At 73.1% G+C, this 45,950-nt stretch carries 36 protein-coding genes, 1 pseudogene and 1 riboswitch; of the genes and pseudogenes, 24 read left to right on the forward strand and 13 right to left on the reverse strand.

Annotated features, from left to right (window positions below):
• Positions 1–273: 273 nt before the first annotated feature.
• Complete coding sequence (rpe, locus tag AB0C36_RS24800) at positions 274–963, reverse strand: ribulose-phosphate 3-epimerase (RefSeq protein ID WP_358357566.1); 690 nt, start codon at positions 961–963, stop codon at positions 274–276.
• 227 nt (positions 964–1,190) lie between these two features.
• Positions 1,191–1,334: riboswitch (FMN riboswitch) on the forward strand.
• A gap of 196 nt (positions 1,335–1,530) precedes the next feature.
• Here rpe and ribD point away from each other — a divergent pair.
• The 9 genes from ribD to AB0C36_RS24845 all read left to right on the forward strand — a co-directional run bounded on the left by ribD (position 1,531) and on the right by AB0C36_RS24845 (position 12,039).
• Positions 1,531–2,760, forward strand: a complete 1,230-nt coding sequence (gene ribD, locus AB0C36_RS24805; RefSeq protein WP_358357647.1) for a bifunctional diaminohydroxyphosphoribosylaminopyrimidine deaminase/5-amino-6-(5-phosphoribosylamino)uracil reductase RibD — start codon at positions 1,531–1,533, stop codon at positions 2,758–2,760.
• A gap of 1 nt (position 2,761) precedes the next feature.
• Positions 2,762–3,466, forward strand: a complete 705-nt coding sequence (locus tag AB0C36_RS24810) for a riboflavin synthase (protein ID WP_358357569.1) — start codon at positions 2,762–2,764, stop codon at positions 3,464–3,466.
• Positions 3,463–4,182, forward strand: coding sequence for a nicotinamide mononucleotide transporter family protein (locus AB0C36_RS24815; protein ID WP_358357572.1), 720 nt, complete (start codon positions 3,463–3,465; stop codon positions 4,180–4,182). Before AB0C36_RS24810 ends, AB0C36_RS24815 begins: the two co-directional genes overlap by 4 nt.
• A gap of 5 nt (positions 4,183–4,187) precedes the next feature.
• On the forward strand, positions 4,188–5,483 hold the full coding sequence (locus AB0C36_RS24820; protein WP_358357649.1) for a bifunctional 3,4-dihydroxy-2-butanone-4-phosphate synthase/GTP cyclohydrolase II: 1,296 nt from the start codon (positions 4,188–4,190) through the stop codon (positions 5,481–5,483).
• Between the two features lie 398 nt (positions 5,484–5,881).
• Positions 5,882–6,367 carry a 6,7-dimethyl-8-ribityllumazine synthase gene (ribH, locus tag AB0C36_RS24825; protein ID WP_358357575.1) on the forward strand — a complete coding sequence of 162 codons (486 nt, stop codon included), beginning with the start codon at positions 5,882–5,884 and terminating at the stop codon, positions 6,365–6,367.
• Positions 6,368–6,456: 89 nt separating this feature from the next.
• Positions 6,457–6,720 carry a phosphoribosyl-ATP diphosphatase gene (locus AB0C36_RS24830; protein ID WP_358357578.1) on the forward strand — a complete coding sequence of 88 codons (264 nt, stop codon included), beginning with the start codon at positions 6,457–6,459 and terminating at the stop codon, positions 6,718–6,720.
• A gap of 148 nt (positions 6,721–6,868) precedes the next feature.
• The gene (gene hisG / locus AB0C36_RS24835) at positions 6,869–7,717 is read left to right on the forward strand and encodes an ATP phosphoribosyltransferase (protein ID WP_358357580.1); all 849 of its coding nucleotides are present in this window, start codon (positions 6,869–6,871) and stop codon (positions 7,715–7,717) included.
• A gap of 184 nt (positions 7,718–7,901) precedes the next feature.
• The gene (locus tag AB0C36_RS24840; RefSeq protein WP_358357582.1) at positions 7,902–8,441 is read left to right on the forward strand and encodes a PH domain-containing protein; all 540 of its coding nucleotides are present in this window, start codon (positions 7,902–7,904) and stop codon (positions 8,439–8,441) included.
• Positions 8,442–8,562: 121 nt separating this feature from the next.
• The gene (locus AB0C36_RS24845) at positions 8,563–12,039 is read left to right on the forward strand and encodes a WD40 domain-containing protein (protein ID WP_358357584.1); all 3,477 of its coding nucleotides are present in this window, start codon (positions 8,563–8,565) and stop codon (positions 12,037–12,039) included.
• A gap of 49 nt (positions 12,040–12,088) precedes the next feature.
• Here the strand turns inward: AB0C36_RS24845 and AB0C36_RS24850 are convergent, their stop codons facing one another.
• The 3 genes from AB0C36_RS24850 to AB0C36_RS24860 form a co-directional block, all read right to left on the reverse strand.
• Positions 12,089–12,925 carry an alpha/beta fold hydrolase gene (locus tag AB0C36_RS24850; RefSeq protein ID WP_358357586.1) on the reverse strand — a complete coding sequence of 279 codons (837 nt, stop codon included), beginning with the start codon at positions 12,923–12,925 and terminating at the stop codon, positions 12,089–12,091.
• Positions 12,926–12,999: 74 nt separating this feature from the next.
• Positions 13,000–14,217 (reverse strand): winged helix DNA-binding domain-containing protein, encoded by a 1,218-nt coding sequence (locus tag AB0C36_RS24855; protein ID WP_358357589.1) that lies wholly within the window; start codon positions 14,215–14,217, stop codon positions 13,000–13,002.
• 117 nt (positions 14,218–14,334) lie between these two features.
• Positions 14,335–16,383 carry an AAA family ATPase gene (locus AB0C36_RS24860; RefSeq protein WP_358357591.1) on the reverse strand — a complete coding sequence of 683 codons (2,049 nt, stop codon included), beginning with the start codon at positions 16,381–16,383 and terminating at the stop codon, positions 14,335–14,337.
• A gap of 675 nt (positions 16,384–17,058) precedes the next feature.
• Here AB0C36_RS24860 and AB0C36_RS24865 point away from each other — a divergent pair.
• The 7 genes from AB0C36_RS24865 (at position 17,059) to AB0C36_RS24895 (ending at position 26,403) form a co-directional block, all read left to right on the forward strand.
• Positions 17,059–18,519: a PucR family transcriptional regulator gene (locus AB0C36_RS24865; protein ID WP_358357594.1), complete on the forward strand. Its 1,461-nt coding sequence runs from the start codon at positions 17,059–17,061 to the stop codon at positions 18,517–18,519.
• A 172-nt stretch (positions 18,520–18,691) separates the two neighbouring features.
• Complete coding sequence (locus AB0C36_RS24870; RefSeq protein WP_358357597.1) at positions 18,692–19,825, forward strand: CaiB/BaiF CoA transferase family protein; 1,134 nt, start codon at positions 18,692–18,694, stop codon at positions 19,823–19,825.
• Positions 19,826–20,041: 216 nt separating this feature from the next.
• The gene (locus AB0C36_RS24875; protein WP_358357599.1) at positions 20,042–20,602 is read left to right on the forward strand and encodes a TetR/AcrR family transcriptional regulator; all 561 of its coding nucleotides are present in this window, start codon (positions 20,042–20,044) and stop codon (positions 20,600–20,602) included.
• A 325-nt stretch (positions 20,603–20,927) separates the two neighbouring features.
• Complete coding sequence (locus AB0C36_RS24880) at positions 20,928–22,427, forward strand: MFS transporter (RefSeq protein WP_358357603.1); 1,500 nt, start codon at positions 20,928–20,930, stop codon at positions 22,425–22,427.
• 181 nt (positions 22,428–22,608) lie between these two features.
• Entirely contained in the window at positions 22,609–23,673 is a 1,065-nt protein-coding gene (locus tag AB0C36_RS24885; protein WP_358357606.1) for a DUF3050 domain-containing protein, read from the forward strand.
• Between the two features lie 243 nt (positions 23,674–23,916).
• Positions 23,917–25,038, forward strand: coding sequence for a M24 family metallopeptidase (locus tag AB0C36_RS24890; RefSeq protein ID WP_358357608.1), 1,122 nt, complete (start codon positions 23,917–23,919; stop codon positions 25,036–25,038).
• A 207-nt stretch (positions 25,039–25,245) separates the two neighbouring features.
• Complete coding sequence (locus AB0C36_RS24895) at positions 25,246–26,403, forward strand: acyl-CoA dehydrogenase family protein (RefSeq protein ID WP_358357611.1); 1,158 nt, start codon at positions 25,246–25,248, stop codon at positions 26,401–26,403.
• Here the strand turns inward: AB0C36_RS24895 and AB0C36_RS24900 are convergent.
• The 5 genes from AB0C36_RS24900 to AB0C36_RS24920 form a co-directional block, all read right to left on the reverse strand.
• On the reverse strand, positions 26,379–28,847 hold the full coding sequence (locus AB0C36_RS24900) for an MMPL family transporter (protein ID WP_358357613.1): 2,469 nt from the start codon (positions 28,845–28,847) through the stop codon (positions 26,379–26,381). The genes AB0C36_RS24895 and AB0C36_RS24900 overlap by 25 nt on opposite strands.
• A 212-nt stretch (positions 28,848–29,059) precedes the next feature.
• On the reverse strand, positions 29,060–29,716 hold the full coding sequence (locus AB0C36_RS24905) for a response regulator (RefSeq protein ID WP_435839109.1): 657 nt from the start codon (positions 29,714–29,716) through the stop codon (positions 29,060–29,062).
• Positions 29,717–29,847: 131 nt separating this feature from the next.
• Complete coding sequence (locus tag AB0C36_RS24910) at positions 29,848–31,299, reverse strand: sensor histidine kinase (RefSeq protein ID WP_358357616.1); 1,452 nt, start codon at positions 31,297–31,299, stop codon at positions 29,848–29,850.
• Between the two features lie 170 nt (positions 31,300–31,469).
• Complete coding sequence (locus tag AB0C36_RS24915; protein ID WP_358357618.1) at positions 31,470–31,979, reverse strand: hypothetical protein; 510 nt, start codon at positions 31,977–31,979, stop codon at positions 31,470–31,472.
• Positions 31,980–32,207: 228 nt separating this feature from the next.
• Positions 32,208–33,155 (reverse strand): hypothetical protein, encoded by a 948-nt coding sequence (locus AB0C36_RS24920; RefSeq protein WP_358357620.1) that lies wholly within the window; start codon positions 33,153–33,155, stop codon positions 32,208–32,210.
• Positions 33,156–33,251: 96 nt separating this feature from the next.
• Here AB0C36_RS24920 and AB0C36_RS24925 point away from each other — a divergent pair, with 96 nt between their 5' ends.
• Positions 33,252–33,692 carry an Lrp/AsnC family transcriptional regulator gene (locus tag AB0C36_RS24925; RefSeq protein WP_358357622.1) on the forward strand — a complete coding sequence of 147 codons (441 nt, stop codon included), beginning with the start codon at positions 33,252–33,254 and terminating at the stop codon, positions 33,690–33,692.
• A 430-nt stretch (positions 33,693–34,122) separates the two neighbouring features.
• Here the strand turns inward: AB0C36_RS24925 and AB0C36_RS24930 are convergent, their stop codons facing one another.
• Positions 34,123–34,704, reverse strand: a complete 582-nt coding sequence (locus AB0C36_RS24930; RefSeq protein ID WP_358357625.1) for a CGNR zinc finger domain-containing protein — start codon at positions 34,702–34,704, stop codon at positions 34,123–34,125.
• Between the two features lie 111 nt (positions 34,705–34,815).
• Here AB0C36_RS24930 and AB0C36_RS24935 point away from each other — a divergent pair, with 111 nt between their 5' ends.
• Positions 34,816–35,163 carry a VOC family protein gene (locus tag AB0C36_RS24935; protein ID WP_358357627.1) on the forward strand — a complete coding sequence of 116 codons (348 nt, stop codon included), beginning with the start codon at positions 34,816–34,818 and terminating at the stop codon, positions 35,161–35,163.
• A 46-nt stretch (positions 35,164–35,209) separates the two neighbouring features.
• Complete coding sequence (locus AB0C36_RS24940; protein WP_358357629.1) at positions 35,210–35,806, forward strand: methylated-DNA--[protein]-cysteine S-methyltransferase; 597 nt, start codon at positions 35,210–35,212, stop codon at positions 35,804–35,806.
• Between the two features lie 24 nt (positions 35,807–35,830).
• On the opposite strand, the gene AB0C36_RS24945 is transcribed toward AB0C36_RS24940, so the two are convergent.
• Positions 35,831–36,724 (reverse strand): ABC transporter permease, encoded by an 894-nt coding sequence (locus tag AB0C36_RS24945; protein WP_358357632.1) that lies wholly within the window; start codon positions 36,722–36,724, stop codon positions 35,831–35,833.
• Positions 36,721–37,742: pseudogene (locus AB0C36_RS24950) on the reverse strand (ATP-binding cassette domain-containing protein). Before AB0C36_RS24950 ends, AB0C36_RS24945 begins: the two are co-directional and overlap by 4 nt.
• Before the next feature lie 141 nt (positions 37,743–37,883).
• Here AB0C36_RS24950 and AB0C36_RS24955 point away from each other — a divergent pair.
• From AB0C36_RS24955 to AB0C36_RS24965, 3 genes are all read left to right on the forward strand, one after another.
• Positions 37,884–38,639, forward strand: coding sequence for a TetR/AcrR family transcriptional regulator (locus tag AB0C36_RS24955; RefSeq protein ID WP_358357635.1), 756 nt, complete (start codon positions 37,884–37,886; stop codon positions 38,637–38,639).
• 206 nt (positions 38,640–38,845) lie between these two features.
• The gene (locus AB0C36_RS24960) at positions 38,846–41,860 is read left to right on the forward strand and encodes an SCO1167/SCO6262 family helicase (protein ID WP_358357637.1); all 3,015 of its coding nucleotides are present in this window, start codon (positions 38,846–38,848) and stop codon (positions 41,858–41,860) included.
• Positions 41,857–43,146, forward strand: coding sequence for an SWIM zinc finger family protein (locus AB0C36_RS24965; protein ID WP_358357639.1), 1,290 nt, complete (start codon positions 41,857–41,859; stop codon positions 43,144–43,146). The genes AB0C36_RS24960 and AB0C36_RS24965 overlap by 4 nt, the downstream gene beginning before the upstream one ends.
• Positions 43,147–43,275: 129 nt before the next feature.
• Here the strand turns inward: AB0C36_RS24965 and AB0C36_RS24970 are convergent, their stop codons facing one another.
• A complete protein-coding gene (locus AB0C36_RS24970) occupies positions 43,276–44,544 on the reverse strand; it encodes an MFS transporter (RefSeq protein ID WP_358357641.1) in 1,269 nt (422 codons plus the stop codon).
• Positions 44,545–44,706: 162 nt separating this feature from the next.
• Between AB0C36_RS24970 and AB0C36_RS24975 the strand changes: the two genes are divergently transcribed.
• The gene (locus tag AB0C36_RS24975; protein ID WP_358357643.1) at positions 44,707–45,090 is read left to right on the forward strand and encodes a MerR family transcriptional regulator; all 384 of its coding nucleotides are present in this window, start codon (positions 44,707–44,709) and stop codon (positions 45,088–45,090) included.
• An 89-nt stretch (positions 45,091–45,179) separates the two neighbouring features.
• Entirely contained in the window at positions 45,180–45,839 is a 660-nt protein-coding gene (locus AB0C36_RS24980) for an MOSC domain-containing protein (protein ID WP_358357645.1), read from the forward strand.
• Positions 45,840–45,950 lie beyond the last annotated feature (111 nt).

The raw sequence follows: 45,950 nt of genomic DNA on the forward strand, positions 1-45,950 counted from the left end.
CTTGTGGCCGCCGTACTCGTCTACGTCGCGCTCGGCGAGACGTGGCGCCGCGGACGCGAAGTGCGCGAAGGCGCCGAGTGGGTCGCGGGCACCGACGAGGCGAAGGAGCGTACCGCCGCCCGCCTTTGACGCCTTCGGCGCGTGGCCGCGGCAAACACCGAGCACCGAACGCCGAGCACGAACGCCGAGTACCGCCGCGGAGACCCGCTCAGATGGAGCGGCCGCAGGGGTGCCCGGCGTTCGGTGTTCCGCGTGCGACGTTCGGCGCTTGGTTCAGTGGGCGCAGGCCCAGGGGGCCGCCGACAGGGACTGGGCGGCGAGCGCGCGGAGCTTGTCCACCGCCGCGCCCGGGTCGCGGCCGTCGTACACCGCGGAGCCCGCCACGAAGACGTCGGCGCCGGCCTCGGCGCAGCGCTCGATCGTCTCGGCCGAGACGCCGCCGTCGACCTGGAGCCACATGTCCAGGCCGTGCTTGCCGATCAGCTCACGGGTGCGGCGGATCTTCGGCAGCATGATGTCGAGGAACTTCTGGCCGCCGAAGCCCGGTTCGACGGTCATGACGAGGATCATGTCCAGCTCGGGCAGCAGGTCCTCGTACGGCTCGATCGGCGTGGCCGGCTTGAGCGCCATCGACGCGCGGGCACCGGCCGCGCGGATGCTGCGGGCCAGCCGCACCGGCGCCGCGGCCGCCTCGACGTGGAAGGTGACGCTGCCCGCGCCCGCCTCGGCGTACGCCGGGGCCCAGCGGTCCGGGTCGGCGATCATCAGGTGGGCGTCGACCGGGGTGTCGGACGCCTTCAGGATCGACTCGACCACGGGCAACCCGAGGGTCAGGTTGGGCACGAAGTGGTTGTCCATGACGTCGACATGCAGCCAGTCGGCGTTCGCGACCTTCGCGGTCTCGTCCGCGAGGCGCGCGAAGTCGGCGCTGAGGATGCTCGGGTTGATTTGCGGCTTGGCCATGAGGACAGACTGCCATCCCGAGGGCCCGCATCGGGAATCAGGGGCGGCTTGCCCGGATCCGCCCGGCGAAGCGCCTCAATCTCGTCGACACCCGGCCCCACCAGCTAACTGACGGTTCGTCAGGTAGCCGCGTGCTCGCGCTCTGTGCGCGTGATGGAACACACAGAAGCGGCAAGGTCAAGGACGTGGCGCGTCGTGGCACACTTCCAGGTGTACGAATGTCACGTACGCGCGCTCCGGGGTCGGTGAAAATCCGAACCGGCGGTAAAAGTCCGCGAACCGGTTGACGCCCTCCGACCCGGAGGCGCCGGCCGGCCGAACCGGTGGAATTCCGGTGCCGACGGTGAAAGTCCGGATGGGAGGCAGCGCGCGGCGGGTGGCTTGTTCGGCGTGCCGGCATACCCTGCCATGCGCCCGAGCCGCTCCGTCCTGCCTTCCTGCGGCATGCCCGCAAACCCCCACCCCGGTCCACGCGTCCGCGACGACGTCCATGTCATGTCGCATCGATGCGGAGGAGACCGGGTGTCCGGCGAGGTGGCCCCCCAGGGGTTCGAGGCGGAAACGCACATGCGGCGCGCGATCGCGCTCGCCGCGCGCGGCCTCGGCACCACAAGCCCCAATCCCGTCGTCGGCTGCGTCGTCCTCGACGCACACGGCGAGGTCGCGGGCGAGGGCTTCCACGAGGTCGCCGGCGGCCCGCACGCCGAGGTCGGCGCGCTGCGCGAGGCGGGGGATCGGGCGCGCGGCGGAACCGCCTTCGTCACCCTCGAACCCTGCGCCCACACCGGCCGCACCGGGCCCTGCGCCCAGGCGCTGATCGACGCCGGGATCGCCCGCGTCGTGTACGCCGTCTCCGACCCGAACCCGCAGGCCGCCGGCGGCGCCGAAGTGCTGCGCGCGGCCGGCGTCGACGTCACCGGAGGCTTCCTCGCGGCCGAAGCCGCGCGCGGCAACGAGGCCTGGCTGACCGCCACTCGCCTCGGCCGCCCCTTCACCACCTGGAAGTACGCCGCCACCCTCGACGGCCGCATCGCCGCCGCGGACGGCACCAGCCGCTGGATCAGCTCCGCCGCCTCGCGCGCCGACGTGCACGCCCTGCGCGCCTCGGCCGACGCGGTCGTGGTCGGCTCCGGCACCCTGCTCGCCGACGACCCGCACCTCGCGGTCCGCGGCGACGCCGCCCGCCCCCGTGACCGCCAGCCGCTGCGCGTCGTCGTCGACACCTCCGCGCGCATCCCCGCCGACGCCCGCGTACTCGACGACGCCGCCCCGACACTGCTCGCGGTCGCCGACGACCTGCCCGCCGAGACCGCCGCCGAGCTGGCCGAACGGGTCGCCGGACGGGCCGAGATCGTCGCGCTGCCGCGTACCGCCGGGGGCCTCGACCTGCACGCGCTCGGCAAGGAGCTGTACGTGCGCGGCGTGCGCTCGGTGCTCCTGGAGGGCGGCCCGACGCTGGCCGGCGCGTACGCCGCCGCCGGTCTGGTCGACAAGGTCGTCGGCTACCTCGCGCCCGTCCTGCTCGGCGCCGGACCCGCCGCCCTCGGGCCGGCCGGAATCAGCACCATCACCGAAGCGTTGCGCCTGACCGTCGAGGAGGTGGCGGACGACCGGTTCGGCGGCGATCTGCGGATCACCGCGCGCGCCGCGTCCCACGACCGCCTCGCCGACGGCCAGGGCACGGGCGACACCCACGGTACGAACGGCACCACCGGTGGCGCGCACCGTCCCGCGCGGCCGGACCAGTCCCGAACCGCGCCGCCCCAGGCGGCGGACCACCCTGTGAAGGAGTCCTGACGTGTTCACCGGAATTGTGGAGGAGCTCGGCGAGATCGTCTCGGTCGAGCATCTCGGTGACTCGGCCCGATTGACCGTGCGCGGCCCCGTCGTCACGGCGGGCGCCCGGCACGGCGACTCCATCGCGGTCAACGGCGTCTGCCTGACGGTGGTCGACGAGAAGATCGACCCGGCCGAGGCCAGCTTCACCGCCGACGTCATGGCCGAGACGCTGCTGCGCTCCAGCCTCGGCGCGCTCGAACCGGGCTCGCGCGTCAACCTCGAACGCCCGATGGCGCTCGGCGGCCGGCTCGGCGGGCACCTGGTGCAGGGCCACGTCGACGGCATGGGCGCGATCGTGTCGCGCACCCCGGGCGAGCACTGGGAGGTCGTCAGGATCTCGCTGCCCGGCGACCTCGCCCGCTACGTCGTCGACAAGGGCTCCATCACGGTCGACGGCATCAGCCTCACGGTCGTCGAGGCCGGGCCGGACTGGTTCACGGTGAGCCTGATCCCCACGACGCTCGCGCTCACCACGCTCGGCGTGAAGCAGGCCGGGGACCCGGTCAACCTGGAGGTCGACGTGATCGCAAAGTACGTCGAGCGGCTCCAGACGTACGGCGACAACGGCCGGGACAACGGCCGTGGCAACGGTTCCGGCAACGGAATCGGCAACGGGCACGGCAGCGGCGCCGCGGAACGCGAAGGTGCGGGCGACCGGTCATGACCACCTGGGACGCCGCGACGGAGTGGCTGCGCGAGCCCGCGTTCACCGTGTTCGACCAGAGCGTCGTACGCGGTGACCTGCTGGGCAACGTCTTCGCGCTGGCCACCGTCGGGCTCGCGATGCGCCGCACGATCTGGGCCTGGCCCGTGCAGATCGCCGGTTCGCTGCTGCTCATGGCGGTGTACTGGTCCTACCACCTCGGCGGCAGCTTCTCGCGGCAGATCCTCATCATCGCGATGGCGTCGTACGGCTGGGCGCGCTGGAACCGCGGCAAGCGCGAGACCGGCGGCATCGCCGTGCGCTTCGCCACCAACCGGGAACGGGCGGGCCTGCTGGCCGCGATGGTGCTCGGCACCGCGGCGTTCGCGCTCATGCTCGCCGAGTGGGGCGTGGTGTGGGACCACCGCTGGTGGATGATCGCCGCCGACGCGTACATCTTCGTCGGCACCGCGGTCGCCACCGTCGCGCAGGCGCGCGGCCTGGTGGAGTTCTGGGCGGTGTGGATCGCCGTCGACCTGGTCGGCGTCCCGCTGACCTTCTACAACGGCCTGGTGTTCTCCGGGCTTGTGTACGGGATCTTCCTGGTCATGGTCCTGGCCGGACTGCGCGACTGGTGGCAGCGCTCCACCGCCGCGAAGCGGGCCGCGGGACCGGCGTACGGAGGGCAGGAATCAACCGCCGCGGGGGCGCGGCAACTGGAAGGGGCACGGGCGTGAGCACGATCAACCAAGAGGACGCGGCGGGCCCGGCTCAGGACCCGGGGGCGGATCTGACCCTGGACTCCATCGAGGACGCCATCAAGGCGTTCGCGGACGGCCAGGCCATCGTGGTCGTCGACGACGAGGACCGGGAGAACGAGGGCGACCTGATCTTCGCCGCCTCGCTCGCGACGCCCGAGCTGATGGGCTTCATGATCCGCTACAGCTCCGGCGTGGTGTGCGTGCCGATGACCGGCGCGGACCTCGACCGGCTCAAGCTGCCGCCCATGACGCAGGTCAACGAGGACAAGAAGGGCACCGCGTACACCGTCTCGGTGGACGCCAAGGACGGCATACACACAGGGATCTCGGCCGCCGACCGCACCCGCACGGTGCAGCTCCTCGCGGACGCCGGGACCACCGCCGACCAGCTCAGCCGCCCCGGCCACATCTTCCCGCTGCGGGCCGTCGAAGGCGGCGTGCTGGTACGTCCCGGCCACACGGAGGCGACCGTCGACCTCGCGCGCCTGGCCGGGCTGCCGCCCGCCGGGGCGATCTGCGAGGTCGTCAACGACGACGGCTCGATGATGCGGCTGCCGCAGCTCGTGCCGTTCGCGCGCGAGCACGGCCTGAAGATCATCTCGATCGCGGACCTCATCGCGTACCGCCGCCGCACCGAGCAGACCGTCGAGCGCGCCGCCGAGACCCGGCTGCCCACCGCTTTCGGCGACTTCCGCGCAATCGGCTTCCGCAGCACCCTCGACGGCGTCGAGCACATTGCGCTCGTCGCGGGCGAGGTCGGGGCGGGCGAGGACGTCCTCGTCCGGGTGCACTCCGAGTGCCTCACCGGCGACGTGTTCGGCTCGCTGCGCTGCGACTGCGGCCCGCAGTTGGCCGCGGCGCTGCAGACGGTCGCCGATGAGGGCCGGGGCGTCGTGCTCTACATGCGCGGTCACGAGGGGCGCGGCATCGGCCTGCTGCACAAGCTCCAGGCGTACCAACTGCAGGACGACGGCCACGACACCGTGGACGCCAATCTCGAACTCGGTCTGCCCGCCGACGCCCGCGACTACGGAACCGGCGCGCAGATCCTGTCCGACCTGGGCGTGCGCTCTATGCGGCTGCTCACCAACAACCCGGCCAAGCGCGCGGGTTTGGAGGGGTACGGCCTGGAGATCATCGAGCGCGTCCCGCTGCCCGTGCACGCCACCGCGGACAACTTGCGCTACCTGCTGACCAAGCGCGACCGCATGGGGCACGACCTGCCGTGGCTCGAGCCGTTGGAGCCCGCCGACGTCACACCGCACGGCGTGAGCTGACCTGAGCCGAACGGTCTTGAGTCGACCTTGCGCCGAACGGTCCTGCGCCTCACGGCGTGTGTCGGACGGTCTTGCGCCGAACGGCGTGAGTTGGACGGCACGAGTTGACCGGCATCGGTTCGTACTGCAATGAGTTGAAGGGCATGGGCTGAGGCGGGCGGCGTGGGTGGCGGGCGGTCCGCGAACGCCCTCCGCTTCAGCCGCGTCCGGCCCGCGCCGGCCCGGCGTCGGCTCCCGGATCGACCACGGGGCCAGCCGCGATTCACCCAGCTCGACCCAGTGCATACCCGCCAATTCCCGTCAATCCTCGTCCATCTCAATTCATCTCAATTCATCTAAATCAATCTCCTTCCATCCCCATCCATCCATCCCCACGAGAACCGGGACATCAAGCGATCATGAGTGGTAGTGGAGCCCCCGAGATCACCGTCGACGGCAGCCGGGGCCTTCGGGTCGGCATCGTCGCCGCGCAATGGCACGCCGCGGTCATGGACGGCCTGCTCGCCGGTGCGCTCGCCGCGCTCGACGAACTGGGCACCGCCGAACCCACCGTGGTCCGCGTCCCCGGCGCGTTCGAACTCCCGGTCGTGGCCAAGGCGCTCGCCGACTCCGGCCACGACGCCGTGGTGGCGCTGGGCGTCGTGATCCGCGGCGGCACCCCGCACTTCGAGTACGTCTGCGCCGCCGCCACCGACGGGCTGACCCGGGTGGCGCTCGACACCGGCGTACCGGTCGGCTTCGGGCTGCTGACATGCGACAACGAGCAGCAGGCCCTGGACCGGGCGGGCGTCGAGGGGTCGAAGGAGGACAAGGGCCGGGAGGCCGCCACCGCGGCCGTCGCGACCGCCGTCGCGTTGCGTAAAGTTGCCACGCCGGGGCGCTGAGCGGCGCCGACCGGCCGCGTCACCCGTGCGTACACCCGCACCGACCCCACCGACCCCCACCGACCCACAGTGAGAAGCCGAACCACTCGATGAAGACGTTTGAGCAGCTCTTCGCGGAGCTCCAGGAGAAGGCCGCCTCCGGGCAGACCGGATCGCGTACCGCCGAACTCGTCCAGCAGGGCGTGCACAGCATCGGCAAGAAGGTGGTCGAGGAGGCCGCCGAGGTGTGGATGGCCGCCGAGCACGAGGGCGCCGACCGCTGCGCCGAGGAGATCTCGCAGCTTCTCTACCACCTGCAGGTGATGATGGTCGCTCGTGGCATCACGCTCGAGGACGTATACGCTCACCTGTGACATCTGAGCGACGCCCGCGTCGCCCGACGCCGCGCGCGACTCCCGCGCGCGGCGGGGTCAACCAAGTCGTCAGAGTCCCCGGCACCGGTCGGCGCCTTGCCCGCGCGCACCGGGGCCGGGGATTCGCCCATGGAAGTAGGTTCCCGTCATGCTGCGCATCGCCGTCCCGAACAAGGGTTCGCTCTCGGAGCCTGCGTCGGCGATGCTCCATGAGGCCGGATACCGCCAGCGCAGCAACAGCAAGGAACTGGTGCTGGTCGACCCGGACAACAACGTCGAGTTCTTCTTCCTCCGCCCGCGCGACATCGCGGTGTACGTCGGCTCCGGCCGCCTCGACGCCGGCATCACCGGCCGCGACCTGCTCCTCGACTCCGGTGCGGAGGCCGAGGAGGTACTCGAACTCGGGCTCGGCGCGGCGACGTTCCGCTGGGCGGCACCGGTCGGGGCGTACAGCACGGCGAAGGACCTCCAGGGCGCGCGCATCGCGTCGTCGTACGTCGGCCTCGTCGAACGCCACCTCGCCGAGCAGGGCATCGAGGCCGAGGCCGTGGTCAAGCTCGACGGCGCCGTGGAGACCGCGATCCAACTCGGCGTCGCCGACGTGATCGCCGACGTCGTGGAGACCGGCACCACGCTGCGCCAGGCCGGCCTGGAGATCTTCGGGGACCCGATCCTGGAGTCCGAGGCGGTGCTGATCCGCCGCACGGGCGCCGAGGCGTCGGCGGCCGTGGACCAGCTCGTACGCCGCCTCCAGGGCGTCCTGGTGGCACGGCGCTACGTGATGATGGACTACGACATCCGCGTCGAGCGCGTCGAGCAGGCCGTGGCCCTCACCCCGGGCCTGGAGTCGCCCACCGTCTCCCCCCTGCACAACGAGGGCTGGGTCGCGGTGCGCGCCATGGTCCCGCGCCGCGACGCCCAGCGGATCATGGACGACCTGTGGGAGATCGGCGCCCGCGCCATCCTCGTCACCGGCATCCATGCCTGCCGGCTCTGACTTCCGGCCACCGACCGACCGATCGTCCCGGCCCCGCCCGTCTCCCGGGCGGGGCCGGACCGCTTTCCGGCGCCGTCCGTCCGCCGCCCCCGACGCCGCGCGCGACGCCCTCGGCCGCGGCATCCCGCCGGTGGAGACCTCCGAGCGAAGACGTAGGCTCGTCGAGGCCGCGAATCCCCGGCCCATGGACGACCATCGCGAGGGTGACCCGCACACCATGGAGCAGACCGCTGTGACCGGCAACAACCCCGCCCCCGGCGCCCACACCCCCGGCGCCCCCGGCCTGCCGCGCACCTGGTACCCGTCCCGCAGCCGCCTGATCACCCGCGTCGTCGGCCTGGTGATCCTCGTCGGCCTCACCATCCTCGCCGTGGCCCTCCCCGAGGACGGCGGCTGGAACCTCGGCTCCCGCGCCGGCGTCGTCCTCACCGGCGTCTTCGGCCTCTGCTTCATGCTCGCGCTGGGCCGCCCGAAGGTCGTCGCGACCGACGAGGGCGTCACCGTCGTCAACATCCTGCGCGTCCACCACCTGAGCTGGCCGCAGATCGTCCGCGTCCAACTCCGGCAGGGCGACCCCTGGGTCTTCCTGGACCTCTCCGACGGCGAAACCCTCGCCGCGATGGGCATCCAAACCTCCAACGGCCGCGACCGCGCCATCAAAGCCGCCACAGAACTCCGCGACCTCGTAGACCGCTTCGGCGGCGTAGAACCCGGCCGCAACTGACCCACCCCCCCACCCGAGCGACCCTCGTCCGAGTGAATTCCACTGGGCTCCCTCGCTACGCTGACCACCAGTCAGCCGCGGCAACACCGCCGTTCGGAGCTGTGGGGGAACGGGGGCGCTCATGCGCAGGCGTGTCAGTCCGGCGGGGGCGGCCGGAGCTTCGACGGTGCTGGGTTTCAGTGCCGGGGTCCTGGCGAATCTCGCGACATCCCAGTGGACCTGGGGCATCGGTGTAGCCCTGGTCGTGCTGGTTCTCGCGTGGGCGGGATTCGAGGCATGGAAGGCATCCGACCCCGTCCCTCCCGCCAACGGGCCGACCGGTGCCCTCGCCGCGGCAGAACACGCGCCCTGGATGGCGCCGCCGCTCGACGCGGTGGTGGAACGCCCTGAAATCGGACAACGCTTGCTGGACGCGTTGCTCACCGCCGGCGGAAGTGGCACCGGACCCGTGACTGCGTTGCGGGGTGCCGGCGGATTCGGCAAGACAACACTGGCGGCATGGGCGGCACATCGGCCCGAGGTTCGCGAACGGTTCCCGGGCGGTCTGCTCTGGATCACCCTCGGCCAAGGCCTCGCAGGCGCCGAACTCGCGGAACGCGTCAACGAGTTGAGTGCGACGCTGAGCGGGACCAGGCCCACCCTGGTCGATCCGGATGCCGCCGGCGCCGAACTCGGCCGCCTCCTGGACATGCGGGGAGCCGCCGTCCTGATCGTCGTCGACGATGTCTGGGACGCGGCGCAGCTCCGCCCGTTCCGGTACGGCGGGCGACTGTGCAGCCGACTCATCACCACCCGGGTGGCAGGACTCCTCCCCGACAGCGCAGAGCACCTGGTCGTCGACGCCATGAACTCCGAAGAGGCGCGGCACATGCTGTCCGAGCATGTGCCCGGTCTGTCCCGCGAGGCGGCGGACCGGATGACCGAGGCGGTTGGATGTTGGCCGGTGCTGCTGCACCTACTGTCCGGGTCGTTGCGCCAGCGGGTCGGCCGGGGACAGGACGCGGATGCCGCGGCGCGCGACGCCGGGCGCAGGCTCCGGACGCAGGGCCCCGCCGTGTTCGATGCGGCTCGTCCCACCGATCGCAGCCAGGCGGTGGCCGCGACGGTCACGGCCAGCCTCGACCTGCTGACGCCACCGCAGCGCGAGCGATACGCCGACCTGGCAGTCTTCCCCGAAGACGCGGAAATCCCCGTGGAGATGCTCGATCTGCTCTGGCCGGCGGAGCGTGCGGATCGCTTGTGCGAAGAGTTCGCCGATCTCGGGTTGGTCGCGGATTACCGACTGGATGCACCCGGTCCCCGGCTGATCCTTCACGACGTGCTGCGCACCTACCTGCTCACTCAAATGTCCGGTTCGGAACAACAGGCCCTGCACGCCAGAATCGTCGACGCCGCGCGCGGCCTTGTGGGCGTTGCGACTGCGCCGTCCGGTGAGTCCGTGCCCGCCTGGTGGGACCTTCCTACGCACAACGACTACCTGTGGCGCCATCTCGCCCATCACCTGGCGGAGGCGGGACGCAACGGGGAACTTGCCGCACTGGCGACGGATTTGCGCTGGGTCGAGGCCAGGACGCGGCGATCCGGATCCGCGGCGGGCGCCTTGGCCGACGCGGAGCGAGTCGACACCCCTGCTGGGCGTTCACTAGCGCGTGTGTTGGAACAGGCAGCCGCGATTCTCGGTCCCATCGAGCCGACCGAGGCTTTGGCAGCCACGTTGCTGGGGCAGGTCACCGGGGTTGCCGATCTCGCGGACTCGGTCGACCGGTACCGCGACACCCTGTCCACGCCGCGGCTGCAGCCGGCCGTGCCGTTCCCCGACCGCCCGGATCCGTCCCGGAGGTTCAGGGCAGGCCACAGCGGCGCCGTGATGAGCTGTCGTTTCGCCCCGGACGGCAAGGAGGTCGCCACGGTCGGCAAGGACGGCAGCGTACGTTTCTGGGATCCCGATACTCAGGTCGAGCGGCTCGTTCTCACCGGTCATGTCGGTGTCATCTGGGATTGCGTGTACTCGCCGGACGGAACGCTGCTGGTGACGGCGAGTGCCGACGGCACAGCACGTACCTGGAGCGTCGCCGACGGCAGCGTTCAACGCGTGTTCGCGGGGCACGACGGTGAAGTTCGAAGTTGCGCCGTGTCGGCTGACGGCAAACTGCTCGCAACGACGGGCAGCGACAGCACGGTTCGGCTCTGGAGCGTGGAGGACGGCCGTGAAATCCATGTCCTCCGGGGACACTCCGAGACTGTTTGGGCGTGCGCTTTCTCGCCGGACGGAACCGCTCTGGCCACCGGCGGAGACGACGGTGTGCTGCGGGTCTGGGATACGCAGTCGGGCGGAGAGCTCGGTTCCTCGGACCGTCAGGACCATCGCATCCGGTCCTGTGCGTTCCTGCCCGACGGTCGACAGGTAGCAGGGGTCGTCCTTGAAGGGTCCACGCTCATCTGGGACATCTCCGTCGACACGCCGACTTCCCGGCTTCTGAGCACGGAATCGGACGGACGCTGGCTCTGGAACTGCGCGGTCTCCCCGGACGGCACCCTGCTCGCAACCGGTGACAGTGAGGGTGCCCTGACGATCCGTTCGCTGACGGCAGACGACCCGCCCGTCACGATCAATGGGCACATCGGATGGATCCGACGCTGTGATTTCTCGCCCGACGGACGCCATGTGGCCACGTCGGGCATCGACGGATCCTGCCGTATCTGGGCGGTGGCGCCGGGCGGTGCGCAGACCGGGGAATTGGCGGGCCAAGTACCTGCCCTCACCTGCGCGTTCTCGTCCGACGGCACACACTTGGCCATGGCCGAGGGCGACCGGACGGTCCGCGTGCGGCACCTGTCGGACGGCTCGACGGACACGATCTCGGCGTCGTCCGGGGAGCGCTTCCTGCAGTGTGCGATTTCGCACGACGGCGCACTGGTCGCCACCTCCAGCGCCGAGGGGACGATTCGTGTGTGGAGTGTCGACGACGGCACGGAGCGGGCGGCATTCGTCGGCCACGTGGGAGCCACACGCGGATGCACTTTCTCTCCCGACGGGACCCTGCTCGCGTCCGCCGGCAGCGACGAGACCGTGCGGCTGTGGGACCTCGGAGCGTCCCAGAACCATGCCGTCTTGTCCGCTCACAGCGGCCGAGTCGGTGACTGTGCCTTTTCGCCCGACGGCGAACTGCTCGCCACCACAGGAGCTGACGGCACCGTGCGACTGTGGAACGTCCGCAACCGCTCCCCGCGCGCGGTGCTACTGGGGCACGCGGACGCGACCAATCACTGCCAGTTCTCCCCGGACGGCACGATGGTCGTTTCATCCAGCGACGACGGAACAGCACGGGTGTGGCGCGTGGCCGATGCTGCGGAGCAGGTCGTGTTGAGAGGACCCTCCGGTTGGCTGGAGGGATGCACCTTCTCGCCGGACAGCACCATGGTGGCCGCCGCCGGGTGGACAGACGGATGCGTGCTGATCTGGGACGTGGCAACCGGGGCCTGTCGCTGTGCCATCCGATTGGCCGGCGATCTGTACTACATCCGTTGGCACCCCTCGGGTTCGTGGCTGGCGGCCGCCGGAGGCGGGGGCCTCTACGAGATCGCCGTTGTCGACTGAAGAGACGGCGGTCGGTCGTTGCCGGTACCCCTGGTGTTCTGGGGCGGGGTCAGGTTGGGGGAGTGGGGGTCAGGAAGTTGAGGATGGCGGCGGTGGTTTCGGTGGGGAATTGGGCGTGGGGGTAGTGGCCTGCGGCTTCGATCATGTGGAGGCGGCCGCGGGTGGGGGGCATGGCGGCGACGATGGCTTCGCCCTCGGCTCGCGGGTCGGGCCAGTCGGGGTCGAGGGTGCCTTCGATGATGAGGGCCGGGCAGGTGACGGCGCCTAGTTGGGCGCCTGCGTCGGTGGGGGCGGCCATGCCCATCTTGGCGACGACGGCCATGCGGCCGGGGCGGCTCAGGTCGGCGTCGAGAGCGGCGATGTGTTCGGCGTGGCCGGCGGGCTTGGCGCCCGGGTAGGCGTGGTCGAGGTAGCGCTTCCACAGCTTGGTGCTGCGCAGGAGGCCGGTGCCCAGGAGGAGGAGCATGCCCTTGCGGTAGCGGGAGTTGGTGCGGAGCGCCTTCGCGTCGAGCTTCTGGGCGCGGGTGAAGGGGCCGATCTCGACGATGCGGCTGACGAGCGTGGGCTCCAGCGCGGCGGCGATCGTCGCGGAGCCGCCGGCGAAGGAGTGGCCGACGACGACGGCCGGGCCGCCCAGGTGGCGGACCAGGGCGAGGAGGTCGGCGGCCGTGTCGGTGCGGGTGTACGACGGCCAGCCGGTGTTCGAGTCGCCGTGGCCGCGCAGGTCGACCGAGACGGCGCGGTAGCCGGAGTCGGCGAGCAGCGCGGCCATCTCGCGGAACACGCGCCGGTGGTCGCCCATGCCGTGGGCCAGGACGACCAGGGGGCCGTCGCCGACGGCGTCGTAGCCAAGGCGGCCGTCTGGGGTGTCCAGGAACTCGGTCATCGCGATCCTCGGGGTCTGCGGGCGGAGGCGGCCCCGAGACTACGGGGCGGCGGGCGCACGCAGGCTGCGACGCGCTAAGGGGCCACGAGTTCGCGCTCCAGGGGGGTGCGGAAGCGGGGGGTCACGCGTACGTCTCCGATCCACGCGGCCGTACGCTCCGCCTCGGCGGCGACCGCCGACTCCGCCTCGCGCCCGGCGTCCTCGAGGAGCCGCCACACCACCGAGCCGTCCGCGCGCTGCGCCCACCCGCCGATGACGCGCCCCTGCCACCACACCGTCGGGCCGACGTTGCCGGAGCGGTCGAACAGCGACGTGCGGAAGGACGGTTCGAGGTACCAGTCGCGCTGTTGCCAGCCCATGGGAGTGGGGTCGAGCGCGGGGAGCAGCGCGGCGCGCGGGGGCGTGGGCGCGGCCGCGGACTCGGCGGACAAGGGAGAGACGTCGTCGGGGAGGACATAGCCGGTGTCGCCGCCGTCCAGGGAAACCGCCGCGGCGCCTATGGTTTTCAGCGCGGACCGGACGTTGCCGAGCGTCCAGCCCGTCCACCACTTGATGTCGGCCTCGGTGCCCGGACCGAATGCGGCGAGCCACGCGCGTACGAGGTCGGCCCGGGCCTCGGGGACCGGCAGGTCCGGCTGCGGGGCGGCGGCCGCCCAGCGGTACTGGCTCGATGTCCACGTCCCGCGCGGGCGACCCCGGACGATCGATCCTTCCATCGACAACTTGCGCAGCACCCGCATGCTCGCGGTCTGCTCGGTCTCCCACTTGGTGCCGACCCCGTAGACGACGGCGGCGCGCAGGCGTGGTTCGAGCTCGGCCAGTTCGGCCCCGGTGGCGTCGGTCAGCGAGGCCAGGTGGGCGACGACGGAGGCCTCCACCTCGTCGAGCCAAGCGGCCGCCACGGTCGCGCCCGGTTCCGTGCCGAAGCCCAGCTTGAGCATCTCGGTGCGTTCCTTCGCGGCGATCGCGGCCGTCGTGGAGGAGTGCACGATCGGGACCAGCGCGGCCGGGAGCACGAAGACGGTACGGCGCATCCCGAACATCCGGACGAGGGAGCGCTCGTCGTACAGCGCCTTCTCGATGTCGGACGCCGCCGCCGTGGAACGCGCGGCCACCGACAGGAACACCGTGGCGGGATCGGTCGAATGCAGCGCGACCAGCGCTTCCGCGACAGCGGTCGGGTCTACCGCGCGCGGCGGGTCGGCGAGCAGGTGGCGCCGGGCGAGCCGGGCGCGGCGCTCGGCGGTGTCGATGTGCCGCACGGGGGCGGGCGCGGCGGGGACGGAGGCCATGACGGCAGCTTCGCATGCCGCGCTGACAGGCGGCGGGCAGAGCACCGCGCTCGGGCCTGAGTGCTCAGGAGCGGTCGGCGGTCCCAGGGCAGTCGGCGGTCCAGCAGCGGTCGGCGGTCACGAGCGGCCGCCCGCGGTCTCGCCGTACGCCTGGAGCAGGTCGGGCAGCCGCAGCGTGGTCAGCTCCTCGCGGTCCGGCTCCCCGGGGAGCACGACGAGGCGCAGATCGCGGTACGCGCACGCCTTCTCGTACAGCGTGCGCACGAACCGCGCGTTGCCCAACTCGTCGATCCAGCCTTCCTCGCACACATGCGCCGTGATGCTGCGCAGTTCGGCCACGCAGTCCTCGTCCCACACGTCGCCGCACGAGGCCGCGAGGTGGTCGGCGATGCGCGCGAGGTCGGCCGCGCCGTAGCTGGGGAACTCGACGCGGGCCGTGAACCGCGAGGTGAGACCCGGGTTCGAGGTGAGCAGGCGGTCCATGCCCTCCGGGTAGCCGGCCAGCACGATGACCAGCCGGTCGCGGTCGTCCTCGGCGCGCTTGAGCAGCACCTGCACGGCCTCGTCGCCGTACGCGTCGCCCTTCGCGTAGCCGTTGCCGGCCAGCGCGTACGCCTCGTCGATGAACAGCACGCCGCCGAGCGCCGAATCGACCAGCTCGCCGGTCTTCACGGCGGTCTGCCCGAGGTACTCGCCGACCAGGTCGGCCCGCTGCGCCTCGACGAGGCGGTCGGTCTCCAGGAGGCCGAGCGCGTGGAAGACCCGGCCGAGCAGCCGCGCGACCGTCGTCTTGCCGGTGCCCGACGGCCCGGAGAAGACGAAGTGCCGCTTCGGGGCGACCGAGGGGAGGCCGCGCGCCTCGCGCAGCCGAGCCATCCGCATCTGTGCCGACAGCGCCCGGACCTGCTGCTTCACCGGTTCGAGGCCGACCATGCGCTCCAGTTCGTCGAGGGCCGCCGACAGGTCCTCGGCCGCGGCGGCCGCGGACGACGCCGAACGGCCTTGCCGACCGGGACCGTCCGGTCCACCCGGTCCGCCGAGGCCGCCGCGCCCGTCTGCCTGGACGATCGCGACCTCCTCGGTGTCGGCGCCGTCTGCCCTGTCCACCCCTTCCGCACCCTCGATGCCACTCGCACCGTCCGTGCTGCCGACGCCGTCACGCGGAACATGAAGGTGGCCGGTGCCCGGCGGGCCGCTGCCCGCCTGCCCGTCGCCACCCGCACCGCCATTGCCGCCCGGGCCGCTGCCGCCGCTGCCGTTGCCGATCGGTGCGGGGGAGTGCGGCACCGCCGGGGTCCCGCCGCTCGGTGTGGCGTCCGCGACGGCGGCGTCGACGAGCGCGGGCCCGTTGAGGCGCGCGGTGGCGTCGAAGAGGTACTGCGTGGGGGCGGCGTCGGCGCTTTCCGCGGCCAGTTCGGTCAGGCGTACAGCGGTGTCCATGAACGCGGGGTCGGCATGGTGCACGGCACGGTAGAGGGGGAGCGCGGCGGGGGCGCGGCCGGTTTCCTCATACGCCCTCGCGAGCCAGTAGCGCAATTCCTTGCGCTGCGGGTGCTCCGAACGGCAGCGTGCCAGGGCGGTGGCCAGGACGTGTTCGGCCTTGTCGTACAGCCCGAGCCGCACGCGGGCCATGCCGCCGAACAACCCGGCCTCGACACCGAGCAGCGGATCGTCCTCCAACCCGGTGGTACGACGCAGCAGTTGCTGCCAGTCCTTGCCGAGGTACGCGCGGCAGGCCAGCAGAAAGCGCGTCGCCGGGTCGGTGTCCGGCGGCGGGCAGTGCGACAGCGCCTTGTCGAGTTCGGGCAGGTGTCGGCCGTCCAACCAGTGCGACGCGTGTGCCAGCGACAGGTCGCGTGGCGTCTCCAGCACCAGTTGCACCCACCACCCGAGCCAGTACCAGGAGTTGAGGGGACGGCCGAACTTGGCGCGCTGCTGCCCGAAGCGGTCCCGGTGCGTGTGCATCGCGACGACCGCTCCGGCGACGTCGACCTTGAGCGCGTGCAGCCCGAGCCACGCGTCGGCCATGCCCGGGTCCAGCTCGACGGCCGTGCGGAACTCCAGCTCGGCATGGCCGTATTCGCCCGAGACGTACGCGTCCATGCCGCGCAGCCAGGCCTGTTCCGCCGTGCTGCCGCAGCGCGGCGCCCGTTCGGTGTGCGCCATGTCGGCTCCCCTCCCGACCCCGACCGTGCCGAGCGCCCGGGCGGCGCCCGGGGCCGGTACGGATCGCCCCTGACCCGGACGTGTGACGTCCGCGTCGTCCCTGGTTCTCCCCGTGCTCGTTGCTCCCCTTGGGGTCTTGCCCCGCACCGCGTGCGAACAGTCCCCCAACTGCGGTGTCTCCGCCGACCCGTGCCCGCTCGCGGGACCTTCCGAGCGGTCGGCCGGTCGGCGTGCCATCGATGTCCGGTGTTGCGGTGGTTCGATGGTATTGGCAGCGCACGGCGGGACGTGTGGCGCGACCGGGCGGCGGCCCTGACGGTCACCCAAGGTGCCCGGATCGCCACGCAACCGCTATCGCATGGTACCCACGAGGATGCCCGGGGACCTGCCTGTCGCGGGGGCACGGGTCGCAGGTTGACCGCCATCGGGTGAGCGTGCGCGCCGGGCGTACCCCGGTGGCGCGCTGCCTGCGCGCCCCCGGGAGAGCTGACGCGGGCGTGTTCGCGCCGATACGGTCGGTACATGGGCATCGGTGGCGACCCGGGATCCGCCGGGGCCGGGGGACAGCCCCCGGCCCGTTCCGGTGACGGCGAGAGTGCGGGCGCACCCGTACCGGCGCCGGGCACCGCGGGCCGGGAAAGCGCAAGCACGGGCAGACACATTCGGACCGGCGGCATGGCGGCCGGGAAGGCGGTCGGCAAGGCGGGCAACGCGACGGGCCTCGCGGCCGGTTCGGGAGCGGCGGTGGGGAAGGCGGGCACGGTGGCCAAGGTGGCCAAATCGGGAACGGTCGGGGCCTCGGGCGTGGTCAGCTCCACCCAGGCCGCGGGCACCGGCACGCGCGAGACGGTGCGGCCGCTCCCGGTGAAGCGCCGGGTACGCGGCGGCACGGTGGCGGCGAGCGAGGGACGTACCGAACCGGCGGTGACCGTACCGGCACCTGACGAGTACTCAGAATGCCTGCCCGGTACGGACGATCAGGCCGGTCCCCCGGCGGACACCGACCGGGCCGCGGTGTCGGATGCGGCAGCCGGACTGCCGACGCACACCGAAATCGAAGTCGGTGCGGGGACGGGCCCCGAGCGGGCCGCCGCCGCCCGCTCACCCGCCTCGTCCGACCGCAGCGCGCTCGACGATCACGACCGCGCCGCAGGCCGGATCGCGGACCAGCGCGGTTCGGGCGACGGACGATCCGCCACCCAGGCGGCCGGCGCGGAGCTCGGCCTCGCCCGCGTCTGGCTGCCCGCCGTCACCCAGGCCCTCGCGCTGGCGACGCGGCTTGCGGAGGCTGTCGCGGAGGCGGGCGACTCGGCCGGCGAACTCAAGTACCGGGCCGACCTGTTGCGCGACCTGCTCACCGGGCGGCTCGACGACCCGGACCGGCTGCCGCCGCACGGGCTCGCGACGCTGCTGAACCGCCACGTGACCGTCCTGGTCGCCGAGCCCGATCCTCTACCCGACGACAACGCCGCGACCCTGCGGCGGCACCAGGACGCCCTCGCGGCGGCGTGGACCGCGGCCGTACGGGCCGCCGACCCCGACGCCGTCGTGTCCGGGTATCCCGGGGAGATCGTCGCGCTGATCTCCGTGCCGCAGGGCTCCGCAGCCCGCGACGGGACGGTGGCGATCGGCCGCGAGGCCGCCGCGCGGGTGCGGGCCGCGTGCGCGCGGATCCGGCGTACGTTCACCACCGGCATCAGCCGCCCGGTGCGGGGCATCGAGGCACTGCCCGCCGCGTACGAGCAGGCCCGTCGCGCGGTGGCGGCCGGACGCCGCCTGCAAGGCCCGGGTGCGGTCACCGACTTCGACCGCCTCGGGGTGTTCCGCCTGCTCTCGCTGCTGCCCGCCGACGGTGAACTGGAGCGGTTCGCCGCCGAGGTCCTCGGCGCGCTCGCCGAGCCGCAGGACGCCGAGACGGCCGAACTGCGCCGGACCCTCCAGGTGTTGCTGGAGACCAACCTGAACGTCGCCGAGACCTCGCGCAGGCTGTACGTGCACTACAACACGCTGCGCTACCGCATCGGGAAGCTGGAACGCCTGGTCGGCCCGTTCACCCAGGACTCGCGCCTGCGCCTGGACCTGCTGATTGCCCTGGAGATCGTGCACCTGACGGACACCGCCCCGCCGCCGTCCTGACCGGCCGGTCCGTACCGGCCGTTCCGTACCCACCGGGGCGGCCGTACGCGCCACGAACGCACACCCGGTCGGCGGGTGGGCCCGACGCGGGCCGTGTGCTTGACTGTGTCAGGCATGATCGCGTCGGGTCGAGGCCGCTCCGGGCCGACCCAGTTCGGGAGGGGACACCGCAATGGCTGCGCTGTCGGGGATCAAGGTCGTCGAACTCGCGGGCATCGGCCCGGGGCCCTTCACGGGCATGATGCTCGCGGACGCCGGCGCGGAGATCATCCGCGTCGACCGGATCGGCACCGGAGCCATGCCGCACCTCGTGGTCGGACGTGGGCGCCTCGGCGGAATCGAGGTGGACCTCAAGCACCCCGAGGGCACCGAGACCGTGCTGCGCCTGATCGAGTCCGCCGACGTCCTGATCGAGGGCTTCCGCCCCGGCGTGACCGAGCGCCTCGGCCTGGGCCCCGACGTGTGCCTGGCCCGCAACCCCCGGCTCGTGTACGCCCGGATGACCGGCTGGGGCCAGGACGGCCCCCTCGCGCCGCGCGCCGGACACGACATCAACTACATCTCCATCTCGGGTGTCCTGCACTCGTTCGCGCGGGCGGGCGAGCGCCCCGTGCCGCCGCTCAACCTGGTCGGCGACTACGGCGGCGGCGCGATGTTCTGCGCGTTCGGCATCCTGGCCGGCGTCATCGAGGCGCAGCGGTCCGGGAAGGGCCAGGTCGTGGACGCCGCGATGACCGACGGCTCCGCGGTCCTGTCGGCGTTCATCCACGGCATGCGCGGGATCGGCGGCTGGGCCGACGAGCCGGGCACCAACCTGCTCGACACGGGCGCGCCCTTCTACGACGTGTACGTCACCGCCGACGACAAGTTCCTCGCGGTCGGCTGCATCGAACCGCAGTTCTACGCCCAGTTCCTGGCGGGGCTCGGCCTTGACGGCGAAGACCTCCCCGGGCAGATGGACCGTCCCGGCTGGCCCGCCCTCAAGGCCCGGTTCACCGAGGTGCTGGGCAGCCGCACGCGCGACGAGTGGACGGCCGTCTTCCAGGACACCGACGCGTGCGTCACGCCGGTGCTGAACTGGGACGAGGCGGCGGCGCACCCGCACAACAAGGCGCGCGGGACCTACGCCGCGACGGACGGCGGCGTGCAGCCCGAGGCCGCACCGCGCTTCTCGCGCACGCCCTCGAAGGCGGAGGGCGCCCCGGGCACCCTCACCCCGGGCCTGCTCGCCGGATGGGGGCTGGACCCGGCGCACGTCGCCAAGTTGCGCGAGGCCGGCGTCCTGAGCGGAATCGCCGACGACTGACCGTTTTTCCCGGTCGAGGCTGCCGCGCGCTTCGCAGGCGGCGGCGTTTCGTACGCCTGTACATGAACTGCGCCACACGTGCCGTACGCGCGGCCGGAGACTTCCCAGTCCCGGCCGCGCCGCACTTCCGGGACGGCGCCGGGCGTGCCCTCTCCCACAGCCCAGCACCGGAAAATGTCTCGCCAGGTGTACCGTCCGGACGGTACAGTTCCACCCATGAAGCGGGACCTCCTCCTCGACGCCGCCGAGCAACTGCTCGCCGAGCAAGGCACCACGGCGCTGACACTCGCGGCCGTCGCCACGCGCGCGGGCGTCAGCAAGGGCGGGCTGCTTTACCACTTCCCGACGAAGGACGCACTGGTCAAGGCACTCGTCCAGCGGTTGATCGACGAGTTCGACGCCGCGGTGGACGAGCGGGCCGACGGCTCCCCGGGCGGCTACACCCGGGCGTACGTCGACGCGACGTTCGACATCGTGACCGACCGGGACCCGCACCGGGCCCGGCGCCGCTGGGCGGTCGTCGCGGCCGCGGCCACCGCGTCCGCGCTCGCCGACCCACTGCGCGAGGCCACCCGGCGCTGGCACCGCCGCGACGACGACACCGATGTGGTGACCGCGCGCATCGTGCGCCTCGCCGTGGACGGGTTGTGGGAAGCGACGGACTACGCCCCCTTGCTGTTCGACGCCGAGGAGTGCGAGCAGTTGCGCCGCCGCCTTGTGCGGCTGCTCGAAGACCCCGGCGACACGTCCGAGGTGGCCGGCACCGCAGCCACCTGAGGCGGTGCCTGCCCGGCAGCGGCCGTTCGGCGCGATGCCGGCCCCGGCTCTGCGCTCGGACGGTCAGGACGTCAGGACGTCAGGACGACCGTTCGCCGCCGCGAACCCGCCCGCCGGCCGAATCGGTCCGCCTGATCCGCGTTCCGACGCTGCTGCTGCTGCCATCGCCACCGCCGCCACCCCTGCCGCGCTGCCCGCGCATGGTGGTTCCGACCGCTTCGCGCACCTGCCCGTACGGTCGGCGCCTCGCGCGCACCGCGTACTCCTGTTCTCCTGTTCTCCGCGCGTCCCACGTGCCCGCGACATCCCCGGAAGGGGCCTCCCCATGGCAGCCGACCCGGCGTCCGACGCCGCTCTGCCCACGGACATATCCGGAATCAACCAGGGAATCGACCAGGACGTCGACCAAGGGACGCACCCCAAGGCCGACCGAGGAGGCGACCCGCCGACGGCGCCGGGGACCGGACCCGGCGCCGGGCCCGAGCACCCCGACGACCCCGAAGGCGCCCGCGCGGTGCGCCGCGCCCGCCTCGGCATCGCCGGGACCTTCGCCCTGGCCGGCGGCCTGTGCGCCGTCTGGACCGTGCGGGTGCCCGCGCTGAAGGACAAGCTCGCCGTCTCGGACGGCCAACTCGGCCTGATCGTTCTGGCGTTCGGTATCGGCGGCGTCCTGACGATGGGGCTGATGGGCCGCCTGGTCGCGCGGTACGGCAGCCGCCGTCTGCTGCGCACCGCCGTCCCGCTGTGCACGCTTGCGGTCGCGGCCATCGGCCTGTCCCCGAACCTCCCGACGGTCATCGCCGCGGGGTTCGCCTTCGGCGTCGTGTTCGGCGTCACCGACGTCGCCATGAACACCCAGGCGTCACTGCTCGAACAGCGGTACGGCAGGTCCCTCATGGCCGGCATGCACGCGGGCTGGAGCCTGGGCGCGGTCACCGGCGGACTGCTCGGCGCCCTCGCCGCAAAGGCCGATCTCGGCTTCACCGCGTCTGTGGTGACCGCGGCCGCCGTGGGTGTGCCGGTGTCGCTGTGGCTGCGCGTCACGTACCTGCCCGATGCGCCGCCCGCCCGCGGACCGGCGGAGGAACACGCGCCCGGCGGGCCCACGGGCAGTTCACCCGACATGTCACCAGGCACATCCTCCGGCGCCTCGTGCGACAAGCGCACCGGCCGGGTGCGCGTGACACTGCCGTTGGTCGTCTACATCGCGGGCGCGATCGCATTCTGCGGCTACATGATCGAAGGTGCCGTCGCCGATTGGAGCGGCCTCTACTTGCGTGACACCATCGGGTCCGCCGAGGCGGTCGCGGCTCTTGCGTACCCGCTGTTCGAGGCGGCGACGGCGCTCGGCCGGCTCACCGGCGACCGCATCACGAACCGCTTCGGCGCCAGGGCCGTGCTGACCGCGTCGGGTCTCGCGGCCGGCATCGGTCTCGGTCTGGCGGTGGCGGCGCGCGGGACGGCGGCGGGACTTGCGGGTTTCTTCCTGGTCGGACTCGGCGCCTGCCTGATCGTGCCGCTCGCCTTCTCGGTCGGCGGCGCGCTCGGCGGCAGCGAACCGGCGACGGCGGGTGCGGCCATCGCCCGCATCGGCGCGATGGCGTACACCGGCCTGCTGCTCGGCCCTGTGGTGATCGGCTTCATCGCGGACGCGTCGACGCTGCGCATCGGACTCAGCACGACACTTGTGCTGGCCGTGGCGGTCGCCCTCGGCGCGCGGCTGCTACCGGGCAAGCGCCACCTCGACGCACACCCGCACCCGGCGGAGCCTGCGCATTCGGTCGGTCCCGCCCACCCGGCGGACGCGGGGAAATTGCCGGGATGATCCCAGAACTGCGTTCGTAATCGGCGGCTTTCGCCGATTACGAACGCCCCCGGTGACGACTCGCCTACCGTGTGGAGCCGCCGTGGGCCGGGACTACTCCGGGCCTTCCTGTCCCGGCCCACGGTCCGGCACCGAATTTCCCCCGATGCCGGCCGTGCCGCCGACCCAGCAAGGGACCGTCGTGGACGTCATACCGAGCACCGACACGTCAGGCATACCCGCCCAACCGACCGCGGCCGTCGCACCGGACGGCGAGTTCCCGGACGCCGAGTTCCCTGACGCCGGGCACCCGTACGCCGGGCGTCCGGACGCCGCCGACCCGACCAACGGCTTCCCGCGCCCTCCCGCCGACAGCACGCCCGCACCGTCCCGTGCGATGCGCCTGCTCGGCGAGACCGCGCCGGCCCGCCGCCGGGTGCTCGCGCACCCGATGTACCGGATGCTCGCCGACCCCGACGACGTCCGCGTCTTCATGGAGCACCACGTCTTCGCCGTATGGGACTTCATGTCCCTGCTCACTGTGCTGCAGCGGCACCTCACCTGCGTGACCGTGCCGTGGACACCGCGCGGCCACCCCGAGCTGCGGCGCCTGGTCAACGAGATCGTGCTGACCGAGGAGAGCGACCTGACCGGGGTCGGCCCGCGCAGTCACTTCGAGCTCTACATCGAGGCGATGGGCGCGGCCGGCGCCGACACCGCGCCCGTGCTCTGCTTCCTCGACCTTCTCGGCGACGGGCTGCCGGTGACCGAGGCCGTGCAGTTGTGCGGAGCCCCTCCGGACGCCGCGGCGTTCGTACGCCAGACGTGGCGCATCGTCGAGCACGCGCCCGTGCACTGCATCGCGGCCGCGTTCGCGCTCGGCCGCGAGGAGCTTGTGCCCCGGATGTTCGAACACGTCCTCGCGGCACCCGAGCCGACACCCGGACGGGACTGCGGGACAGCGCCCGATCCGGCGTCCGACCCGGCGCCCGGTCCTGGCCACGGGGCCGAACGAGCGGACTTCACCCTCTTCGCCGAGTACCTGCGCCGGCACATCGAGGTGGACGGCGACGAGCACGGCCCCATGGCACTGCGCCTATTGGAGGAGCTGTGCGGACTCCAGCCCCGCCGTTGGCGCGAGTGCGCGGGGACGGTGAGCGTCGCGCTCCGCTCGCGCGCGGCGCTGTGGGACGCCGTCGCCGAGGCGATCCGGGAACGCCGGGAGGCGGCCGCACACGGCCGGCACGCGGGCCTGATGCCGGCCTGATCCAGGCACGACACCCGGCCTGATCCAGGCGCGCCACACGGCTTGACCCAGGCGCGACACGGGCTTGGCACCCGGCCTGGCCCCGGTGTGACATCCGGGCGACTCCCGGGCCGCGGCGGTCCGCCGCCGCCTTCGTGCCGTGCTCGCGGCGTACGCGATGCCCCTCGTCGTCGGACGGACTCGCGTACGCCGCGCGGCCGTCACCCAAGGCGTGCGGGCCCGCCTCGGGCTAACTTGGGCGTTGTGAGCCACAACACCGATCTGTATCCCACCGACCGCCTCGCCGCCGCCGCGAAAGCCGCCGCCGAGGCCGGACTCGACGCGCTCCTCATCTCCCCGGGCGCCGACCTGCGGTATCTCACCGGCTACGAGGCGCTGCCGCTGGAGCGGCTGACCTGCCTCGTCGTCCCCGCCGCGGCCGACCCGTTCCTCGTCGTGCCGGGGCTGGAGAAGCCCGCCGCGGAGGCCTCTCCGGCCGCGCGCCTCGGCATCGACATCGCCGGGTGGGCCGAGACCGAGGACCCGTACGCCCTCATCGCCGGCCGCCTCCCCGGCGGTCTCGCCAAGGTCGGCGTCGACAACCACATGTGGGCCGAGAAGCTGCTCAACTTCCGCCGTGCGATGCCCGGTACGGAGCAGTCCCTCGCCGGTGACGTGCTGCGCGAGATGCGCATGCGCAAGACCCCGGCCGAGGTCGGGGCGCTGCGCGAGGCCGGGGCCGCGATCGACCGCGTGCACGCCCAGGTGGGCGAGTGGCTGCGCGCCGGGCGTACCGAGCGCGAGGTCGGCCGCGACATCGCGGATGCGATCATCGCCGAGGGCCATGTACGCGTCGACTTCGTGATCGTCGCCTCGGGCCCGAACGGCGCGAGCCCGCACCACGAGGTCTCGGACCGCGTTATCCAGCCGGGCGACCCCGTCGTGGTCGACATCGGCGGCACCACCGAGGACGGCTACTGCTCCGACGAGACGCGCACCTACAGCGTGGGGGAGCCGCCCGCGGACTTCACCGCGTACTACGAGGTGCTGCAACGGGCCCAGCAGGCCCAGCGCGAGGCGGTGCGTCCGGGCATCACGGCCGAGCAACTGGACGCCGTGGGCCGCGACATCATCGCGGACGCGGGCTACGGCGAGTACTTCGTGCACCGGACGGGCCACGGGATCGGCCTGGAGACGCACGAGGAGCCGTACATCGTCGCCGGGTCGCCGCTGGTCCTCGAACCGGGCATGGCCTTCTCCATCGAGCCGGGCATCTACCTGCCCGGCCGCCACGGAGCGCGCATCGAGGACATCGTCGTCTGCGGCGAGACCGCCGGCGAACCGGTCAACCACCGTCCGCACGACCTGGCCGTCGTGGGCGCCTGACGACCGGACGGCTCGACCGCGAGCGGCCGGCGACGCGGCCGTCTCGATCGCGCGGCCCGGGTTCCGGAGGCGGGGCCCGGGCCGCACTGCCGCAGGACAGTCGCCCTGCGTACGATCGGAGCACGCCGAGCGGCGATCCCGCCCGGCCCACCTGTCTCATCTGTCACCGCCGGACTCCCATAAGGGGCCCCACGGAAGGACGCACCGATGGCCGTCGTGCGCAGCATGCCCACCGAGGAAGCCGAAGCCCTCCTCGACCTGACCCGCGACCTGGTCGCCAAGCAGGTGGCCCCGCGCGCCGCCGCCGACGAGGACGCGGCCCGCTTCCCCCGCGACATCTTCCGCACCCTCGGCGCCGCCGGGCTCCTTTCGCTGCCCTACCCCGAGGAGTACGAGGGCGGCGGCCAGCCGTACGAGGTGTACCTCCAGGTCCTCGAGGAACTCGCCGCCGGATGGCTCGCGGTCGGGCTCGGAGTCAGCGTGCACACACTGTCCTGCTATCCGCTGGCCGCCTTCGGCAGCGACGAGCAGCGCGCGGCCCGGCTGCCCGAGATGCTCTCCGGCGAACTGCTCGGCGCGTACTGCCTGTCCGAACCGCAGTCCGGATCCGACGCGGCCGCGCTGGCGACGCGCGCGGTGGCGGACGCGGACGGCGCGGCGTACACGGTCACCGGGACCAAGGCGTGGACCACGCACGGCGGCGTCGCCGACTTCTACACCGTCATGGTCCGCACCGGCGAGCCCGGACCGCGCGGCATCAGCACGGTGTTCGTGCCGGCCGACGCGGAAGGGCTGGGCTTCGCGGCCCCCGAGCGCAAGATGGGCATGCGGTCGTCGCCGACCGCCCAGGTGCACCTGGACGGGGTACGCGTCCCCGCGGCCGACCGCATCGGGATCGAGGGCAGCGGCTTCAAGATCGCCCTGGCCGCGCTGGACTCCGGACGGCTCGGCATCGCGGCCTGCGCGATCGGCGTCGCGCAGGCCGCGCTCGACGCCGCGACCGACTATGCCCGGGAACGCCGCCAGTTCGGCGGCCCGATCGCCGACCTCCAAGGTGTGCAGTTCATGCTCGCCGACATGGCGACCGCCGTGGAGGCCGGGCGGGCCCTCTACCTCGCGGCCGCCCGACTGCGGGACGCGGGAAGGCCGTTCGGCAAGGAGGCCGCGATGGCCAAGCTGTTCTGCACCGACGCGGCGATGCGCGTGACCACCGATGCGGTCCAGGTCTTCGGAGGCTACGGCTACACCACGGACTTCCCCGTCGAGCGCTACATGCGCGAGGCGAAGGTGCTGCAGATCGTCGAGGGCACCAACCAGATCCAGCGCATGGTGATCGCCCGTCAACTGCTGCGCGGCGGAGCCTGATCGCTGTCGTCGCCGTGCCCGCCGACCAGGGCGGGTACGGCGACGGCCGTGGTCCCACGCTGCGCCGCTCCGGTTCCCGTGCGCGCTCCTGCGCGTGTTCCCGCTCGGGTGGCTGCTCCGGCGGGACCCTCGGTCAGACCGTGTCGGTCGTGCCACCGGCGCAACGGTCCCGGGGCCCACCACGCCGCCCGGCCCAGCAGCGTCATCGCGGCCGGGACGGCGAGCATGCGGACCACCGTGGCGTCCAGCACGATGGCGAGGGCGAGTCCGAGCCCGATCTGCCGGATCGGCGAGAAGCCGCCGGTGGTGAAGGCCGCGAAGACCACCACGAGCAGGAGTGCGGCACCGGTGACCACGCGCCCGCTGCGGCGCAGTCCTTCGCCGACCGCGGTACGCGGGTCCCGTCCGTCGAGCCATTCCTCGCGGATGCGGGACAGCAGGAACACCTCGTAGTCCATGGACAGTCCGAACGCGATGGCCGCGATCAGCACCGGCGCCGTGGCGTCGACCGCACCGAGCCCCTGCCCGAAGTGACCGTCCTGGAACAGCCATACGACGATGCCCAGCGACGCGCCGACCGCGAGCACGTTGGACAGCACCGCCTTGATCGGGAGCAGCACCGAGCCGGTGAAGGCGAACAGCAGGGCGAGCGTGGCGAGAAGGATGACGGCGGCGGCGTACGGGAGCCGGTCGGCGAGCATCGCGTGGTAGTCGACCAGCCGGGCGGCCGGCCCGGTGACCTGCACGTCGAGGCCGGAGTACGGCGGCAGCCCGCGCAGTTCGCGGATGTCGCGTACGACGCGCTGCGCCGGCCCGCCGTCGGACGGGGTGTCGGCGGGCAGGTCGACGCGCACCGTCAACACGGCTGATCCGTCCGGCCCCTGACGGGGTGTCGCCTCGCGGACGCCGGGCAGGCGGGCCACGTCGGCGGCGAAGCGCTCGATGGCGGCGGGCGGTTCGGCGACGCCGGGCTCGACCTGGTGGCCCTTGCCGCCGGGAGCCCCGGTGCCGCCGGGATTCCCGGGCTTGGCCTTGACGAGTACGTCGACCGGGTCCGCGACGTACTGTGTGCCGAAGTCGTCGCGTACCTGTTCGTAGACCTGCCGGGACTCGGACGACCCGGGCAGCGAGCGCGCGTCTCCACCGGACAGGCGCAGACCGGCGGCCGGCGCGGCCAGGATCGCGAGGGCCGCCGCGAGAAGGCTCAGGACGACGACGGGGCGCCGGCCGACGAGCGCCGCGGCGCGGGCGAACACGCGTCCCTCGCGGGCCTTGGCGCGGGCCGCCGGGATGCGGTGGCCGAACAGCCGGAGCAGCGCGGGGAGCAGCGTCAGGGCAGCGATCATGTCGATGGCGACGACCGCGGCTCCGGCCATCCCGATGCCGCGCAGGAACGGGTCGGGGAACACCAGGAGCCCGGCGAGCCCGGCGGACACGGTGAGGCCGGACACGAGGACGGTGCGCCCGGCCGTCGCGGAGGTGCGGCGTACGGCGGCCTCTGTCGCGTCGGCGCCGTCACCGGCACGGGAGTTCTCGGTGCCGTCGGCGTCGGGCCCGGTGTCACGGGCCAGTTCCTCGCGGAACCGGGTGACGATCAGCAGCGCGTAGTCGACGGCGAGGCCCAGCCCGAGCATCGTGGTGACCTGCACGGCGTACACCGAGACATCGGTGACGAGGCTGAAGCCGTACAACACCAGGAACGTCGACGCGATGCCCACCAGCGCGACGGCGAGCGGGAGTCCGGCGGCGACGACACCGCCGAAGACGACCAGGAGCAGCAGGACGACGATCGGCAGTGAGATCAACTCGGCCCGGTTGAGGTCGCGTTCGGCCTGGTCGTTCATCTCGGCCGTCAGCAGCGGACCGCCGCCGACCCGGACGCGCGGGGCGTCGATGCCGTGCAGGATGCGGGCGGCGTCGCGAGCGGTCGCCTCGACGGTCGGTGCGCCGGGGCGCCACGCGACCTCGACGCGTACGAGCACCGAGCGTCCGTCGCGTGCGGGCGGGAGCGCGGCAGGGGAGGTGTACGGGTCGACGACGGAGACGACGCCGGGAAGGGCCCGGGCGCGGTCGGCGGCGGAGCGCACCTGCGCCGCGAACTCCGGGTCGGCGGCGTCGCGTCCGCCGATGACGGCGGTCACGGTCTCGCCGGTGCCAGGACCGGTGCCGGTACCGGATCCCGAGCCAGGGCCCGCGTCTTGGGCCGAGCCGATGCGGGCCAGGGCGTCCGCGGCGCGGTCGGACTCGCTGCCCGGCGCGGTTCCCACGGACGTCGTCAGACGGCCGAACACCGCGCTGCCGAGGGCGAATCCGCCGACGGCGACGACCAGCCACAGGGCGACGGCGAACCAGGCGCGCCCGCGTCCGATGCGGCACTTCGGCGGCCGTGGGCAGCGCGGTCGGCCCCCACCGGGGGACAGCGGCGGCTGGAGGATCACGGGCATGGCGGAACTCCCTGAGGACACGGTGGACTTCGGGCGACTCCGCGCAGGCGGCCGGGGGTGGGCCTTGCCGGGCGGCGGCGGTGTCGTGCTGCGTCCATGCTCGTGCGGGGGAGGGGTACGGCGGATCGCCGCCGCGAGGGGTCCTGCGGGATCGCCCGTACGGGGGATTCGGACGACAGGGCTCGCCCGTCAGGGGGAGCCGGGGGTCGGCGTCAGGCCGTCTCGCCGGCCTCCGCGACGACGAGCCCGGTCTCGTACGCGCAGATCACCGCATGCACCCGGTCCCGCAAGTGCAGCTTGGAGAGCACGTTCCCGACATGCGTCTTGACGGTGTGTTCGCTGATCACCATGGCTGCCGCGATCTGCGCGTTGGACAGGCCGCGCGCGAGCAGCAGCAGCGTTTCGCGCTCCCGCTCGGTCAGGATCTCCAGGCGGCGATCAGGGCCGCGGCCCTCTCCCTGCGCCGTGGACGCGTCCTGGTCGGCCGCGACGTTGGCCGCCATGTTGGCCGCGACCATGCGCGTGATCAGGCGCCGGGTGACGGACGGGGCGAGGAGCGCCTCGCCGGCCGCGACGACGCGTACCGCGTGCACGAGGTCGTCGCGACGCACGTCCTTGAGCAGGAACCCGCCCGCGCCGGCGCGCAGCGCGTCGTAGACGTACTCGTCGTGGTCGAACGTGGTCAGCATGACGACGCGGCTCGACGTCTGCTCGCAGACGAGGCGGGTGGCCTCGATGCCGTCCATGCGGGGCATGCGTACGTCCATGAGCACGACGTGCGGCCGGTGTTCGCGGGCGGCGGCCACCGCGGCGGCGCCGTCCGGCACTTCGGCGACGACGGTGATGTCCGGCTGGGCGTCGAGGATCATGCCGAAGCCGCTGCGCACCAGTTCCTGGTCGTCGGCGACGACGACGCGGATGTGCGCGGGCGGGTCGGCCGGCGCGGGCAGGTCGTGGCGGCCGACCCGGGAGTCGTCCGGCGAGCCGTCGTGAGGTGCTGTCACGGCGTCAGTTTCGCGTACGCGGCGGGGCCTTCGCCGACGGGCCCGGTCGGCCCGGTCGCCCCGGTCGCCCCGGTGGAGTCGCGCACCGCGGGACGGTCTCCGGACCCGGCCTGGGAACCGGCGTCGCCGGGCTCGCCGACGCTGCCCAGGCCGCCCGGTACGTCGTCGCCGTCCGAGGGAGCGGCGGCGACGTCCGCGAAGCACCCGACGACGCGGAAGCCGCGACCGTCCGGCCCCGGGCCCGCGGTCAGCGATCCACCCGCGGCCCTGACCCGGTGCGCGAGTCCGACCAGTCCATAGCCGCCGCCGTCGGTGTCGGCACGGTCGGCCGACCCCGCCCCGACGCCGTCGTCGTCCACGACGACCTCCAGCCCGCCGCCGGTCCAGGCGATCCGGACCCACGCGCGGGTCGCGGCCGCGTGGCGGACCGTGTTGGTGAGGGACTCCTGCACGAGACGATAGACGGCCAGCGACACATCGCCCGGCAGGGGCCGCGGCGTGCCGGAGACGGCGAGTTCGACCGGCAGGCCCGCGTCGCGGACGCGCGCGACGAGTTCCGGAAGTGTGTCGACCCCCGCTTGTGGGGCGCGCTCGCCGGAGTCGGCGGGCGCTCCGACGCCTCCAGCGCCTGCCGGCTCCCCGGGACGGTTCAGGAGGCCGAGCAGCCTGCGCAGTTGCGCCATCGCGTCGCGGCCGGCCTCGGCGATCGCGTCGAAGGCGGCCTCGGCACGGGCCGGGTCGCGGCGTACCACGACCGGCCCGGCCTCGGCCTGCACGACCATCAGGCTCACCGCGTGGCCCAGGATGTCGTGCATCTCCCGGGCGATGCGCTCGCGTTCGCGCAGGGCGGCGCGGTCGGCCTCCAGGTCGCGCTCCCGGGCCAGTTGCTCGGCCCGGGCCTCCAGGGTCGCGGCGTGCATGCGGCGGGTGCGGGCCGAGCAGCCCAGCACGTACGCGGTGAGCAGGCTGAGCAGCGGGAACATGTCGCCGTAGATCAGGTCGCGGACACTCAGCCCGGAGGCGACCAGCCCGGCCACGCACAACACCGGCACCCACTTGCGCACCCGGTCCGGCCCGCGGTCGGCGACCGTGTAGACGCCGATCAGGGCGCCGTACTGGAGGTGCTGGCTGGGCAGGCCCGGCAGCCGGTCGTAGACGACCGCGGCCACCGAGACGACGAGAGCGGTGCCGAACGGCCAGCGACGCCGCCACGCGAGGGGGACCGAGGCGAGGGCGACGAGTACGTACGCGTACCAGTGGTCGGTGCCGGACGGCATGCCCGAGGCGTCGATGCGCAGCAGCGCGACCATCGTGCACAGCACGAGGAACGCGAGTGCGGCGTCGGCCGGGTAGTGGCCGAGCGGCGCGGCGGCCGCCCGTACCCGCTCGACCGTCCGGACCACGCGAGTCGGAACGGTCCTGGCCAGGACGGCGATCAAGGCGGCCACGCACGGTCCTCTCGGGCTGGGGGACGGGACGACCCTCCGACCGAGTATCAGGACGTCCCCCGAGCGGCGACTCCCTCGTACGGGGGATATCCGCAGGGTCGGTCCGCGCGGCGGCAGCGCGCGCCGGTCGGGCGGCGGCGTCTCGTGCGCCGCGCCCGCCGACTCCCGTACTACACCGACGCGTGCGAGAACGGCTGCGTGCGCCAGTCCAATCCCCGGGGCAGCGTGAGCGCGGGGGGAGTCGGGAGGTCGGGTTCCGGTTCCGGGACGGCGTCGGCCTCGGGATCGGCACAGCGGTCCGAACCGGGGCACAGGCGTGCCTCGAACGGCTCGGTCGCGGCCGGGCCCACGGCGTGCACCGGGACGCGCCACGCGAGCGGCGCGCCGGCCCGCGGGGGCGGGCCGGCATACCCGTCCATGTACCCGTCGACATCTCCGTGGGCGCGGTCGTCGTCATCCGGCCGGTCGGCGGGCTCGTCGGCCGCCAGGACCGTGCCGCAGTCGGCGCAACGCAGCCGGGTCGGCCCGGAAACGAGTCTTGAGGTCGGCTCGGCGGCGACCGGGCCGGAGGCCGCGTTACCGGCTCTCTCCGGTCGATCCGGACCCGCGTGCTCCCCGGGCGACTCGAGGTCGTCGGTGAGGTCGGGGATGTCGCGGATGTCCAGGGCGATGCTGCTCATGGTGTCCCCCTGTCGCGTGCGCGGACACACCCGTGGGTGTTGGTGGGCCCGCTGCGCCGACCATAGCCGCGAGGGGTGACGAAGCGCAGTACCCAGGTTGAGCGGAGCAGGTAGTTGGCCGGAATCATCCCGATTCGCACTCGGGGGAGCGGGGCGGACCGGCAGTCCGGGGACCGCCGACTCGGGGTGCGCCGACTCGGCGTGCGGCGGCTCCGGGGCGCGGCGCGGTCAGGGGCTGTGCGACTCCGCGGGGTGCGGCTCCACCGCGCGCCGCAGTTGCTCCAGGCGGTACGGCAGCGGCTCCCAACCCGGGTGCCCGACCATGTCGGCGTTCACCTGCACGACGGTGCGGGTGTACGCGCGGGCCAGCCCGCGCGGCATGAGCGGCATGCCGGCCGGGCGCAGCCGCGCGTGCCCGTCCGCGTCCAGCACCCCGGCGTGGTTGCCGCGGACCGAGACCCACAGGGACTTCGCGGTGCCCTGCACCTCCCGGATCAGCTCCTCGCGTACGTCGAGCCAGTGCTGCAGCGCCGCCCGCGTGGGGCCGGACAGTTCGTGGACCTCGGTCGTGGGCGGGGCGACCGAGCGGGCCTGCGGCTTGCGTACGACCGTCACCGTGTCGAGGTCGGGTCCGAGGTCGGCGAGCTTGAGCGCGCACAGTTCCCCGGCGCGGGCACCGGTGTCGAGGACCACGCCGACGAGCGCGAACAGGCGGACACGCCCCGGGGCCGCCCCGGGGCGGTCGGCGGTGGCTTCCAGCCATCCCTGCAGCAGCGAGCGCTGCCGGGCGCCGACCGGCTTCTTGAGCTCCTGCATCGCCGGGCGCTCGGGCAGGAAGACGGGGACCTTTCCGGCGCGCGCGAGGATTTCCAGGCAGTCCATGCGGACGCGGATGCTCGCCACCGTCGACGTCGCGTTGCCGGAGGTCGCGCGCGTGCGCAGATCGCCGCGCTTGGCGAGGTCGAGGTAGATGCTCACCGGCTCCGCGGCGAAGAAGTCGGCGAGAGATGCGCGGGCTTCGGTGGGAAACCCCTCGCGTACGATCGCCCGGCGCAACTCACCGGCGACCCAGCGGAGTTGGCGGGCGCGCGCGGCGGAGGTCTCGTCGCGGGAGGTGACGCTCAGCAGCGCGCGGTCGAGTTGCTCGAGCGCGGTGATGCGGCTTGACGAGGTCATGCGGGTCAGCGTAGCCGCCGAATAACGGGCCGGTCCCGGACACGCGCGGGATCACTCGGCCGGGCCCGCCGCGCGCGCATGCCCTAGGTTTTACGCGTGGAGGACCTCGACCGACAGATCGTCCGGCTTCTTGTCCGGGACGGTCGCATGAGTTACACCGACCTGGGCAAGGCCACCGGCCTGTCCACCTCGGCGGCGCACCAGCGTGTGCGCCGCCTCGAACAGCGGGGCGTGATCCGCGGCTACGGCGCGGTCGTCGACCCGGATGCGCTGGGGCTGCCGCTCACCGCGTTCATCTCGGTCAAACCAATCGACCCGGCGGCCCCCGACGACGCACCGGAGCGGCTCGCCGACCTCGACGAGGTCGAGGCCTGCCACAGCGTGGCCGGAGACGAGAGCTACATCCTCAAGGTGCGCGTCGGTGCCCCCGGCGACCTGGAGGCACTGCTCGCGAAGATCCGCGCGGCGGCCAATGTGTCGACGCGTACGACGGTGGTGCTGAGCACGCCGTACGAGGGTCGCCCGCCGAACCTGTGAGCGCGCGGTCCGCGGCCGAAGGCCGGTCGCGGCCCGCCAACACGGGGGCGGGATGCGGGCCGCGACCGGCCGGGGCGGGGGCCTTGGCGCCACAGTACGCCGCATCGCGCATGCCGGATGGCCGCTTCTCCGGATTCGCCCGGGCAAGTCCGCGCGCCCGAAGGCGACCCGAACAGGTAGGCGTACCAAGGGAGATCGAACGCGCGACGCGGCATTCGTATGACGTGCGGCCGACAGGCGAACCGCCCGAAAACCCGGCCGACACAGTGGCCCCACAGGCGTGCGCAAGGCTCATGCGCGACTCGGTGGCGAGGTGCCTGGCCGCAATGTGTGCGCGGCTTTCCTGCCCGCGCATAACCGCACGAGTGGACCGCCAGGTAGCGGTTCGCGCCATGCCGTGGCCTTCAACCTGGGGTGTCCGACGCCGGGGTCACCGGCTGCGGTCGCGGAAGGCTTGGGCTTTTGCTCGGTTTCCGCACAGGGCCATTGAGCACCAGGCGCGGGAGCGGTTGCGGGAGTAGTCGTAGTACGCCCACTCGCACATGCGGCACCCCTTCATGCGCGACCAGGTGCCGTCGGCCACGGACTTGGCCACGTCGGCGAGGAGTTGGGCCAGGGCGGCATCCGGCGTGTCGGGGGTGTGGGGGACCAGGGTCGGCGGGGTGGTCAAGGGGTCCAGGACCAGGGGGAGTTCGCGGGCGAGAGCGGCCAGGTCGGCCAGGGCCGCGGGGGTGCGGGCGGCGTCGTCCGTCTTCCGGGCGGCGGACGCGGGCGTGTTGTTGGCCACGACTATCGCCCGGAGTCCCTCGCGGACCACGCGTGCCCGGTCGAGGTCCGCCGCACTCACGGCCACTGTCTCCGGCAGGAGGTCCCGCTCCGCGAGCCAGGCCGCCAGCGCCGCCGGGTCGGTGAGGGCATCCGTCCCGGTGTCGACGCTGAACGTGTTGATCAACTCCTCGACGCGGCGCAGCGCGCCCGGCGCGGCGTCGGAGTCGGGCTCGTTTGCGGACATGCCACCCCGTTCCAACCTGCTATTGACGATAGCTGGTTACGCTAACTAGTGTTCACGAATAGAAGGTTACGCCAGTCGCTCGTCAGTCGACCTCCGAGAGGGATTGCAGCCATGGGCCTCCGCATTGCCAACGTCAGTATCGACACCAACGATCTCGCGGCCTCCACCGCCTTCTGGACGGCCGTCACCGGGTACAAGGTGGATGCGCAGGACGATGCGTACACGTACCTCGTCGACCCCGAGGGGGCCGGCCCCGGCCTGTGCGTCAACGTCGTGCCCGAGAAGCGCGAGGGCAAGAACCGCCTGCACCTCGACCTGGTCACCGACGACCTGCACGCCGAGGCCGCCCGCGTCGAGGCGCTCGGCGCCAAGCGCCTTTCCCGGCACGGCGAAGGAACGTCCGGGTGGGTCGTGTTCGGCGACAACGAGGGGAACCAGTTCTGCGTCTGCGCCACGTGAGGACCAACTGCGGGCCACACGAGGGCGAGGAAGGCAGACTGGGATCATGACCAACCGCGGCTTCACGCTCTTCGACACCGCAATCGGCCGCTGCGGCATCGCCTGGGGCCCGCAGGGTGTGACCAGAGTGCAGTTGCCGGAGCGGGACGACGCCACTACGCGGGCGAGGCTGGCAGCCGCCGGACCTGCGGGGGAGGCGGGCGACGCGGGTGCGTGGGTGCCAGGAGCGGCGGCCGGGGTGCCCGAGGCGTCCGGCGGCGAGCCGCCGCCGGAAGTGCGCGACGCCATCGAGGCGATACGCGCTTTGCTCCGCGGCGAACCGCGCGACCTGCACGACATCGTGCTCGACCTCGACGGCGTACCGGAGTTCAACCGCCGGGTGTACGCGGTCGCCCGGGCGATCCCGCCCGGGCGGACCATGACGTACGGCGAAGTCGCCCGCAGCCTGGGCATGCCCGGTGCCGCCCGCGCGGTCGGGCACGCCCTCGGGCGCAACCCGTGCGCGATCGTGGTGCCGTGCCATCGGGTGCTCGCCGCCGGCGGTGCGTCCGGCGGGTTCTCGGCGCACGGCGGCGTCGACACCAAGTGGCGGATGCTGGCGATCGAGGGCGCTCCGGAGGCCCCGCCGCCCACCCTCTTCTGAGCGCCCCTGGCGGTGGTCCGAGTGTCAGCGGTCCAGGCGGTTGAAGCGGCGTACCGCCAGGGGCAGGAAGACGGCGGTGATCAACACCGGCCAGGCGATGGCCAGTTCCACCGCGTGCCGGGCCGCGAAGGACTCGCCGCCCCAGCCCGGGTTGCCGAACAGTTCGCGGGCCGCCGCCACCGTCGCCGACAGGGGGTTCCACTCGGCGACCGCGCCGAGCCAGTCCGGCATCGACGCGGGCGAGGCGTACGCGTTGGACAGGAACCCGATCGGCCACACCAGGACCTGGATGGCCACCAGTGATTCCGGCCCGCGGGCGACCAGACCCAGGTAGATGCCGACCCAGAGCAGGGCGAACCGCAGCAGGAGGAGCAGGGCGAACGCGGCCGCCGCGCGGACGAGCCCGTCGTGCCAGCTCCATCCGACCAGGCGCCCGCACACGACCATCACCGCCAGCGCCACGACCGAGTGGGCCATGTCTGCCACGCTGCGCCCCACGACGACCGCGGAGGCGGCGATCGGCATCGAACGGAACCGGTCGGTGACCCCGCGGGCGGCGTCGGTGGAGACCGCGGCGAACGTCGTCTCGATGCCGAACACCATCGACATCGCGAACATCCCCGGGAGCAGGAACTCCCGGTAGTTGCCGCCTCCCGGCACCTGCATCTGGCCGCCGAACAGGTAGCCGAACATCAGTACCAGCAGCACCGGGAACAGCAGCGCCAGGATCAGGGCCGCAGGCTGCCGGGCCCAGTGCCTGAACGTGCGCAGCGTCAGCGTCCACGAGTCCGCGGCGGCCCAACGCAGCCGGGACGCGGGGCTCTTGGGGAGGGCGGGGCTCGGGAGCAGGCCGGCGCCGTCGTCGCCGTTCGCTGCCGGTGCGCTCGCGCTCGTGCTTGTGTCCAAGTGGGTGGTCATGCGCCCGCCTCCTTCTCGGTCTCCTGCGCCGGGGCGGCCGCGGTCGCCGCCTTCGCCTCGGGGGTACGGCCGGTCAGGTCCACGAAGACCTCGTCCAGCGTCGGCCGCCGCAGAGCGATGTCCTCCGCCTCGATCCCGGCGTCCCGCAACGCACCGACGACGGCCGTCAGGGCCGCCACCCGGTCGCGCACCGGTACGCCGACCCGCCGGGCCGCCGCGTCCACCTCCGCCGGCACCCCGCCCGCCACCTGTTCCAACAGGCGTGCCGCGGCGGCCACATCGGCGTCCTCGGCGAGTACGACGTCGATGCGGCCCCGCCCAGCCGGGCCTTGAGGTCGTCAGGAGTGCCGCGCGCGACAACCCGTCCGCGATCGACGACGGTGATGCCGTCGGCCAGCCGGTCGGCCTCCTCCAGGTACTGCGTGGTGAGCAGGACGGAGGTTCCGCCTGCGACCAACTCCCGGACCGAAGCCCAGACTTCGGTCCGGGCACGCGGGTCGAGGCCGGTTGTCGGCTCGTCCAGGAACATGACCTCGGGTGCCAGGATCATGGCCGCCGCGAGGTCGAGCCGACGGCGCATTCCGCCCGAGTACGCGCCGACCGGCTTGCGGCCGGTGTCCGCGAGGCCGAAGCGGTCGAGCAGTTCGGCAGCCCGGGCACGGGCCGCGCGCGGCGCGAGGTGGTACAGGCGCGCGAACATCTCCAGGTTCTGCCGACCGTCGAGGATCTCGTCGACGGCGGCGTGCTGACCGAGCAGCCCGACGCGCAGGCGCACCTCGGACGGGTCGCGGGCCACGTCGAAGCCCGCGACCTCGGCACGCCCGCCGTCCGGGCGCAGCAGTGTCGCCAGGATGCGAACCGCGGTGGTCTTGCCCGCGCCGTTCGGGCCGAGCAGCCCGTGGACCGTGCCGCGCGGCACCTCCAGGTCGATGCCGTCGAGGGCGGGCGTGCCCCGATAGTCCTTGCGCAGCCCCAGGGTGCGGATCGCCGCCGTGTCGGCAGCCGCCTGCCGCGGCACTCCGGCCGGAGCCCTGGTCAAGGCAGTCACGAGGGTGGCCTCCTAAACTGTGTACACCGTACGGACCTACTCCGTACACCGTACGGTACGGCGTACGGAGTACCAACCGTACGCCGTACGGACTTGAGTGAGGACGGTCACATGGCTGAGAAGACCGGCAGGTCGGACCCCACGCGCACGCTCGCGCTGCTGTGGCGCGCGAAGGAGCCCCCGGCGCGCGGCCCGAAGCCCGGCCTCAGCGTCGACCGCATCGTGGCGGCGGCAATCGCGCTGGCCGACGAGGCCGGTGTCGCGGCGCTGTCGATGCGCAAGGTCGCCGAGCGGCTCGGTGTCGGGACGATGTCGCTCTACACCTATGTGCCGGGCAAGGACGAGCTGCTCAACTTGATGGTCGACACCGTGCTGGCCGAAGCCGACCGACCCGAGGCCTTCAGCGGCACGTGGCGCGAGGCACTCGAACTGCACGCGCGCGCCGACCGCGCGGTGGCGCTTCGGCACCCGTGGCTGGTGTCATTGTCGACGCCCGGACTGATGCTCCTCGGGCCGGCCGAGACCGCGCGCTCGGAGTTCGCGATGCGGGCGGTGTCCGGGATCGGCCTGACCCAGCGCGAGATGGTCGACATCGTCAATCTGGTCGACGGATACGTACGCGGCGTCGCGCAGATCACCGCCGACATCGGTGCCGCCGACCGCGAGTCGGACGTCGACTACGAGGAATGGTGGGACAAGGCCACGCCCATGCTGGAGCGGTTCATCCAGCAGAGCCGCTATCCCACGCTGTACGCCGCCTGGTACTCGGGCGCCTTCGAGACCTCGCCGAGCGAAGGATTCGAGTTCGGACTCCAGCGGCTGCTGGACGGCGTCGAACGCTTTGTCGACGAGCGCGCCCGCGGCTGAAACGGGGTCGGCGCGGGGCCGACGCGCGCCCGAGGCATGGGCCGACGTGGGCCCGAGAACGGGCCGGGTGAGGATGAACGTGTCCCGGATCGGAGCCCGGCCGGTTCCGATCCTGACCCGGGAACAAACCGCGGGGGCGTCCCGTTGGATCTCCGTACATCGTACCGTACGCTGTACGGAGTCCCTGATCCGGAGGAACCCAGCGCATGGCGACAGGCACCACCCGTACCGCCTCCACATCCGCTTCCGCCCACAACTCCGGCCGTCCGACCTCCGGCCCCGCGGCGGTCGGCCCTGCCGAGGCGGCCGCCCTTGCCCGCTGCGCGCCTGTCTTCGAACCGGCCGACCCGCCGCGGCAGTCGCACCTGGTCTTCTGGAGTCCGGACGGCGTCGACCTGCCGTTCGGGGCCGGAGAGCCGGTCGACCTGGCCGTCGCGGCGCCCGACCCCGCGACGGGCGTGGTGGCGCTGCGACAGATGCCTGCGGTGCGCGTCCCCGTCGCCGCGGCCGTGCCCGTCCTGTCCCGCGCCCGCACCGCCCCCGGCGCGCACCGCGCAGCCGCGTTCTGGGGCTCGGTCTGCGTCGTCGCCCTGCAACTGGTCGCGCGCGGACGCATCCTGCCCGGTGTCACCCCCGGCGACTTCGACGCGTGGCGCGTCGGGCCGCTCGATGCCGCCGACGTCGCGCGCGTACGCGACCTCGCGCACGCCATGCCGCCCGAGGCCCGTGCGGTGCCTACGTCCGCCGATGCGCCCGACCCCGCGCCGACGTCCGCGTCCGGCACGCTGCTCGAACTGGCCGACGCCGAGGAACTGGTGCGCGGCCTCCTGGACGCCGTCGCCGACACGATGCCCCGCACGCCGGCCGCCGCCCGGGCCGCCGGGACACCGCTGTTCGCCGCCCGCACGGTCACCCGGGCGCCGCAACTGCGCCCGTGGGCCGACGAGGTCGCCTCGGGCCTCGACGCCGGACTGCGCGCCTCGCTGCGCATCGAACTCCCGGGCGGGGACCCGGACGACGAGGACGGCCTCGGCGACCTCGCCGCGAGCGGCTTCCGCGCCGTCGTCCAACTGCACAGCCTCGCCGACCCGACCCTCGTCGTCGACGCGGCGGACCTGTGGGGGACCGGCCCGGCAACGTCGTCCGCGGGCGCGGCATCCGCATCAGCAACGGCGTCCGACGCCGTGGCCCGACTCGGCCCCCGCGCCCGCCTCGACGCGACGATCGCCGTACGCCGCGCCGCCGACGCCTGGCCCGCCCTCGAACGCCTCCTCGACCAGGCCGTCCCCGACGTCCTCGACCTCGCCGACGACGAAGTGGGCGACCTCCTCGGCCGCGCGGGCGCGCGCCTGGCCGCCGCGGGCATCGACGTGCACTGGCCCAAGTCGCTGGTACGCCGCCTGACCGCCACGGCCGTCGTCGGCGCCGAATCGGGGCCGCGCGACGAGCCGTCCGCACGCCCGTCGTTCTTCGGCGGCGACGCCGCGTTCGCGTTCCACTGGCGGCTCGCCCTCGGCGACAGCGACCTCACCGATGCCGAGATGGACGCCCTCGCGGAATCCCACCGGCCGATCGTCCGGCTCCGCGACCGCTGGATGCTCGTCGACCCCGAACTGCTGCGCAAGGCACGCGAACGCCACTTGAAGCCGCTCACCGCGGTCGACGCCCTCGGAGCCGCTCTGACCGGCGGCACCGAGATCGACGGCGTACGCGTGCCGGTGCGCGCCGAAGGGTGGCTGAGTGCCCTCCGCGACCGCATCGCCGACCCGGACGCGGCCGCCGCGGCCGAGGCCGTCGCACCGCCCGCCGCCCTGGACGCCACACTCCGCGACTACCAGTTGCGCGGCCTGCGCTGGCTCGCCCGCATGACCGAACTGGGCCTCGGCGGCTGCCTCGCCGACGACATGGGGCTCGGCAAGACGGTCACCCTGATCGCGCTCCACCTGCACCGCCAACAGGACGACACGACCGCCGGCCCGACGCTCGTCGTGTGCCCCGCCTCGCTGCTCGGCAACTGGGAGCGCGAGATCCGCCGCTTCGCCCCCGGCACCCCGGTCCGCCGGTTCCACGGCACGCGGCGCGATCTCGCGGACCTCGCCGACGGGTTTGTGCTCACGACGTACGGCACCATGCGTCGCGACGCCGACAAACTCTCGGCCGCGCCCTGGGGCCTGCTCGTCGCCGACGAGGCGCAGCACGTCAAGAACCCGCGTTCTGGAACGGCCAAGGAGCTGCGCCGGATTCCCGCCCTCGCCCGCGTCGCCCTCACCGGCACGCCGGTCGAGAACAACCTGACCGAGCTGTGGGCCGTCCTCGACTGGACGACCCCGGGTCTGCTGGGCCCGCTCGCGGCGTTCCGCACCCGGTGGGCGGTGCCCGTCGAGTCGCGCAAGGACCCGGCCGCGGCCGAGCGATTCGCGCGTCTGGTACGCCCGTTCCTGCTGCGCCGCCGCAAGTCCGACCCCGGCATCGCCCCCGAACTGCCGCCCAAGACCGAGACCGACCAGCCCGTGGCCCTGAGCCGCGAACAGGCCGCGCTCTACGAGGCGACGGTCCGCGAGCTCCTCGCCGAGGTCGCCGGGACCACCGGCATCGCGCGCCGCGGCCGGGTCGTCAAGCTGCTCACCGGGCTCAAACAGATCTGCAACCACCCTGCCCAGTACCTGAAGGAGGAGCAACCCCGCCTCGCGGGCCGCTCCGGCAAGCTCGAACTGCTCGACGAACTCGTCGACACCATCACCGCCGAGGACGGCGCCGTACTCGTCTTCACGCAGTACGTCGCGATGGCCCGGCTCATCGAACGCCATCTCGCCGACCGCGGCGTACCGACCCAACTCCTGCACGGTGGAACGCCGGTGGCCCGGCGCGAGGAGCTGGTGCGGCGCTTCCAGGACGGCGAGGTCCCGGTGTTCCTGCTGTCCCTGAAGGCCGCCGGAACCGGGCTCAACCTCACCCGCGCCGACCACGTCGTGCACTTCGACCGCTGGTGGAACCCGGCGGTCGAGGACCAGGCGACGGACCGCGCGTACCGCATCGGGCAGACCCGTCCCGTGCAGGTGCACCGCTTCATCGCGGAGGGCACCGTCGAGGACCGCATCGCCGACATGCTCGCCGCCAAGCGCTCCCTCGCCGACGCCGTGCTGGCATCCGGCGAGGCCGCGCTCACCGAACTGTCCGACGCCGAACTGGCGGACCTGGTCGAACTGAGGAGCGCCCGGTGAACGAATCCGCTCGTGGTTTCCCCGCGTTCCCGGCCGGCCGCCGCGGCGGCCGGGGCTTCGCCCGCTCGTGGTGGGGCAAGGCCTGGATCCAGGCGCTCGAAGACGCGGCACTGGACTCCGAGGCGCTGCGCAACGGCCGCAAGTACGCCTGTACCGGTCGCGTCGGCAGCATCACGGTCAGCCCGGGCCACCTCTTCGCGCCCGTGCACGGCGAGGGCGAGGTCCACCGTACGACCCTCACCCTGCAACCGCTGACCGCCCGCCAGTGGGACCGCTTCCTCGACCAAGTGGCGGCCCGCGCGGGCCACATCGCGGCCCTGCTGCGCAGGGACATGCCGCACGACCTGGTGGCCGCGGCGGAGGACGTGGGCGTGCCGCTGCTGCCCGGCATGGGCGACCTGGACCCGTCGTGCGACTGCGAGGACTGGGGGCACCCCTGCCGCCACGCCGCGGCACTCGCCTACCAGGCGGCATGGCTGGTCGACGAGGACCCGTTCCTGCTCCTGCTGATGCGTGGTCTGGGCGAGCAGGACTTCCTGGCGGCCCTGCAACTGCGCGGTGCCGAGGGCGCCCGTGAGGGCGGGGGCGCGGGCGAACCGATACGGGCGGCGGTCGCCGCGGGGGACGCCTACGCGGCCCAACCCGGCCCGCTGCCCGCGGACCCCGAACTCCCGGACGCGCCGGGGGAGATGCCGACCGTTGCGGACGGGCCCGAGCTGGAGTTCGCGGCGCTGCGGCTGCTGGCCCGCGACGCCGCCGAGCGGGCGTTCGAACTGCTGTGCGCGGCGCTGGTCCCGGCGGGCGGGCAGGGCATGACCGGGGAGGCGGCATCCGGTGACGAAGCCTCCGGTGACCCGGCACCGCTGCTGGACCTCGCGGACCTCGGCGAACGGGCGGACGCCGTACGGCTGGCGGCCCGCCACGACGACCCCGACGCACACCGCCGCCTGCGCGCCGCACACGACCGCCCCGCCGATTTCGAGCGCGGGGTGGCCGCCTGGCGGTACGGAGGCCCCCGCGGCTTCGAGGTGTTCGACAGTCCGTGGCGCCCGAACCGCACCGAACTCGCGTGCGCCAATACCGAGTTCCAGGAGCTGTGGGCTGACGACCCGGAGGCGGGCCGGGCGTTCGCCGTGTCGCGCAACCGATGGACGGACGCGGGCGGCGGCCGACAGCTCCGCTACGGGCGGGACGGCCGGTGGTACCCGTACGAGGAGCGCGGCGGCGTGTGGTGGCCCTCCGGCCGCCCGGACCGCGACGCCGCCTCGGCCCTCGACCACCTCTGACCCGTCCGGTGGCCGGGACATGCGACCTGCACGGCGGCCGACTCCGGTGACCAGGCTCCTGCCGCCCATCCGGCGGCCGCACCAGCGTCCGGTCCCCTGGCCGGCCCGGTGCTCGTCGCGACCCGCGGATCAGCTCCCGCCCGGGCTGATCCGCGGGGTCCGACCGGCCGCGGCGGCCCGTCGCGCCGGAGCCGGGAAGGCATGCCGGACGGCGAGCAGTACGACCGTCAGCGCACCCAGGACGAGCGGGAGCGCGGTCCACGGCAGCGCCCCCGCCCCGGCGTTGTCGAGCACGACGCCACCGGCCAGGGAGCCCGCCGCGATCCCCGCGTTGTAGACGGTGGCCTGCAACGCGGTCGCCACGTCCGCGTCGGCCGGGCCGGACACGTCCACCAGCGCCGTCTGGATCAGCGTCGGGGCGCCGCCGAACGCCGCCCCCCACAGGGCCACCGCCACGATCAGCACGACACCGTTCCGCCCGGCCGCGCCGAGTGCCAGCAGCGCCGTGGCGGTGACCGCGAGGGCACCCAGCAGGCTCGCGCGCAGATGCCGGTCGGCCAGCGTCCCGGCCGCCCAGATGCCCGCGACCGTGGCGACGCCGAAGACCGCGAGCACGAGACCGGTCCGGCCGAAGCCCGAGCGCTCGGTGAGCGGCGCGAGGTACGTGTAGACCGCCTGGTGCCCGAGGAGCAGGAACAGCGTCACCGCGAGCACCGGCGCGATGCCGGGCTTGGCGGCGATGCGGCGCAGCGGTGCGCGGCCGGCCGCCGGTTCGCCGGGGAAGTCCGGCACCTTCCAGCGCACCCACGCCGCGACCGCGAGACCGAGGACCGCGACGGTTCCGAACGCGGCGCGCCAGCCGACCGCCGCGGCCAGGGCGGTCCCGGCGGGGATGCCGGCGGCGAGCGCGACGGTGATCCCCGCGAGCACGATCGCGATCGCGCTGCCGCGGCGCTCGGGCGGGACCATGCGGGAGGCGTACCCCGCGAGCATCGCCCACAGCGTGCCGCCCATCGCGCCCGCGAGCAGCCGGGCTCCGAACGTCAGCGAATAGGAGGACGAGAGCGCGGTCACCGCGTTGCACACCGCGAAGCCGAGCAGCGCGCCGATCAGGATCGGCCGCCGGGGCAGCCCGCGCAGGGCGGCGGTCAGCGGGATCGCGGCCAGGAACGAGGCGGCGGCGTAGCCCGTGACCAGGAATCCGACGCGGCTCTCCGGGACGCCCAGCCCGTCGCCCATGCGCGGCAGCAGGCCCGCCGGGAGGAGCTCCGTCATCACGGCCGTGAAGGCGGCGGTGAACAGTGCGAGCAGCCCGGCCAGGGGCAGTCGCGTGCCGGACGGTCCGTCCGGGGCCGGGGCATACCGGTTGACGTGCTCGTTTGCTGATGCGGTCGGCATATGGCCATGCTGAAACCTTCACATCAGTGAGAAGGCAAGCGCGGGCGTGCGGCAGATCGACGCCGAAGGGACCCGTGCGGATCCGGCGCCAAAGTCCAGGCGCACAACGCCCGAGCACACAAGCCCGAGCACACAAGCACAAGCCCGACGAGGAGGTGCCGGATGCGGATCGGCGAGTTGTCGCGGCGGACCGGGGTCCCCACCCGCATGCTGCGCTACTACGAGGAACAGGACCTCCTGCACCCCGACCGGGCGGACAACGGCTACCGCAGCTATCCGGAAGCTGCCGTGTACCGCGTCCAGCAGATCCGCGGACTGCTCGACTCCGGCCTGACCACCGAGATCATCCGGAACATCCTGCCGTTCCTCGACCGGCCCGACCAGCTCCACCCGCACCCCGACTGCCTGACCGCCGAGACGACGGCGCTGCTGCGCGGCGAGGCCGAACGCATCCAGGCGCGCATCGACTGCCTCGGGCGCAATCTGCGCGCGATCCGCGAGTACCTTGCCGCCGTCGCTCCCGATCATGCAGGCGAACAGGCCTGACAACCAACGGAGTTCTTCCGGACCGGAACTGGTGATTCTGGCCGGGAAAACCGTCGCCTTCCGGCCACGGCGACCGTACCGTCGCTCCCATGAATCTGCTTTCCGTCAACATCGGCAAGCCCCGCGACAATCCGTGGAAGACGGTCGGCACGACCGGGATCGACAAGCGCCCCGTCGCCGGCCCGGTGGCCGTCACCGAGCCCGGTCCGCGCGGCACCGGCGCGGTCGGGCTGGCCGGCGACCGGGTGTACGACGTGAAGCACCACGGCGGCAGCGCCCAGGCGGTCTACGCCTACGCCCGCGAGGACCTGGACCACTGGGAAACCGAACTCGGCAGGACGCTGCCGAACGGCGCTTTCGGCGAGAACCTCACGACCGCCGGCTACGACGTCAACGCCGCTCTGATGGGCGAGCGCTGGCGCGTCGGGGCGGACGTGGTCCTGGAAATCGCGACGGTGCGGATCCCGTGCCGTACCTTCCAGGGCTGGCTGGAACAGGAGGGCTGGGTCAAGCGGTTCATGCGGGCGGGACGCCCGGGTCCGTACTTCCGCGTGGTCGAACCCGGTGACGTGCAGGCCGGGGACACGGTCGAGGTGGTGCACCGTCCGGCCCACGGCGTGACGGTGGCCCACTTCTTCCGCGCCATGACGATCGAACCCGATCTGCTCCCGGGGCTGTTGGCGATCGACGACCTGCCGGAACCGGCGCTGGACTGGCTGCGCAAGCGAACGGCCTACCTGGCCGGCTGAGTTCGAGGTCGCCGTGTCCGAGGTCGCCGTGTCCGAGGTCGCCGGGTCCGAGGTCGCCGTGTTCGAGCACGACGACGAGGGCGGTGTGCCGTGGACCGGTCGGCATCGACC

The sequence above is a fragment of the Streptodolium elevatio genome (assembly GCF_040649515.1).
Lineage (GTDB): Bacteria > Actinomycetota > Actinomycetes > Streptomycetales > Streptomycetaceae > Yinghuangia > Yinghuangia elevatio.

Coding starts and splice junctions, on each gene's coding strand:
- AB0C36_RS24855 (WP_358357589.1), bottom strand. CDS start 14,217: ATGGCCTCCGTCCCCGCCGCGCCCGCCCCCGTGCGGCACATCGACACC.
- AB0C36_RS24960 (WP_358357637.1), top strand. CDS start 38,846: ATGGCGACAGGCACCACCCGTACCGCCTCCACATCCGCTTCCGCCCAC.
- AB0C36_RS24930 (WP_358357625.1), bottom strand. CDS start 34,704: ATGTCCGCAAACGAGCCCGACTCCGACGCCGCGCCGGGCGCGCTGCGC.
- AB0C36_RS24880 (WP_358357603.1), top strand. CDS start 20,928: ATGGCAGCCGACCCGGCGTCCGACGCCGCTCTGCCCACGGACATATCC.
- AB0C36_RS24980 (WP_358357645.1), top strand. CDS start 45,180: ATGAATCTGCTTTCCGTCAACATCGGCAAGCCCCGCGACAATCCGTGG.
- rpe (WP_358357566.1), bottom strand. CDS start 963: ATGGCCAAGCCGCAAATCAACCCGAGCATCCTCAGCGCCGACTTCGCG.
- AB0C36_RS24935 (WP_358357627.1), top strand. CDS start 34,816: ATGGGCCTCCGCATTGCCAACGTCAGTATCGACACCAACGATCTCGCG.
- AB0C36_RS24870 (WP_358357597.1), top strand. CDS start 18,692: ATGGCTGCGCTGTCGGGGATCAAGGTCGTCGAACTCGCGGGCATCGGC.
- AB0C36_RS24850 (WP_358357586.1), bottom strand. CDS start 12,925: ATGACCGAGTTCCTGGACACCCCAGACGGCCGCCTTGGCTACGACGCC.
- AB0C36_RS24815 (WP_358357572.1), top strand. CDS start 3,463: ATGACCACCTGGGACGCCGCGACGGAGTGGCTGCGCGAGCCCGCGTTC.
- AB0C36_RS24875 (WP_358357599.1), top strand. CDS start 20,042: ATGAAGCGGGACCTCCTCCTCGACGCCGCCGAGCAACTGCTCGCCGAG.
- AB0C36_RS24845 (WP_358357584.1), top strand. CDS start 8,563: ATGCGCAGGCGTGTCAGTCCGGCGGGGGCGGCCGGAGCTTCGACGGTG.
- AB0C36_RS24900 (WP_358357613.1), bottom strand. CDS start 28,847: ATGCCCGTGATCCTCCAGCCGCCGCTGTCCCCCGGTGGGGGCCGACCG.
- AB0C36_RS24940 (WP_358357629.1), top strand. CDS start 35,210: ATGACCAACCGCGGCTTCACGCTCTTCGACACCGCAATCGGCCGCTGC.
- AB0C36_RS24860 (WP_358357591.1), bottom strand. CDS start 16,383: ATGGCGCACACCGAACGGGCGCCGCGCTGCGGCAGCACGGCGGAACAG.
- hisG (WP_358357580.1), top strand. CDS start 6,869: ATGCTGCGCATCGCCGTCCCGAACAAGGGTTCGCTCTCGGAGCCTGCG.
- AB0C36_RS24975 (WP_358357643.1), top strand. CDS start 44,707: ATGCGGATCGGCGAGTTGTCGCGGCGGACCGGGGTCCCCACCCGCATG.
- AB0C36_RS24905 (WP_435839109.1), bottom strand. CDS start 29,716: ATGATCCTCGACGCCCAGCCGGACATCACCGTCGTCGCCGAAGTGCCG.
- AB0C36_RS24865 (WP_358357594.1), top strand. CDS start 17,059: ATGGCGGCCGGGAAGGCGGTCGGCAAGGCGGGCAACGCGACGGGCCTC.
- ribH (WP_358357575.1), top strand. CDS start 5,882: ATGAGTGGTAGTGGAGCCCCCGAGATCACCGTCGACGGCAGCCGGGGC.
- AB0C36_RS24920 (WP_358357620.1), bottom strand. CDS start 33,155: ATGACCTCGTCAAGCCGCATCACCGCGCTCGAGCAACTCGACCGCGCG.
- AB0C36_RS24970 (WP_358357641.1), bottom strand. CDS start 44,544: ATGCCGACCGCATCAGCAAACGAGCACGTCAACCGGTATGCCCCGGCC.
- AB0C36_RS24840 (WP_358357582.1), top strand. CDS start 7,902: ATGGACGACCATCGCGAGGGTGACCCGCACACCATGGAGCAGACCGCT.
- AB0C36_RS24830 (WP_358357578.1), top strand. CDS start 6,457: ATGAAGACGTTTGAGCAGCTCTTCGCGGAGCTCCAGGAGAAGGCCGCC.
- AB0C36_RS24945 (WP_358357632.1), bottom strand. CDS start 36,724: ATGACCACCCACTTGGACACAAGCACGAGCGCGAGCGCACCGGCAGCG.
- AB0C36_RS24955 (WP_358357635.1), top strand. CDS start 37,884: ATGGCTGAGAAGACCGGCAGGTCGGACCCCACGCGCACGCTCGCGCTG.
- ribD (WP_358357647.1), top strand. CDS start 1,531: ATGCGGCGCGCGATCGCGCTCGCCGCGCGCGGCCTCGGCACCACAAGC.
- AB0C36_RS24915 (WP_358357618.1), bottom strand. CDS start 31,979: ATGAGCAGCATCGCCCTGGACATCCGCGACATCCCCGACCTCACCGAC.
- AB0C36_RS24895 (WP_358357611.1), top strand. CDS start 25,246: ATGGCCGTCGTGCGCAGCATGCCCACCGAGGAAGCCGAAGCCCTCCTC.